This is a genomic window from Massilia violaceinigra, assembly GCF_002752675.1.
In the GTDB taxonomy this organism is placed as follows: Bacteria; Pseudomonadota; Gammaproteobacteria; order Burkholderiales; family Burkholderiaceae_D; genus Telluria_A; species Telluria_A violaceinigra.
On sequence record NZ_CP024608.1, the window covers coordinates 6492433 to 6547371 of the forward strand.

Here is a 54939-nt window from a genome sequence, read left to right on the forward strand (position 1 = left end):
GAGTGGTTCGCTGTAACCCCAGACTTCGCTGCCAATGCAGTGCGTAGCGCAGCAGCGCGTGCCAACGCCAACTTGGCGGGCGCTGCAATGACAACAGGTGGAGTTCAGAGTGAGCGATTCTAAAAAAGAAAAGGGCTGGGGCGGCGCCCGGCCGGGTGCTGGCCGTAAGGCGAATCCCAAGCCGGAAGCGACGCCGATTCCACCGCATATCGCCCAGGTGGTAGATGGGCAGCCGCTTGACCCGCGCCCGGCGCTGGAGCAAGTTGCACTCGGCCTGCTCGAAGTCACGCCGCAGCAGTACAAGGCACTCACCGCGCTGCTGCCCTATGTGCACAGCAAGAAGGGGGAAGGCGGCAAGAAGGAAGCTGCGGACAAGGCAGCCAAGACAGCGGGCGCTGGCAAGTTCGGCGCCCGCCAGCCGCCCCGGCTGGTATCCAGTAAATGAACGAGTGGTCCACGGCGTGTCCGGACTGGGAGCGCCGGATCGTTGCGCAAGAGTCACTGATTCCTTTCGAGCCGCTGTTCCCCGATGAGGCCCGGGCGGCGCTTGAGGTCTTCGGCGCGCTGCGCATGGTGGACGCCACCGGCAGCCCGCTGATGTGCGAAACGGTGCGTGCGTGGGTGAATGAGTTCGTGGCGGCTATCTTCGGCGCCTACGACGCGGAAGCCGGCCGCCGGCTTATAAACGAATTCCTGCTGCTAATCAGCAAGAAGAACGGCAAGTCGACCATCGCGGCCGGAATCATGCTCACCGCGCTGATCCTGAACTGGCGGCCGAGCGGCGAATTCATCATCCTCGCGCCGACCAAGGAGGTCGCGGACAACGCGTACAAGCCGATCCGCGACATGATCGCCGCTGACGAAGAACTGAAAGCGCTGTTTCAGGTGCAGGACCATCTGCGCACGGTGACGCACCGCGAGCTGATGGCGACGCTCAAGGTGGTGGCCGCCGACAGCGACACGGTGTCCGGCAAGAAGGCAATCGGCGTGTTCGTCGACGAGCTGCACGAATTCGGCAAGCAGGCGAAGGCGGCGAACATGCTGCTGGAGGCCACAGGCGGCCTGACGTCGCGGCCAGAAGGCTTCGTGATCTACGCGACCACGCAGTCGGAAGACCCGCCGGCTGGGGTGTTCCGCGAGAAGCTGCTGTACGCCCGTAAGGTGCGCGACGGCGTGGTGGTCGACAAGACATTCCTGCCGGTGATGTACGAGTTTCCCGCGGCGATGCTGGAGGCAGGCGAGCACCGCAAGCTAGAAAACGCCTACGTAACAAACCCGAACTGGGGCCTGTCGGTGGACGCCGCGTACATCGAGAAGAAGCACAAGCAGGCTGTCGAGGCCGGCGAGGAAGACTTCCGCCGGTTCCTGGCCAAGCACCTGAACGTTGAGATCGGCCTAGCGCTGCGGTCCGACCGCTGGGCTGGCGCGGACTTCTGGGAGCGCCAGGCGATCCCAGTGTTCTCGCTGGAAGAGTTGATCGAACGGTCGGAGGTGATCGACGCTGGGTGCGACGGCGGCGGCCTGGATGACTTGCTGGGGTTCGCAGTTGTTGGCCGGTGCGCGACGACGCGGCGCTGGCTGGTGTGGGGGCATGCCTGGGCGCATCCGGTGGTGCTGGAGCGCCGCAAGGAAGTGGCGGCCCGACTGCTGGACTTTGCAAAGGCCGGGCACCTGACGTTGGTGAAAGAGGTCGGGGAGGACGTGGCGGCAGTCGCGGCCCTGGTCGCCCAGCTGGAAGCATCCGGGAAGTTTGACCGTATTGGCGTCGATCCGAGCGGCTTGGGCGGCATCCTAGACGCGATGCTGGCGGCCGACGTGCCAGAGGAAAAGATCGTTGGCATTTCGCAGGGCTGGAAGATGACCGGCGCGATCAAGACCGCTGAGAGAAAGCTGGCTGAGGGCGTAATCGTCCACGGCGGGCAGCCAATGATGGCTTGGTGCATCAGCAATGCGCGCATCGAGCCGCGCGGCAACGCAGTAATTATCACAAAGCAGGCGTCAGGCACGGCGAAGATTGACCCGCTGATGGCGATGCTGAACGCGGTGTCCTTGATGGCACTGAACCCCGAAGCAAACTCAGGCAGCATCACACAAGGATACGTGGAGCTATGAAATTTTTCGACGCGCTTGTCGCCATGATCACCGGGCGGCAGGACTCGTCACGCCCAGAAGTTAGCAACGTGACCTACAGCGACAGCGTGATGGACGCGTTCGGCGTTTCGTCAGCCGGTACCACCGTATCGGCCACCACGGCAATGCGCGTGTCGGCGGTGGCCGCCTGCGTCGCCAAGATCAGCGGCGCGATCGTGAACATGCCAATTCACGAATACTCACTGGAGGACGGCGATATTCCGGGCCGCGTGGCGCGCAGCGATACATGGTATCTGCTAAACGAGCAGCCGAGCCCGAACTACACCGCGGCGTCGATGTGGGAGGGCGTGAGCATGGCGCAGCTGCTGCGCGGTGACGCGTTTGCCCTGATCCGCCGGCGCATGAACGGTTCGGTGCGCGAGATTCTGCCGCTGCCATGGGGCGCTGTGTCGCCGATGCGCACCGTTGGCCAGGGCGTGCGCTACTACGTGAATCTGCCCGAGCACGGCATTTCGACTTGGTTCGACCCTGCCGACATTCTGCACTTTCCGGGCCTTGGCTTCGACGACACGACCATGCGGTCCATGTCTGCCATTCAGTATGGCGCGCGCAGCGCGATCGGCAATGCACTTGCGATGGACGAGTACAGCGGGAAGTTCTTCGAGGGTGGCGCGCATCCATCGATCATTCTCAGCACCGACAAGAAGATGGCCCCAGGGCAGGTCAAGGACATGCAGGAGGCGTTTGCGCGCCGACACTCGGGCCTGGCGAATGCCCACCGCCTGCCGTTCATCTTGACCGAAGGATTCAGCGCCAAGGAGATCAGCCTGTCCGCCGAGGACGCCCAGCTGCTGGAGGCGCGCAAGTTTCAAGTGCTCGACGTTGCGCGCGCGTTCGGCGTTCCTGGTTTCATGATCAACGAATCCACCGGCGCCACGTCGTGGGGCTCCGGTATCGAGTCGATCGGGCGCGCGTTCGTGCAGTACACGCTGCAAACCTGGCTGCGGAAGATCGAACAGGAACTGAACCGCAAGCTGTACCCGCGCAATACGCGCCGCTTCCTCGAATTCTACCGGGAGGCGCTTTACGAAGGCGACATCGCGGCACAGGGCGAGTATTTCCGGTCGGCCTTGGGCGGCCCGGGCGCCGGCGACGGCCACATGTCGATCAACGAAGTCCGCCGTATCAAGCGCATGGCGCCGATCCCTGGCGGCGATGAAGTCTACCGCGCACCGCGCGACCAACCACAACCCGCATCGAAAGCCGCCGAATGACCTACCTCATGCAACTTTGTATTGACAACGCCGCAAGCTCGGTAGCGAAGCAGGAGATTTTCGTCTCGAACAGCGCCGGCCAGACGCTCTACATCCGTGGCGTCATCGCGTCGAACTTCGATGCGAACGCGGCCGACGTGATCGCCAGCCTGAATAAGGCTGACCCGGGTCAGGTGCTCAACATCCGCTTCAACACCCCGGGCGGCGATGTGTTCCAGGGTAAAGAGATCGCCGCGGCGATTAAGAGCTACCCGGGCAAGACAATCGGCCACGTCGATAGCCTGTGCGCCAGCGCTGGCACGAGCATTGCCATTTCGTGCGACGAAATCGAAATGAGCAAAGGCGCTTTCTTCATGATTCACAACGCGCAGGGTATGGCGTTTGGCGATAAAAAGGCGCTGCGCGATCGCGCCGACCTGGTTGAGAAGATCGAATTGTCCATCGTGGATGACTACACCGAAAAGACCGGCAAGCCTGCAGAGGACGTAATCGCAATGATGGAGGCGGAAACCTGGATGAGCGCTGAAGAGGCGCTGTCCCATGGGTTCATCGATCGCATCGCCGGTGCGCCGGCCAAGACATCGAACGCCTGGAACCTGGCGGCCTATGCAAATGCGCCCGCTGCGCTCGCGCCGCAACCGCCAGCAGCAGAGCCTGCGCCAGCCCCAACGCCAGTGCCATCCATGACGCAGGCAAACACTAACCGCCTCGCACTTATTCAAGCCCTGTAACGCTTCTCGCGTACGCCCGCCGAGGTCGGTCACCTCACCCAATCGGGAGCCTTCACGGCTCCCTTTTTTATTGAAAGATCACATGATCACTATCGAAGCCCTCCGCGAGAAGATTGCAAACCTCGCCGTTCAAGCCAACCACCTGCTCGCTGAAAAGGGCGATCAGACTTGGTCGAAGGACGACCAGCTGAAATTCGACAATTTCGCTGCCGATATCGAGTCGGCCAAAGGCCAGATTCGCAACATCGAGAAGATGCGCGAGCTGGAAGCCGACCAGTATTTCAAGGAAAACGGCCCGACGAACAAGGCAGAGCAAGGCGTCACCGTCGATGCTCTGGTTGCGGTCGCGCTGTACATGCGCAACGGCACCAACGTCACGAACGAGCAAGCCATTGCCATCCGCAATGCGATGTCGACCACCACTCCGGCAGAGGGCGGCTATACCGTTCCAGCCGAAATCGCCACCATGGTCATCGAAAAGCTGAAGGCGTTCGGCGGCATGCGCGAAGTGGCCACGATCATTTCGACTACCGGCGGCAACCCGCTGAACTACCCAACGTCGGACGGCACCGGTGAGGTTGGCGAGATCGTTGGTGAGAACGCCGCAGTAACTGGCGCTGATGTCACGTTCGGCACGGTCGCGCTGCCGGTGTTCAAATACTCGTCCAAGAAAATCGCGTTGCCGCTGGAATTGATCCAGGACAGCGCGATTGATGTTATCGCTCTGGTGGTGGCGCGCCTGGCCATGCGTATCGCGCGCATCCAGAACACGCACTACACAGTCGGCGGCGGAACAACCACCCCGGACGGCGTAATTCCGCGCGCTGGCGTCGGCAAGATCGGCTCGACCGGCCAGACCGTCACGATTACCTACGACGACACGATCGACCTCAAGCACGCAGTTAATCGCGCATATCGTGCGAACGCCGCGTACATGATGAACGACCTCAGCGTCGCCACCGTCTCGAAGCTCAAGGACACCACTGGCCGGCCGATCTGGACTCCCGCCATCACCGCTGACGCGCCTGACCTGCTGAACGGTCACCGGGTTGCCATCAACGACGACGTTGCGGTCATGGCAGCCAATGCGAAATCCATCGCGTTCGGCGACTTCTCGCAATACACCATCCGCGATGTGGCCGGCAGCACCGTTCTGCGTCGCTTCGATGATTCGGCGTTCGCCCTGAATGGCCAGGTCGGCTTCTGCGGCTGGCAGCGCTCGGGCGGCAACTTGCTCGAGCCGGCCGCCGTGAAGGTGTACCAGAACTCGGCCACCTAAGCCGCGCGCGGCGGGCTTCGGCTCGCCGCCTCTTCACTTAACGAAAGAACCCCATGGCGAAATTAAACAAGGCTCCGGACGGCGCCGTGAAGGCCCGCGTCCTGGTCGGCTGTGCGCTCGGCAACTGCGATGACGTGGTTGAGGTGGCTGTTGACGACTTGCCCGGCCTTGTCGGCGTAGTCGATGCCGACCCTGCTGCTGTCGCATATGCCGAAACCCTGACGAAAGAATAATTATGACCATCCGCCTGCTCTGCGCCTATTCAATTTACCCAGCGAACGCGATCGTTATTCTGGACTCTGGCACCGAAGCCGGGCTCGTAGCCGCAAAGCAGGCGAGCACCGATCTTACTGGCGGGGCCATCTACATCGGGAAGTATTCGGGTTCGGGCGAGCCAAGTTCAGGCGAGCCGATCACGCGCACCGAAGCACTGTCGCGCATTTGGGGCATCTGTGGAACTGGTGGTGTTTTGCATCCTGGCGCCAACCAGTCCGCCCTCAATTTCACGACCAGCCTCAAGATGGAAATGGAGGCGCATTTTTATGCTGTGCGAGTCCTGCGCATCAACCGATCCGCCGCCAACTCGCTCGACGCACAGAAAGCCGTCATCGGCGTGACCGGCTCGAACGCGACCGATACTTCGTACGGGCTGACTGCTGCTCAGAACACTGCTGCGCCAGTCATTAACGGGGTTGCGTATGCCCAGCTTGCGCCGGCCGGCACGGCGAACGGGTTCCAGCCCGTTATCTGGCCTGGCCGCGAAGTCGTCAGCCTGACGAATTCCACCACCACCGCAACGCTGACGACCAAGGTTCCGCACGGCCTCATTACCGGCGCCACAGTGACAGTACGCAATGCCGACTTGGCGGCCTACAACGTCACTGCCACGGCCATTACTGTCACCAGCACGACCGCGTTCACCTACACGATGGGCGCGGACCCAGGCGCGGCGGCAGCCGTCGTCGGCAGCTACACCGCCAATATGGTAGGCGTGCTCAAGCCGAATGTAGACCAAACGTATGCGCTATCAGAGAAGACGTACATCAAGAGCGTGCCGCGCCTCGACGGCAGCGCTCGCCCTCTGCTGATGATTCGCCTGCATTGCAACGGAACGATCTACCCATTCCCGTTCCACACGATGTCCGCATTAGCCAGGACGCCGAGCGCAGCATTGCGCGGCCGGACTTTTCAGACGGCCTATGCGCTCAGCGATGCCGTTGGCACGCTCAGCACCAATATGAGCTTGGCCGGCGAGCTGCTGGACGTGTACCCGGTCGTGTCGTACTCAGTTCCGGTCATCAGCATCTGGCATGCGAATGATTCGACCGGGCAAAACGACGCGCTGGTTGCCGACAAAATATCGTCCTGGATGCACCGGGCGTGCCTCACCTTATCGACGCCGCAGAAGCCGATCGTGTTTGCCAATTTCGGCGCCAGTTCCCAGACGTCGATGACTTACTGGAATCAGGTAAAGGCTGCACTGGCCGCAGGTGCGCCGCCGCCGTCGGTCCTGATTGTCGGCTGCGATAGCGTGAACGACGGCGTCAACACCGACGGCACCATCACCAACGCGTTCGGTCTGGCGGCAGATGTGATCAGCACTTGTAAGAAATACGGAATCCCGAAGGCGGTTATGCATCCGCGCATGCCTCTGAACACTCTGAATACGGCGCAATACGCGTTGAAGGTTGCTCAGGACATCGAACTGGCGAAGTTGGCTGCATCCTACGGAATCGAGTGGATGTCGCTGTCCGGCTTAGGCGATGGCGCGAATCCGGAGCGTTGGGTCCCGGCGCTCAATAGTTCAGGTGACGGATTTCACCCGAACGAGATTTGCATCGAGACCATTCTTGCGACCCAAGCGGCAGCCTTCATTGCTTCGAAGTTTCTGTAAAAGCCACCATGACCTCACGCCAAACCACCCCGCCGGCCCAGCTGGCGGTTTCGCTCGAAGCTGCCAAGTTGCAGCTTCGCGAGACAACGGCCGACCTGGACGCGTCGATCACGCTGTCGCTCAAGGGCATCACGCGCGAGTGCGAGCACCAGATCGGCCGCGCCCTGATATCGCAGGGCTGGCAGCTGGCTTTGCCGGCGTTCGAGGATGCATTGCGCCTGGAGCGCGCGCCGCTCATCGCCGTGCAGAGCGTCAGCTACTACGACGTCAACAACGTGCTCCAGGTGCTGGCGCCGGAAGCCTACTACGTCGACGCCGTGACCGAGCCGGGCTACATCGTGCCAGCTGCGGGCGCGACCTGGCCGGAGACATACGCGCGCCGCAACGCCGTGGTCGTGGAATACACGTGCGGCTACGGCCTGACCGCCGCCAGCGTGCCCGAGAACGTGCAGCTCTATATCCTGGCGCGCCTGTCCGAGCAGTTCGACCCGGCGACGCGCGAGTTCAAGGCCACCTCGCAATCGATGTACGTGGACAGGCTGCTGGACGCCTGCCGGGTGTACGGATGAGCGCCTTCGCGCAAACCCTGCGCGACCTTGTGACGATCCAGGCGCCAGCCGGCCGCGACGCGATCGGGCAGCCTATTCCGGGCGGCTGGGTCGAGTTCGCCAAGGTATGGGCCGACATTCTCCATACAGGCGGGATGGAGGCGATCAAGGCCGGCGCCGTGACGTCGACCGTGCAGGCGTCGATTCGTCTGCGCCAGCGCGCGGGCCTGCATGCCGGCATGCGCGTGCTGCACGACGGCACCATTTACAAGGTGCTCGCCGTGCTGCCAGACAAAGTGCGCCGCCAGTACCTCGACCTTGTTTGCGAGATTACGAAATGATCACTATCGACGCGAGCGCGTTTCAAGACGCGATCAAAGCCGCAACCGACCAGATTGCGGGCGCTGTGGGCGAATCGAGCCTGCGCGCCGCGGGTTTCGCCGGCGCCGAGGTATTCCGTGACGAGGCGATCCGCAACGCAGCCTCGCACAAGAAGACCGGCGTCTTGATGCGCAACATCATCGCGAAGCGCCTGGACGAAGAGTCGGACGGCGATAAGCGCCAAGCGTATCTGGTCACGGTCCGGTCCGGCAAGTTCGGCACCGATGGCGACGCTTTTTACTGGCGCTTCGTCGAAAACGGTCACCGCTTTGTGCGCCGCAAGAACAAAAAGCAGTCGCTCAAGGCGGCGCGCGCGGCGTCGGCGCTGGAGTACGGCACGGCCAGCGCGCCGGCCTACCCGTTCATGCGCCCGGCTTACGAGAGCAAGAAGCAGGAAGCGGCCGAGGCTGTGACCGCCAAGCTGGCCGAGAAAATGGCCGAGAAAGCTGGTGGCGCATGAGCATGGAATTGATGGTGTTCGAGGCGCTGCAGGGCTTTGTCAAAGGCGACGTCTATCCGGACTTCGCCCCTGAAGGCACGCCGCCGCCTTACATCACTTTCCAGGCGGTCGGCGGCGATCCGATTAATTTTCTCGATGGTGGCGCGCCCAGCAAAGAGCGTGTACGCGTGCAGGTCAGCGTGTGGGCCTCCACGCGCGTGGAGGCGTCGAGCATAGGCAAGCAGGCAGAGAACGCCTTGCGCGTCGTGACGGGCTTGCAAACCACTGTGGTGACGGGCCGCATGGCCACGTTCGATGAGGATGCCGGACTGCGCGGCACGATGCAGGACTTTGAATTTTTCACCTGATCTAAACTTTTTCATGCCCATTTCGGGCGAACCCACGACCCGCCTTTGAGCGGGTTTTTTATTTCCCGAAAGGAAAACACAAATGGCTGTTTCTCTCCCAAACGGTATCGTGCTCGCTCTGGCGACTGCGTACGCGGCAAACCTTACCGTCACCGCCGCATCCAATGCATCGGAGGCGGTGCTGACCGTTACGAATACCCTGGTGGCCGGTGACTTCTTCGAATTCACCTCGGGCTGGAGCCGCGCGAACAACCGCGTGTTCCGCGTGAAGTCGCCGAGCGGCACCACCATCGTCGTGGAAGGCTTGGATACCACGTCGACGACCGCATTCCCTGCCGGCTCTGGTGCGGGCACGATCCGCAAGATCAACACCTGGACGCAGATCACCCAGATCATGGGCTGCACCAGCTCGGGCGGCGAACCGCAGTACCAGACCTACTCCTTCCTGGAGCAAGACTTCGACAGCCAGATTCCGACCACCACGTCGGCCCAATCGGTCGCCCTGGAAATCGCGGATGATCCGGCGCTCGCTGGCTATCAGGCGCTCAAGGCCGTGGCGCAATCGCGCGCGACCACGGCGCTGCGTGCCACTCTGCCAGCCGGCGGGTTCATCCTCTACAACGGCATCTGCGCCTTCGACGAAACGCCATCGCTCAGCAAGGGCAACCTGATGGCCGTCAAGGCTGGTATCGCGCTGCAGGGCCGCCCGGTTCGTTACGCGACCTAACCACCTGTTGTCTCCCGGCCCGCATCAGCGGGTCTTTCTATGCCGGCGGCTTGATCCCCGCCGGTCTTTTTCTCTCTCGAAAGCAAAAAATGACCAAGACAAACGCAAAAAAATTCTCCCTCTCCGTCGCCCCGACCTTCAAAGCACCAGTGGCCATTGCCATCCCGGGCGCCGGCGAAGCGCAAATCATCTTCACCTTCAAGCACCGCACGAAGGACGAGCTCAAGGAATTCATGGAGTCGCTCAAAGCGGCCGACACTGAGGACGGCCCGAACGATGCCGACGTGCTGCTCGACATTGCCAGCGGCTGGGACTTGGACGAGCCGTTCGACGCTGCCTCGCTGGAAATGCTGACGCAACGCTATATGGGCGCGGCGCAGGCGGTTATCGGCGCCTACTTTGGCGAGCTGACGGGCGCCCGCACAAAAAACTGATCGCGCTTGCAGAGGACATGTATCGGAAAGGCCCGACGCCGGAGGAATTGGCGGCGGCCGGCCTGACCGAGGCAGACTTTGCAGGCGAACCAGCGGTGGAGCCGTGGCCGGATAACCTGGCTGCACTGCTGCTGTTCCAGTACCTGCGCACACAGTGGCGCACCGGTGCCGGCGGCCCCAGCGGCCTGGACTACACGGTGCTGCACCGAAAAATGGATCGCATGGGCCTGGCCCCTGACGACTACGACCAGCTCGAGCACGATATCCAGATCATGGAAATCGCCGCGCTCAACTGTATCTACGCAAAAACATAGCCGCCTCCGGGCGGCATTTCTATTTGGGCAAGCCAATGGCAGAAATTACAAACACCGCGACGATCAAAGTCGTGCTCGATGCCGATGGCGTCGAGGTTGGCTTGCGCAAGATCGATCAGGGCGCAGCAAAGACCGGCGCCGCCATCGACGCCCTGGGAAAAAATACGGGCGTCAACAACCTGGGGGACGGCGCGGAGGCTGCGGCCGGCAAGTTCACCGGCAGCACGAAGACGATCATCAATGATATTCAGCGCCGGACCGCCGCAATGGAACTGGGCAAGAAAGGCACGGTCGAGTATTACGCCGCGCTGGCGGACCAGAAGGGCATCAATCAAGCGGCCTTGAAGCCATACTTGGACCAGCTGGACGCCGTGACGCGCAAGACTGCGCTGGCCGCCGAGGCTCAGCGCAAGTTGGACGATGGCACCAATTTCCTCCAAGGGCTGCAAGCGAAGGCTGATGCGATTGGTAAAACCGCGTCCGAGTTGACCGCCATGCGGGCGGCGGAGCTGGGTGTTGCTGAGGCGGCTGCCCCGCTGATTGAACAGTTGCGCGCGGCAGAGGAGGCGGCTGGCGACAGCGGAGAGGCGTTCAGCAAAACGGAGTTGGCATTGGGCGCGCTTGCGGCCGTCGCCGGCGCCGGGGCGATGTTCGGCAGCTTGATTCTGGAAGTCGCAGAAATGGCCGATGATTTGGGTGATCTCAGCACCACCACCGGAATTGCTGTTGATGATCTTGCTGGGCTAAAGGCCGCAGCAGGAAAGGCCGGTAGTGATCTGGACGGCACGGCAAAGGCCATCAATAAGCTGTCCGTCAACATCGCCGGGAACGCAGCGCAATACGCCAAGCTCGGGGTAAGTGCGAAGGAGCCGCTTGAAGCGTTCAAGCAGTTTGCCGACGTTTTCTCGTCCATCCAAGACCCGCAGTTGAAGGCGAAGCTGGGCGCGGAGGCGCTGGGCGAATCGTGGCAGACTGCGGCCCCGCTGCTCTCCGAGGGCAGCAAGAAAATCGGCGAACTTGTTGCGCAGGGCAAGGCCGCAGCAAACATGACCGAGGACTTGGCAGAAGAGGCCGGCGAGTTCAATGCGAGCCTGGCCGATCTCAATGGCACGGTCGACGGGTTCAAGACCAAGTTGGTCAGCGATGTTCTCCCCAGCCTCAACCAAGTCACACGGGCGCTGAAGGAGGCGTACGAGGAATCCGGGTTATTGCAAACCGCGTGGGTCGGCCTGGGCGCTCTCGGAGCCCTGGCGTTCACGGACGAATTCTCCAGCGCGACCGTAAAAATCAAGAACCTTCGTGAAGAGCTATTCAGGTATCAGCAAGACCTGGAGCTTAGCACCAACACCCCATATGTTGGATTCATTGAGCGACTGGTGCTCGGGAAAACGCCCGATTCACTGAAAGGGAAAATCGCCGCAGCAGAGGCGCAGATCAAGCAGCTTGAGGGCCTTGCTAAGTCTCCAGAAAAGGACGCTGCCGCTGCTGCGGCGAGCGCTGCCGCTTCGGCGCAGGCAAAGAAGGAGGGAGAGGAGGCAGCAAAGAAGGCGTCCGAATTCTTGAAGCTGGACGAAGAAAACCGCCGTAAATCCGCTGCTGCTGCAAAGGCGGAAATGGATGCGTACCGGGGGCTGACGGGCGCAATCAACGAACGAATCAACGCGACGGGGCGCGAGATCGCCGGGCTCGAACCGCTGACTGAATCTCAGAAACTGCAAGCCACGTTGACTGATCGCATTCGAAATGGCGAGCTGAGCTTGACGGCGGCGCACAAGGAGAGCTACGAGCAGCTAATCAAGAAACTCAGCGCGAACGAAGCATTTTTGGTGTCGACCAAAAACGTGGCGAAAGTGCATTCGGAATATGCAAAGTTCCTCAAAGAGCAGGCGGATGCGCTGAACAAGCCCGTGCTTGATGCTAAACGGGAGGCCGATGCAAACGAGGCTCTAGTGCGCAACTTCGGGCTGACTAGGGCGGCGATCGAGGAGCTTACCGTCGCGCGACTTGAGGATCAGCTAGCGCAGCGGTCTGCGGCGGCCCTGACACTGGATCAAATCGACGCGCTCCAAGCTGAAATTGCCGAACGCAAGCGCAGTGTTGCAGCTTTGCAGAACATTGACGGAAGGGAGGCGGCGAAGAAAGCAAACGATGCGATGGTCGCGGATTGGGAGCAGACGGTTGCTCAGTACGACGACATCTTCCGCACCGGCTTCGCCGACATGCTGAACAACGGCAAGGATGGCTGGAAGTCGTTCACAAAGTCTCTGGTCACGACATTCAAGACCAGTGTCGCGGACCAAATCTACAAAATGTTTATTAAGCCGCTGGTGGTGCAGGTCGTCGGCAGTATGGTAGGTGGTGGCGCGGGTGGCGCGGGTGGCATTTCTGCCGGCAGCTTGGTGACCATGGGTCAATCGATCTATAGCGCATTTACAAACGCATCCTCAACAGGCGGCGGCCTGGCCAATATGGGCAAAGCCCTGTTCTCCAGCTTTAGCGGTGCTGCTGCGTCCAGCGGTGCCGCTGGGGCAAGCGCAGCAGGGGTCGGGGCAAATGCGGCCGGCGGCGCTAGTGCAGCAGGTGCGGCAGGCGCTGGCGGGATCGGTGCGTCTGGCGCCATCCCGATTGTCGGTTGGATCGCCGCCGGCATGGCACTGTCGAACTCGCTCTATAAAAAAGGATGGGACGCACAGAACGGCTCTATCTCGTCGACCGGCCCGGTGGCGCCATTCAACGCGCCGATGCTGCACCTGAATACCGGCCTGCAAAAGCTCGGGATGAGCAACACGCTGGCCAACATGTTCTCGGGCGCGTCGACCGTTTCTCGCCTGTTCGGCCGCAAGAATCCCGAGGTCAAGGACTTCGGCATTGAAGGCACGTTCGGCGCATCAGGTTTCGACGGCAAGACGTTCCAAAATATTCTGGAAAAAGGCGGCCTGTTCCGCAGCGACAAGCGCTACACGAAGGACGGGGCACTTGACGCGGCCGGCGACAGCACCTTCGACGACACCATCAAGAACCTCATGACGGCCGTCAAGGGCTTCGGTGCGCAGATGGGCATCGAGGCAGCGCAGATCGACACCTACACCAAGGCGATTAAGCTCACCCTGACCAGCGACGAAGCGAAGAACCAGGAGCTGATTACCGGGGTATTTGGCGATATCGGGAACGACCTGGCCGCCCTGCTGATCCCGACCATCGGCGCACTCGCTGCCAAGGGCGAATCGGCATCGGCCGCACTGCAACGCATCGCCATCGATTACGCGGTGATCGATGCCGGCTTGGCGTCGATTGGCGAATCTTTCGGCGCAGTAGGCGTGGGCTCCCTGGCCGCGCGCGAAAAGCTCGTTGAACTGTCTGGCGGAATCGACAATTTCAGCAAGGGCATTTCGTTCTTCAGCCAGAACTACCAGACCGAAGCGGAGCGCATGACGGCGCTCGGCAAGACGGTGGATGCGGCGTTTGCGTCGCTGGAAATCACGGTGCCGACGACGCGAGACGAGTTCAAGAATCTCGTGCTTGGGCTTGACCTCACGACCGAGAAGGGCGCGAAAACGTTCGCCGGCCTGATGAGCATTCAGGAGGCTTTTGCAACATTAAACCCGGCACTGGCCGCCAGCGAAGAGGCCGTGCGCTCCCTGAAGGATATCGCCGCCGAGCGCGCCGGCCTGCAGGGCCAAGTCGACCAGCTGACGATGACCCCGGCAGCCTACGCTGAAAAGCAACGTCTGGCTGAGCGCGGAAATCTCGACGACAGCAATCGGCCGCTGTTCGACCAGCTGACTGGCGCTAGGGCCGCCGCCGCGCTGGCCGTGGTCAACAAGACCTACGAGGACCAGATTGCTGGATTTGTCCGCGCAACCATGTCGGCCAGCGAAATCCGTGCTCTGGAAACAAAGGGCATGGACGAAACGACCATCAAGCTTTACGACTTGGTGGCCGCGTACAACGCTAGCGCGGTCGCATCTGGCATTGCCAAGGAAGCGGCCGACCGCCTCGCGGCAACCAACAAGGGTTATGAGGACCAGATTCTGGTCTTCGAGAAGGCCGGGCTGTCGGCGGCCGAGCTGCGCAAGTTGGAAACGAAGGGCATGGACGAGTCGACGGTCAAGCTGTACGACAAGTTGAAAGCGCTGGAGGCGGCCAAGCTCGCGCAGGATGCGGCCGACCGTGCCGCAGCAGAGGCGGCAGCCATGCGGACGCGCGACGCAGAAGAGTATGCCCGCGTCCAGCAGCGGCTTGCCGACGAGGCGCAGCGCGCAGCGGAGCAGATGCGTGACGCCTGGCAGTCGGTCACCGACTCGATTTTTGACGAGGTGAAGCGTATTCGCGGGCTTGCTGCTGGCGACGGCGCATCCACCTTGGCCGGCGCGCAAGCCGAGTTCGCAATCAAGAGCGCCCAGGCCCAGGCCGGCAACCAAGACGCGGCGAAGCTGCTGCCGTCGATCTCGCAGAAGCTGATCGAGCTGGCCGAAGCGAACGCCACATCGTTGCTGGACCTGCAGCGCATCCGCGCGCGCACGGCCGCCAGTCTCGATGCCACCGGCGCCATCCTCGCGGCGAAGTTCGGGCTGACGCTGCCGAGCCTGGCCGTGGGCACCAACTACCTGCCGGCCGACATGGTGATCCAGGCGCACGAAGGCGAGCGCGTGATCCCAGCCGCCGACAACCGCGCACTGATGCAGATGATCAACCGGCCTGCGCAGGCCGACACATCGGCGGCGGCGCAGCAGCAGTCGCGCGACGAAATGTCCGGACTGCGCGCCGAAGTGCGGGCGATCGCACTCAGCAACGCCGAGCTCGTGCGCATGGGTAACCGAGTCAACGAAAATGATGCTGTGAAAGTGAGGGTAGTTGTATGAAGGTAATCAAGCCGACCACGATCACGACGGCCATGCTGACCAGCAGCACCGTGGCCGAGCCGGCCGCGGGTGAAGTGGCGTGGAATGCGGCCACCGCCTACGCGCTCGGCGCCGTCGTTATCCGGACGTCTACGCACATGAAGTACGAGCGCGCTGTTGCCGGCACTTCGGCAACGGCACCCGAAAGCGACCCGACGAACTGGCTGCCGGCCGGGCCGACGCTACGCTGGGGGATGTTCGACCGGAAGATCGGCACGGCCACCACCGCGGCGACGTCGATCACGGTCGTGACGCAGCCGGGCGCTGTCTCTGGGCTGGGCATGCTGGAGTTGGTCGGGCGCCAGGTCGTGGTGACCCTCAAGAATGCGCCAGGCGGCACCACAGTCTACAGCCGCACCGTGAACCTCGACGGCACGCTGGTCACCAGCGTCTACGACTGGTTCTTCATGGACTTCGAGCAGCTGACCGACTTCGTGCTGACAGACCTGCCGCAGCACTACGCGAGCTGCGAGCTGACGGTCACGATTACGAGCACCACTCCGGTATCGGTCGGCGTGCTTCAGGTGGGCCAGGTGCTGGCCATAGGGCGCACGATTGGCGGCTCGACCGTGGGCATCATCGACTACAGCCGGAAGGAGAGAGACCGCTTCGGCAACTTCGATGTGGTGGAGGGCGATTTCAGCAAGCGCAATAGCCTGCAGGTACTCACCGCTGCAAGCGAGTTCAACAAGATTTTCCGATCGCTCGCCTCTCTGCGCGCAATCCCGTGCATCTACATCGGCGCCGACCAGATCGGCTACGAGCCGATGATCAACTACGGCTTCTACAAAGACTTCTCGATGGTGGTGGCCTATCCGCAGCACCATCTTTGCAACCTCGAAATTGAAGGACTTTCGCAATGACGATCACCGCCATTCCACCGCTCGACCGCACCTCACCGACGTTTCGCACGGAGGTCGATACCTACTTTGCCACCAGCATTCCGACCTTCACCACCGAAATTAATGCGCTGGCTACGGACCTGACGACCAAGCAGGGTATTGCCAGCGGCGCCGCCACGACAGCGACCACTGCGGCGGGCACCGCCACCACCAAGGCGGGTGAAGCACTTACCAGCGCCGGCAATGCCGCAACCAGCGCTGGAAACGCGGCGACCAGCGAGGCGAACGCGGCGGCCAGCGCGGCCACCATCGGTACCGCAGCGGCTTTTCTCGATTCAAACCCAATCGTTAAGGGCAGCGCCGACATCAGCAAGCAAGTTCGCATCGAAGTTGATGGCATCACCACTGGACAAACCCGCGCGTGGACGGCACAGGACGTCAACGGGACCGTCGCTTTCTTGCACGATACTGGCGTAACGTTGGTATGGCCGCCCGTTACGCCGACGGCGGTGAGCTATATCGATCTCCTGTTTAGTGCGACCTACGACAATTACGAAATCGTCGTCGATAGCATTTCTCATTCTGGTGCGTCAACGGAAACCCTGCAAATGCGGCTGCTCGTCGCCGGGGTCGCCGATGCCACTGCAAAATATTCATCCTTGGAGGGTGGCACCGTTGGCGCCAGCGCTCCGGTATATACCAGCTCAGGCACTTTGATCCCAGCAGCAGCGTCCATTTCCAGCTTTGCTACAGCGGGGCTATCCGCGACGATCAAAGTTTTCGGCACGAATGAAACGACTCGGCCGAAGATCGTAATTGCTGACGCCCTTTTCATAAACGGCAGCGGATATCTGGATGCGCGCGGCTATTCGACGCACTACATCGGCACGACAGCAGTAACCGGGATTCGCCTCTTTTGGGGCTCTGGGGCGCCGCTTTTCAACGCGTCCGGGAAAATTCGGATTTTTGGCTACAAGAATTCATAAAGGAAAATCGAATGGACATTCAATATATCGATCCTGCAACAAAAACGTGGGCACACCGACCAGCCACGCCCGCCGAGATTGCCCAGCGCGAGATCGATATCGCCACAGCAGCAGCGCCCGTGGTGCCGGCGCAAGTGCCGATGCTGAATGCGCGTCTCGCGCTGATCGCGGCCGGCCACATGACGGCGGTGAAAGCCTACGTCGACACGATGCCCGGCATCGACGGCGAGCAGGCGCGCGCCTACCTCGAATACGCGCAGAACGTGCGGCGTGGCCACCCGCTGGTCGAAGGCATTCGCCAGGTGCTGGAGCTGACCCACGCCGATATCGACACCCTATTTGTCACCGCCGCCGCGATCGACTGATCAAGCGTGCTCACCTTCGAGCCACCTTCGGGTGGCTTTTTTATTGGCCGGCCCAGAGACCCCGATGACCCAAGCATCCACCGAAGTACAGATTGCCCTGCTGATCCACGGGCAAGCGCTATTGCAGCGCGAAATTGAAGAGAACAAGCGCGAGGCCGACGCCGACCTCCAACGCGTCATCGCCAAAGCAGGCGCCGATATCAAGGAGGCAAACGACAAGATCGCCGCCCTGGAAGACGAGCGCAACCGGGCGCTCAAGTGGGGCGTCATGACCCTCGGGACGGCGGTCATCGGGATGGCGTACTGGATATTCGACAAGGTAATTGGAGGGCACATTCGATGAATGCGAAAAAGTGGTCGACGTCATTCTACTGGGTGCTGCGCATCTTCCTGGGCGTGGCAGCCGCGCTGATCCTGGTGGCGGTTCTCTACCCGGCGAGGGTCATCCAAGGGCCGCCTGGCAAGACTGGTGCGCAGGGAATCGAGGGGCCGGCCGGCGCTGATGGCGTTGGCAAGAAAGGCGAGACCGGCGATCGCGGGCGCGCTGGCAGCGACGGCGACGCAGGCAAGCGCGGCGCGGCCGGCAGTAAAGGAGAGCAAGGCGATACCGGCGCAACCGGTGCAAAAGGTAATGGATTTTGGAGCGGAAAATGATCCTCATCGAAGACTGGCGCGCGGTGCTCGCCAAGGCATGGAGCCTGAAATTCAACGCTGCGGCGGGCCTGCTGGGCGCTGCCGAGGTGTATATCGCGCTGGTGCAGCCTGCCGGCGTCCCCAATGGTGTATTCGCTGGCATCGCGGCCGTCGTGTCAACGCTGGCATTTGGCGCGCGCTTGCTCGCGCAGAAGGAATTACATGGCACTGACAAATAAGCAGCGCGCCGGCTGGTGCGCAATCGCCGTCACCATAGTGGGCGGCTTCGAGGGCCTGCGCCAGGCTGCCTACCTTGACCCGGTCGGGATCCCGACGATCTGCTTTGGCGAGACCAAAGGTGTGCGGATGGGCCAGCGCGCCACGCTCGCGCAGTGCGACGCCATGCTTGCCAGTTCGCTGCAACTGGCGAACCACGCCGTTGACGACTGCATCCGGGCGCCGCTGCCGGATTACCGCCGCGCTGCGCTGGTCAGCTTCGCCTACAACGTTGGCCAGACCAGCCTGTGCGGGTCCACGCTGGCGCGCAAGCTGAACGCGGGCGACACGCTGGGCGGCTGCGATGAACTGCTGCGCTGGACGTACGCCAAGGGCATCAAGCTGCCCGGGCTGGTGAAGCGGCGCCAGGCCGAGCGCAATCTCTGCCTCGTGGGGGCAACGTGATCCCGCTCGCGGCAGTGTCAACTGCCTGGAAGATCGGCGCCGCCCTGACTGTGGCCGCCGCCGTAGTGGCCGGCGCCGCCGCGTACCGCTCGCACGTGTGGCATGTCGGCTACGACAGCGCGGTCAGCGTCCGGGCTGAACTCGACCTTCGCGCCACCCTCGCGCGTCAGAAAGAAAACGCCATGCTTGCGAGCAAGCAGACCACCATCAACGCCGGTATAACGAAAGCCAAAAATGAAGAGCTTGCTCCTGTTGCTACTGTTATTGCTACTCGTCGGGTGCGCGTCGGTGACGCCATCTGTAGCGGACCTGCCACCCCCACCAAAGCCGAAAGCGCCAGCGGCGGCAACCGCGCCGATCCACCCGGCCGGCTGGTTTCAGAAAGCGTTGAGCGAGATTTTAGAGCGCTGACGCTGGCCGTCGAGCAAGACCTCGCCACTGGCCGCGCGTGCCAAGCGTTCATCGAGCGGCACGGGCTGGTGCCGTGAGCGACGCTGCCGGGCCGCTGATCCTGGAAATGCACCGGATCGACGGCCCGGACCGCTCTCCCATGCAGATGATCAGCGCCGATCTGCTGGCGCACTACCGGCGCTGCGAGGCTGAGCTGGTGGCGCTCAAGGCTGATGCTCGGGCTCGGGCTCAGGCTTGTCAGGAATAGCCCGGCGGTCGTACCGCCCAGCCAGCGCCGCGCACGCCAGGCTATCTTTCACGCAGCGGCGGCGCAGGAACCCGAGCGCGACCTCTTGTCCGAACGCGGCTTTGATGCGTAACGCCTCGGTGATTTGGGCGGCGGTGGTCTGATCTTCGCGCAGTGTAGGCATGGCAAATCCTCCTGCTCCAAGCTTACCGAGAGGGGTCGCGCGGCGGTTGAGGTGCATCAGCGGCATGCCGGAATCAGCACATTTTGCGCTCCGCAAACGGTGAATCCGGATAAATCCTCCGGGCTACTAGGGATGAGTACGCCTGTTGATTGCGGAGCGAAAAGCGGCACTATCGCCCGAAGGTACGGGCTTTACTCATGAGCTTAGAAGGCTGATGCTCTATCCAACTGAGCTATGGGCAGTCTGTCGCGGGGAGGAAACCTCGCGGAAATGACAACGGGCCGTCAAATGAATGACAGCCCGTCTTTTAACTTGGTCGGAGTACAAGGATTCGAACCTTGGACCCCCTGGTCCCAAACCAGGTGCGCTACCGGACTGCGCCACACTCCGAAGACGTTATTATACGTCGGGGGACTCGCAAACGTCAACGGCACATCGTGAAGTTTTCTGTGAAATATTGAAACCCGGAAAACTCTATCTTCATGCCATCAACTTGCCTGCCTGCGCGCCGTCAACACGGCCGCGCCCTCCCCCTTCGCCGCTGCCTGCTTACGCCGGAACTTTGTTGGCAATCCGGCGCGCGGTCGATTCGGCGACCTGCGCATTCTTCGCTTCCACCATCACGCGGATCAGCGGCTCGGTGCCGGATGCGCGGATCAGCACGCGGCCCGTATCGCCCAGTTCCGCTTCCACGGCTTCCTTCTCGGCCACCATGTCGGGATGCTTGGTCCAGTCGAAGCCGGCCGGCACGCGCACGTTGATCAGCGTCTGCGGATACAAGGTCAGTTCCTTGCAGCACTTGTCCAGGCTCTTGCCGCTGCGCTTGAGCGCCGACAGCACTTGCAGCGCGGACACGATACCGTCGCCGGTGGTGTGCTTGTCCAGTGCCAGCAAGTGGCCCGAACCTTCGCCGCCGAACAGCCAGCCGTTTTCCTTCATCACTTCCAGCACGTAGCGGTCGCCCACCTTGGCGCGCGCGAAACCGATGCCGAGTTCCTTGAACGCCACTTCCAGCGCCATGTTCGTCATCAGGGTACCCACCGCGCCGGCAACCGGACCGGTCATCATGCGGTCGCGCACCATCACATACAGCAGCTCGTCGCCGTTGTAGATACGGCCGGCGCCGTCGCACATGACCAGGCGGTCGGCGTCGCCGTCGAGCGCGATGCCGAGGTCGGCGCGGTGTTCGAGCACGGCCGCGGCCATGGCTTTCGGTGCGGTCGCGCCGAAGCCGTCGTTGATGTTAAAGCCATTCGGCTTGTTGCCGATGGCGATGACTTCCGCGCCCAGTTCGTGGAACACGTGCGGTGCGATGTGGTACGCCGCGCCGTGTGCGCAGTCGAGCACGATGCGCAAGCCGCGCAGGTCGAGTTCGTTCGGGAAAGTGCTCTTGCAGAACTCGATGTAGCGGCCCTTGGCATCTTCCAGGCGCTTGGCGCGGCCCAGCTTTTCGGCCGGCACGCACTCCATCGGCTGGTCGATCATGGTTTCGATTTCGTGCTCGACCGCATCCGGCAGCTTGGTGCCGTGTTCGGAGAAGAACTTGATGCCATTGTCCTGGAACGGGTTGTGCGACGCCGAAATGACCACACCGGCCGACAGGCGCAGCGCGCGCGTCAGGTAGGCCACGGCCGGGGTCGGCATCGGGCCGGCCAGCATCACGTCCACACCGGCGGCATTGAAACCCGCTTCCAGCGCCGATTCAAGCATGTAACCGGAAATACGGGTGTCCTTGCCGATCAGGACCGTCGGGCGGCCGGAAGCGGCGTTGGTTTTCGCCAGGACTTTACCCGCGGCATAGCCGAGGCGCATCACGAAATCAGGGGTGATCGGCGCCACGCCAACCAGCCCGCGCACACCGTCCGTACCGAAATATTTACGTGCCATGTTTTCTCTTTTATTGAATAAATTAATGAATGGTGGCAGCTTGCCACACTGTGAGTGCATCTACCGTTTCAATTACATCATGGACGCGCACGATGCGCGCGCCCTGGGCCACCGCAGCCAGTGCGCCCGCAAGGCTGCCGGCCAGGCGCTGCTCGACCGGTTTGCCGGTCACGGCGCCGATCATCGATTTGCGCGACACGCCCGCCAGCGCGGGCAACCCCAGTTCCCGCTGCATGTTGCCGATATTACGCAACAAGGCATAGTTGTGTTCCACCGTCTTGCCGAATCCAAAACCCGGATCGATGCAGATGCGCTGGCGTTCGATGCCGATGGCCAGCATGGCCTCGACCCGTTCGCGCAGAAAATCCGTGACCTCGCGCACCACGTCGGCGTAGACGGGTTCCTGCTGCATGGTTTGCGGCGTACTTTGCATGTGCATCACGCACAGCGCGCAGTCGCTGCCCGCCACCGCTTCCAGCGCACCGGGCGCCCGAAACGCATTGATGTCGTTGATCATGTCGACCCCGGCCAGGATCGCCTCGCGCATCACCTCCGGCTTGTAGGTATCGATCGACAAGGGCTTGCCGAGGTCGCGCAGCGCGTACAGCACCGGCATCACCCGGCGCAGTTCCTCGTCGAGCGCGAGGCCGGGCGCGCCCGGACGGCTCGATTCGCCGCCGATATCGATCAGGTCGACACCTTCGCTCGCCATTTCCTCGGCGCGCGAGAGCGCAAACTCAAGCGATTGGAAACGCCCGCCATCGGAAAACGAGTCAGGCGTGACGTTGAGGATGCCCATGACCAGCGGTTTGGCCGCCAGGTCGAAGCCAAAGCGGCCGCATTGAAAATATTGTCGCATTCCGTTTACATCGTGTTGTTAATTGATCGACCATAAAAAATGCCGTTCAGTCTTGTCTGAACGGCATTATATACAACCTTGCAAGAACCGGAGAAATTTACGCCGGTGCTGTCGCGTTCGGTGAAACCCCGCCCGAGCCGCTGTCGCCCGGAGGCGGCGTGCGCTTGGTCAGCACACCCGACTTCGGTTCGCGCGGCTCGTGCCCGGCCATGATGTCGTTGATCTGGTCGGCGTCGATGGTTTCCCAGTCGAGCAGCGCGCGGGTCATTTTTTCGACCTTGTCACGGTTCTCTTCCAGCAGGCGGCGCGAAAGCGCGTACTGCGTGTCGAGAATCGAACGGATTTCCGCATCGACCTTTTGCTGGGTCGCCTCGGAAATGGTCTTGGTGGCGCCGCCGAAGAAACCTTCGTTCTCGCTATCCTCGTAGACCATCACGCCCATGCTGTCGCTCATGCCGAAACGCGTCACCATCGAGCGCGCCAGTTTGGTGGCACGCGAGAAGTCGTTCGACGCGCCGGTCGACATCTGACCGACGAACAGTTCTTCGGCGATACGGCCACCGAACAGGATCGAGATTTCTTCCAGCATCTTGTCCTTGTAGCCGGACAGGACGTCGTGTTCAGGCAGCTGCCAGGTCAGGCCGAGGGCATAACCGCGCGGCATGATCGTGACCTTGTGCACCGGATCGGCCTTCGGCAGCAGCTTGGCGATGACGGCGTGGCCGGACTCGTGGTACGCGGTGTTGCGGCGTTCTTCTTCGCGCATGACCATCGATTTACGCTCGGGACCCATGTAGATCTTGTCCTTGGCATCTTCGAAGTCGCTCATTTCCACCAGGCGCTTGCTGCGGCGCGCGGCGAACAGGGCTGCTTCGTTGACCAGGTTGGCCAGGTCGGCGCCCGAGAAGCCAGGCGTACCGCGTGCCAGGATGTCGGCCTTGACGTCGGCGCCGATAGGCACCTTGCGCATGTGCACATTGAGAATCTGTTCACGGCCGCGGATGTCCGGCAGGCCAACCATGACCTGGCGGTCGAAACGGCCCGGACGCAGCAGCGCCTTGTCGAGTACGTCGGCGCGGTTGGTGGCGGCCACGACGATCACGCCGGAGCTGGCTTCAAAACCGTCCATCTCGACCAGCAGCTGGTTCAAGGTCTGTTCGCGCTCGTCGTTACCGCCGCCCATGCCGGCGCCACGATGACGTCCGACCGCGTCGATCTCGTCGATGAAGATGATGCAAGGCGAGTGTTTCTTGGCGTTCTCGAACATGTCGCGCACGCGGCTCGCACCGACGCCGACGAACATTTCAACGAAGTCCGAACCGGAAATCGAGAAGAACGGCACCTTGGCTTCGCCGGCAATGGCGCGCGCCAGCAGGGTTTTACCGGTGCCCGGAGGACCAACCATCAGCACGCCGCGCGGAATGCGTCCGCCCAGCTTCTGGAACTTGGTCGGGTCCTTGAGGAAGTCGACGATCTCGTTGACTTCTTCCTTCGCTTCGTCGCAACCGGCGACGTCGGCGAAGGTGACGGTGTTGTTGGTTTCATCCATCATGCGTGCTTTGGACTTGCCGAAGGAGAAAGCGCCGCCCTTGCCGCCGCCCTGCATCTGGCGCATGAAGAAGACCCAGACGCCGATCAGCAACAGGAACGGGAACCAGGAAATGAACACGGTCGTCAGGAACGATGGATCTTCAGGCGGTTTGATGTCGAAATGCACATTCGCATCACGCAGGTCCGATACCAGGCCGCGGTCGAGCATCGACGCGGTGGCACGTACCTTGGTGTCATCCGAGCGCGTGGCGGTGATGTTCTGACCTTCGATGACCACATCCTTGATGCGACGGGCCTTGACCTCATCGAGCAGTTCGGAATAAGGGATGGCCTTGCTGCCGCCGGCAGCGCTGTGGTTGTCAAACTGTCTGAACAGCATGAACAACAGCAGGGCAACGACTACCCAGATGGCGGATTTTGAAAACATATTATTCACGAAAACTCCTTCGATGCAGGCGCATCTTTTTACCGATTTTAGAACGCCGATTTTACTCGCAATAAGCAGGCGGTGCCACGCACGCCCCGCTGCCGGGCTGAAAAACTACTGAAAAGCCATGAAGATTAGGCAATTCTTACCCAATTTCCATGCCTTTTGCGGCTTTCCTTGGCTGATGTGCGGCTAAACCCATCAAATATCAAGGGGAGATTCTTCTTCCAGCGCGGTATTCTTGTCGGTAGGATTTTTCAGCCCCTTGCCGACGAGGAAAATTTCGGACGATTTGTCGCGGCTGGCCTTCGGCTTGATCTGCTTGACGACCTTGAACTCGGCCCGGAACTTCTCCACGATCTGGCTGAAACCCATGTCTTTAAAGCATTTCACCACCAGGGCGCCGGACGGTTTCATGTGGAATTGCGAAAATTCGATGGCCAGGTCGATCAGGTGCTCCATGCGGGCCGAATCGGCCGTGGGGATGCCCGACAGGTTGGGCGCCATGTCCGACAGCACCAGGTCGCACTTGCGCCCGGCCAGGATGGTGTCGAGCTGGCGCAGGATGCGCGCCTCGCGGAAGTCGCCCAGGATAAAGTGCATGTCGGCGATCGGCTCCATCGGCAGCATGTCGAGGCCGATGATGGTGCCGTTGATGCCGCCGCCATCCTTGCCTGCGAGTTTACGCCGGACGTACTGGCCCCAGCTGCCCGGGGTGCAGCCGAGGTCGACGATGACCTGGCCGGATTTGATCAGCTTCTCGCTCTCGTCGATTTCCTTGAGCTTGTAGGCGGCGCGTGCACGGTAACCCTCTTTCTGCGCCAACTTCACGTAGGGGTCGTTTATGTGGTCGTGCAACCAGTTTTTGTTTAATTTGTTCTTTGCCATTCGCGTAGAATACTGCTTTTAAAGGACTATCTAAAAATATTATGCAAAAACTTACCCCCGTCGAGCGCAGTGCACTGCGCGCTGAAGCGCATGCGCTCAAGCCTGTCGTCATCATCGGCGAAGCGGGCCTGACGCCAGCCGTGATCAAGGAGATCTCGGCCAGCCTCGACTCGCACGGCCTGATCAAGGTCCGCGTGTTAGGCGACGACCGCGCCATGCGCACAGAAATCTACGAGAACATTTGTACCGAACTCGATGCGGCTCCGGTACAACACATCGGCAAACTGCTGGTCATTTACCGTCCCAAAGTGGAAGTGGCAAAGGAACGCAGCGGCAAGTCGGGTAAAGGAATGCGCGAAGTTACCATTGTTAAAGCGAGCGCAAGCGGTACCAAGCGTCCGTCCGTGACCAAGGTCATGATCAAGGGCAATGAGCGTGTGACGGAAGGCGGCACCATCAAGCGCGCCAAACCGCGCCAGAGCAGCCCTAAGAAAGGCGCACTGGGAAAATAATCCCAGCGTTGCACTACCGTCGTTCCCGCGCAGGCGGGAACCCAAGTTTTATGAGTCACCGACTGCTTCACGAACTTGGGTTCCCGCCTGCGCGGGAACGACGAGGCAACTGGAACGATGACTATCGAGTTATCGGCGCGGCTGGGTTCTTGAACACCAGCACCCCCGCCAGCACGCTCTGAATCAGATACAACACCATCGACACCCCGTGCAGCATGCCGAACTGTTTGCGCGCGGCCGGCTCCATCATGCCGCCAGGCGCCGCTTCCTTCAGCGCCGCCATCATCGGCCCCAGTCCCAGCGTACTCACCGCCACCAGCGCCAGCATCCCGGCCACCACCAGCATCAGCAAGCGCTTGCGCTTCGCGTCAAAGCCCTTCTCCAGCGCCAGCAACACCAGCAAACCCGCGCCGCACACCAGCGACACGATCGCCTCGCTCCTGAACATGCTGCCCGCAATCGTCCCGGCCAGCACGCTGTCGGACAGGGTGCGGAACAGGGTCGGGGCCACCAGATAACCCACCGTCCACAAACTGCCCGCCCACGCCGTCACCAGCAGCAAACGGGCCCGCGCCAGCAGCATCAGATGTACTTGACTTCGAGGATTTCGTATTCGCGCGGGCCCGATGGCGCCTGCACTTCGACCACATCACCGGCGTACTTGCCAATCAGCGCGCGCGCGATGGGCGACGTGACCGAGACCTTATTGAGCTTGAGGTCCGCTTCGTCCAGGCCCACGATCTGGTACGTCACCTTGGTGCCGTTGTCCAGGTCTTCCAGGTCGACGGTCGAGGCGAACACCACGCGCCCTTCGGCGTCCAGGGTGGCCGGATCGATGATCTGCGCGGCGCCCAATTTGCCTTCCAGCTCCGCAATGCGGCCTTCGACGAATGCCTGGCGCTCCTTGGCGGCGTCGTATTCGGCGTTCTCGGACAAATCGCCATGCGAGCGCGCTTCGGCGATCGCGTCGATCACAATGCGGCGCTCTTTGGTCTTGAGCTGATGCAGCTCTTCCTTGAGCAGTTCGGCGCCGTATTTGGTAAGTGGAACTGATGTGTTCATGTCGTATTCGCGTTTCTACTGAAAAGTGAAAACCACAGGGCACGCGCCGGAAAGCTCCCGGCGCGCGCCCTGTGGTCAAGAGGTCTTGCGTGCTGCTTAGTTTAAGGTTTTATGCAGGCCTTGTAAATCGTACACGCGCAACTCGTCGAGATGACGCATGCCTTCGACCGCAGCCTCCGCACCCGCTATTGTAGTGTATGTCGTCACGCGCGCGGCCAAAGCCGAAATTCGGATCTGGCGCGAGTCGACAATCGCACTGCGTTTTTCTTCGACCGTGTTGATCACCAGTGCGATCTCGTGGTTCTTGATCATGTCGACCACGTGCGGACGGCCTTCGATCATCTTGTTCACGGCCTGGCACGGAATGCCCGCCGCCGTGATCACCGCCGCCGTACCCTTGGTTGCGACGACCTGGAAGCCCATCGACTGCAGGTCGCGCGCCACTTTCACCGCGCGCGGCTTGTCCGAGCCCTTCACCGACAGGAATACCTTGCCCGATTCAGGCAGCTTGACGCCGGCACCCATCTGCGACTTGACGAATGCTTCGCCGAAGGTCATGCCCACGCCCATGACTTCACCGGTGGACTTCATCTCCGGTCCGAGAATGGTGTCCACGCCCGGGAATTTCACGAACGGGAACACGGCTTCCTTCACGCTGTAGAACGGCGGGATGACTTCCTTGGTGATGCCCTGCGATTCGAGCGACTGGCCGACCATGCAGCGCGCCGCGATCTTGGCCAGCTGCAGGCCCGTGGCCTTGGACACGAACGGCACCGTGCGCGAGGCACGCGGGTTCACTTCCAGCACGAACACGGTGTCCGCCATCACGCCATCGACTTCGGTCTTCTGGATCGCGAACTGCACGTTCATCAGGCCGACCACGTTCAGCCCCTTGGCCATGAGCGAAGTCTGGCGCTTGAGTTCATCGATGGTCTCTTGCGAGAGCGAATACGGCGGCAGCGAACAGGCCGAGTCGCCCGAGTGCACGCCAGCCTGCTCGATGTGCTCCATCACGCCGCCGATGAAGGTGGTTTCGCCGTCAGAAATGCAGTCGACGTCGACTTCGATGGCGTCGTTCAGGAAGCGGTCCAGCAGCACCGGCGAATCGTGCGATACCTTGACCGCTTCGCGCATGTAGCGTTCCAGGTCGCGCTGTTCGTGGACGATTTCCATCGCCCGGCCGCCCAGCACATACGATGGACGCACCACCAGCGGGTAGCCGATTTCCTGCGCCAGCGCCAGTGCTTCGGCTTCCGTGCGCGCGGTGCGGTTAGGCGGCTGGCGCAGGCCCATTTTCTGCAGCATCTGCTGGAAGCGTTCGCGGTCTTCAGCCGCGTCGATCATGTCGGGCGAGGTGCCGATGATCGGTACGCCGTTCGCTTCCAGGTCGAGCGCGAGCTTCAGCGGGGTCTGGCCGCCGTACTGCACGATCACGCCGACCGGCTTTTCGATGGCGACGATTTCCAGCACGTCTTCCAGCGTCAGCGACTCGAAATACAGGCGGTCCGAGGTATCGTAGTCGGTCGACACGGTCTCGGGATTACAGTTGACCATGATGGTCTCGTAGCCGTCTTCGCGCATCGCCAGCGCCGCGTGCACGCAGCAGTAATCGAATTCGATACCCTGGCCGATGCGGTTCGGGCCACCGCCCAGCACCATGATCTTTTTCTTGTCGCTCGGGTTTGACTCGCACTCTTCATCGTAGGTCGAGTACATGTACGCGGTGTCGGTCGAAAATTCGGCCGCGCAGGTGTCGACCCGCTTGTACACCGGACGGATGCCCATCGCATGGCGCGTCTCGCGCACGACTTTGTCGGTCGTGTGCAGCAGGAAGGCCAGGCGGCGGTCCGAGAAGCCTTTTTGCTTCAACTTGTACAGGGTCGGCTTGTCGATCGCTTCGAGCGTCTGGTTATCGAGCCACAGTTCGATGTCGACGATTTCCTTGATCTGCACCAGGAACCACGGATCGATGTGGGTCAGCTGATGCACTTCTTCCAGGGTGAAGCCCTGGGCAAAGGCGTCGCCCACGTACCAGATGCGGTCCGGACCCGGCTCGCCGAGTTCTTCTTCGATCTTCTCGCGGTCGCGCGTTTTTTCGTTCAGGCCATCGACGCCCACTTCCAGGCCGCGCAGGGCCTTCTGGAACGATTCCTGGAAGGTGCGGCCGATCGCCATGACTTCACCGACGGACTTCATCTGGGTGGTCAGGTGATGGTCGGCGGCCGGGAATTTTTCGAACGTGAAGCGCGGGATCTTGACAACGACGTAGTCGATCGACGGCTCGAACGAGGCTGGCGTGGCGCCGCCGGTGATCTCGTTGCGCAGTTCGTCGAGCGTGAAGCCCACGGCCAGCTTGGCGGCGATCTTGGCGATCGGGAAACCGGTCGCTTTCGATGCCAGCGCCGACGAACGCGACACGCGCGGATTCATTTCGATGACGATCATGCGCCCGTCAGCCGGGTTGATCGCGAACTGCACGTTCGAGCCGCCCGTGTCGACGCCGATCTCGCGCAGCACCGCGAGCGACGCGTTGCGCATGATCTGGTATTCCTTGTCGGTTAAGGTCTGCGCCGGCGCCACGGTGATCGAGTCGCCCGTGTGCACGCCCATGGCGTCCAGGTTTTCGATCGAGCAGATGATGATGCAGTTGTCCGCCTTGTCGCGCACCACTTCCATCTCGTACTCTTTCCAGCCGATGAGGGACTCTTCGATCAGCAGTTCCTTGGTCGGCGACGCTTCCAGGCCGCGCTTGCAGATGGTCTCGAATTCTTCTTCGTTGTAGGCGATGCCGCCGCCGGTGCCGCCCATGGTGAACGATGGGCGGATGATGGTCGGGAAACCCATTTCGCGCTGCACCGCCCACGATTCGTCCATCGAATGGGCCACGCCGGAGCGCGCCGAACCGAGGCCGATCTTGGTCATCGCTTCCTTGAACTTGGAGCGGTCTTCAGCCTTGTCGATGGCTTCCGGCGAGGCGCCGATCAGCTCCACGTTGTACTGTTTGAGCACGCCGTTGTTGTGCAGGTCGAGCGCGCAATTGAGCGCGGTCTGGCCGCCCATGGTCGGCAGGATCGCGTCCGGGCGCTCCTTGGCGATGATGCGCTCGACGACCTTCCAGGTGATCGGCTCGATGTAGGTCACGTCCGCCATTTCCGGGTCGGTCATGATGGTCGCCGGGTTGCTGTTGACGAGGATGACCTTGTAGCCCTCCTCGCGCAGCGCCTTGCACGCCTGGGCGCCGGAATAATCGAACTCGCAAGCCTGGCCGATGATGATCGGGCCGGCGCCAATAATCAGAATACTTTTAATGTCACTACGCTTTGGCATATTAATTTTTCTCCGCGGCTTGCATCAGGCTGATGAAGCGGTCAAACAGGTAAGCTACGTCGTTCGGGCCCGGCGAGGCTTCAGGGTGGCCCTGGAAGCAGAAGGCCGGCTTGTCGGTGCGGGCAAAGCCCTGCAGCGAGCCGTCGAACAACGATACGTGGGTCACGCGGCAGTTGGCCGGCAGGGTTTGCGCGTCGACCGCGAAACCGTGGTTCTGCGAGGTGATCATCACCTTGCGCGAATCGAGATCCTGCACCGGATGGTTGGCGCCATGGTGGCCGAACTTCATCTTGAGCGTGCGCGCGCCGGAAGCGAGCGCCATGATCTGGTGACCCAGGCAGATGCCGAAGGTCGGGATGCCGCGCTCGATCAGCTCGCGGCTGGCCGCGATCGCGTAGTCGCACGGTTCCGGGTCGCCCGGGCCGTTGGCCAGGAAGATGCCGTCCGGGTTCAATGCCAGTGCGTCGGCGGCGCTGGCCTGGGCCGGCAGCACGGTCACTTTGCAGCCACGTTCGGTCAGCATGCGCAGGATGTTGCGCTTGACGCCATAGTCGAAGGCCACAACGTGGAATTTAGGATCGGCGAGCTTGCCGTAGCCAACGCCCAGCTTCCATTCGGTTTCGAGAAACTCGTAGGCGCTAGTGGTCGAGACCACCTTGGCCAGGTCCATGCCGGCCAGGCCAGGGAACGAGCGTGCCAGTTCCAGTGCCTGCACCTGCGACGGCTCGTTGCCCTGCGTGCCGACCAAAATGGCGCCGCCCTGCGCGCCCTTTTCGCGCAACAGGCGCGTCAGCTTGCGGGTATCGATGCCGGAAATGGCGACGATGTTTTCGGCCTTGAGGTAATCGGACAGCGACTGGGTCGAACGGAAGTTCGATGCCAGCAGCGGCAGGTCGCGGATGATCAGCCCTGCGGCGTGGACCTTGCTTGCCTCGACGTCTTCCGGATTGACGCCCGTATTGCCGATGTGCGGATAGGTCAGCGTGACGAGCTGGCGCGAGTAGCTTGGATCGGTCAGGATTTCCTGGTAACCGGTCATGGCCGTGTTGAACACGACTTCCCCGGTGGTATGGCCGGCGGCGCCAATGGAAAAACCTTTAAATATCGTTCCATCGGCGAGGGCCAGGATGGCTGGAACGGCGGGGCCAGAAAAAAATGGCGGCAAGGGCAACTCCTGATAAAGTTACCGTAGCTGCGCCACGTCAGACCGACGACCATGGTTTCCCGGTGCGCTTGCGCTCAGGGGGATGGTGTCATTTTGAATGAGGGATGGTGGGTAGTCGCTACGGTAGGTGTATGAATGGCTAAACCTCCAAATTATAGCGCAACGCGGCCTTCCCGGCAATCGCCGCCGGGCCTGATTACGTCGCTTTTCGCGCTTTTACTGGACACGACCGGCCGTCCTCTATACATTTATTACAGCATCCTCAGGCAAACATTTACCAGGAAATGTGATTATGTCTACGTTTGGAAGAGATACGCCGATGGAGCGCCCCAATCCGGGCGGACGGGCAGCCGTGTTCGTGCCCAGGGTGAACGCGGAAGACGCGGTCAAGGACATGCTCAAGAACGGCTCGGGCATGGTTGGCTTCGGCAACAGCGATGGCTCGGTCACCGTCTACTTCGAGAACAACCGTTTCAACGATTCGTCCCTGCACAAGTGGGAAAGCAAGGTGTGGAAATCGTACGGGAGGATGGTCGAACTGTCGCCCACTGTTAACAAGCTGGTATGCGACGCCAGCAACCTGACGCAGGTCGGTTTCGTCCAGGGTCCGGAAATCGAGGTGCGCGACATGCCGCTGCTGCTCGAATGGCTGGAACGGACCAACGCCGCCGATTCGGCGCCGGAAGGTCCGCTGATCCACTCCTGACCCGGGGGCGCCGGATCGCCGGATCGCCGGATCGCCGGACCGCGCAAACAACAGCGGCACTTACAGACCGAGTTCGCTCAGCCCCGGATGATCGTCCGGGCGGCGCCCGAGCGGCCAGTGGAATTGGCGCTCCCGCTCCCCGATCGGCAGGTCGTTGATACTGGCATGGCGCAGCGCCATCAAGCCTTGCTGGTCGAACTCCCAATTCTCGTTGCCGTATGAACGGAACCAGTTGCCCGCGTCGTCGCGCCACTCGTAGGCAAAACGCACCGCGATGCGGTTGCCGCCGAAGGCCCACAATTCCTTGATCAGCCGGTAGTCGAGCTCGCGCACCCATTTGCGCGTCAGCAGGCCGACGATGGCCTCGCGTCCGGTGACGAATTCGGCGCGGTTGCGCCAGCGGCTGTCGGCGGTGTAGGCCAGCGCCACGCGCGCCGGGTCGCGCGAATTCCAGCCATCTTCGGCCAGGCGCACCTTGCGTGTGGCCGCGTCGTGCGTAAAGGGCGGCAATGGAGGACGGTTTTCAGTAGCGCTCATGGACATTCTCTCGAATCAAAACGACAACATACGCGATTGCCGGCGTGATTACCCGCACCAGGCGGAACCGAAAAACCGGATCAGCACCGTAGCGGACGCCATAGCGGACAGCGCGCGGTCATGCAAGGCGTCGAGGTGTAATCATCAGTAAAAAGTAATCAAAAACAACAATTCATAAATACAGTTCCATTTTGTAATTTAAGTTGACCTATAATATCAAACATGCATGTCCGACTGGCCGCATCCTGGCCGGGGCAACGCGTCAGCAGGCCCACATCACCATGGTGATGCGGGCCTGTTTTCATTTAACCGCTTTAAATAATAGGTCTTCCGTGAACTTACGTCTTTCATCCGCCGCGCTGGTCGCCTGTTTCGCCATCCTCACCGGCTGCATGACGCCGCCACAAACGCCGGTGGCCCTGGCGCCGCAAGCCTTCGTCGCGCCGACCAACAACTACGGCGTCTACATGGCGGCACTGCCGGTGGTCGACACCCAGTTTCCCGGTGCGAATTGCCTGTTGTGCATGGCTGCGGCCTCGGTCATGAACTCGTCCCTGACCAGCCACGTCAAGACGCTGCCTTACGAAGACTTGCCGCAACTGCCGGCCCAGGTTGCTACCATCCTCAAGCAGCGCGGCGCGAACGTCACCATGATCGAGAAACTCGATTTCGCCGCCCTGCCCGACAATGGCAAGGCTGCTCCGGGATTCTCGCGCAAGGACCTGTCCGGCCTGAAAGCCAGCCACAAGATCGACAAGCTGCTGGTGATCGGCCTGACCACGGTTGGCGTCGAGCGCACCTTCGCATCGTACATTCCGACCAGCGACCCGAAAGCGAAGATCGCCGGTGCCGCCTACATCGTCAACCTGGCCGACAATTCGTACGAATGGTACGTGCCGCTGGACGTGCAGAAGGCTGCCGATGGCAAATGGGATGAACCGCCGACCTTCCCGGGCGTGTCGAATGCGTATTTCCAGGTACTGGAAATGACCAAGGACCAGATCGTCAAGCCATTGTCCAATTAAGCCATTCACTTTTCTGAAAGACCAGCCCCGATGATGCGTTTCGCCCGCCGCCTGCCACGTCCCCACCTCGTTTCCGCCTGCCTGGCGCTGTGCGCGGGGGTGGGCCTTTCCATGCCATGGCAGCCGGCGCATGCCACGGACGTGCCGGTCCAGGCCGGCGTAGCCGCAAGCGATGCGACGGCGCAGCGCGTCGGCCTGCGCCTTCCGGCCGCCGACAAGGTGGCGTTTCGTGGGGCGGTCAATTTTGACAAGGCTGGCGTTGCCGGCGGCGGTGCGGTGATGTACCCCGCGCCCGGCCTGGTCGGCCTGCTGGCCGCTGTCGCCACGCACGCCGTCGTGTCGGGCACAATGCGCGACCTTGAAAAGGAACGCATCCGCACCAAGGCGGACCAAGTCCTCGCCCCCTACCAGAGCGTGCTGGATGCCTATACACACCAGGAACTCATGCAAGCCTCGCTGGCGCACATCAAGACTGGCGGCGCCAGGCAGATCATCGCGCAAGCGGCCTCGCCGGCCCCGGGAGACGTCGTGATCGACAGCGTGCCCCTGTTTTACCTGACACAGGACCACCAGGCGCTCATTCTCGACAACGCCATTTCGATCAAAACGGCGGGCCGCGTCACGCCCTACGAGAACATCATCCGCATCGTGTCGCCGGAGCGCGGCGGCCAGGCTGGGCCGGATGTGTGGCTCGGCGACGACGCCGGCATGCTCAAGTGGGAAAGTGCGCGCATGTACGCGCAAGCGCTCGATATTGCGCTGGCGGACATGGGGACGGCCGGCACGGCTGCCTTGCCGTTCAAAACCGTGCGCTACAACGAAGGCGCGAGCGAGCGCATGGAGCGCGCGCAGTTGATCAGCGAAAGCTGCGACTACCTGGTCTTGCGCACCCTGCGCGGCAATCTGATGGCGGTGCCGCGCAAGGCGGAAGCGCAAGCTGGCTGCGGCGCTGCCGCTACGCCTGCCGCGGCGCCTGCCGGCTGAGCGGCAACCCCATTCCACGGTCCGCGCAAACTAGCGCGGACCGGCCTGATCAGGCCAGCGCGGCGATGCCCGCCTTGGCGATCTGCGCATCCTGGTCCGACTTCACGCCCGACACGCCCACGGCGCCGATCACGTGACCGTCGACGATCACCGGCACGCCGCCCTCGAGCATCCCTTCCACGAACGGTACCGTCAGGAACGCCGTGCGGCCGTTATTGATGATGTCTTCGTAGACCTTGCTTTCGCGCCGGCCCAGGGCCGCCGTCTTGGCCTTGGCGGGGGCGATGTGCGAGGACAGGGGCGCAGCGCCGTCCAGACGCTGTAGCGACAGCAGGTGGCCGCCGTCGTCGACGATGGCGATGGTGACCGCCCAGTTGTTGGCGATGGCTTCGGCTTGCGCGGCGGCGGCGATTTTGGTGACGTCGGCGAAGTTCAGGTACGGTTTCGATGGCATGTTGAATCCCAGGTGAATGAATGCGGCAGATTTTACGGCAAGCGCGCGCGTTGCCGATATCGGAACGGCTATAGCGCTTATGACTGCTGGCGCGCCTTGAGCTTGGCTTTGATCTGCGGCATCATCGCCGCGGCGGCCTGCTCTCCCGCCATGATGGCGCGGTTGCGGCCGGCAAAATCGTTGCTGCCCATCTTCGCCAGCGCTGGCGAGATGACGATGTCGGCATCCTTGAGTTCGTAGTGATTGAGGCGCTGGCCCATGATGGCGAAAGTTTGCATCAGCACTTCCAGCGAGCTGACGGCCGCCTGGGCGTCGGTCTGGCTCGAAATATTGACGGCGATAATGAAATCGGCGCCCATTTCGCGCACGAAGCGCACCGGCACCGGCGCCACCAGGCCGCCATCGACATACGAGCGGTCGCCAATGCGCACCGGCTGGAACACGCTAGGCACGGACGAGGACGCGCGCACCGCCTGCCCCGTGTTACCGCGCCGGAACAGGATCGGCTGACCGTTGTTCAGGTCGGTTGCGACGGCGCCGAAGGGGATCTTGAGCTTTTCGATCGGCACGTTCTTGACGGCCTTGTTCACGTAATTCTGCAAGGCTTCACCCTTGAGCACGCCCGACGACTTGCCGAACAGCGGCATGGCCCAGTCCGAAATCTCGGCCTCATCCATTTCCATGGCGGTCTTTTGCAGGGCGAAGCCATCGTTGCCGGCGGCATACATGGCGCCGACCACGCTGCCGGCACTGGTGCCGACCACGATTTCCGGGTAGATACCCTGCGCTTCGAGCGCCTTGATCACGCCGATATGGGCGAAACCGCGGGCAGCGCCGCCACCAAGGGCCAGGCCGATGCGAATCTTCTTGGGCAGCGCGGCGGCCGCCGGTTGCAGCACAGCGGCCGGCTTGGCCGCCGGAGGGGTGGGGTTGCTGCCGCAGCCGGCGAGCAACACGGCGAGGGCGATCAGGGTACGGCGTTTGGTGAACATAGTGGTCGTCAAAGAAGCGAAGACCACGATTGTACCTGCTCCCGGGGACGCGGTAGCGCGCCAAGCTGCGCTGGTGGCACGGATCTAATTGCCAGATGAAAAAAATTTCATCATCGTTTATACCAACAAGGAAAGCCGGCACTGATCAGCAGCGACAGCGACCTCGCCCACGTCAACAACCGGCAAGACAATGCGCGTGCGCCGGAAAACTATCTGCGCGCCCATTTCGGGGTGGTGGAGTTCAGCGTGGAAGGGGTGACGAAGATTTTCGCGGTGGAAGCGAAGTCGACCTGATGGAAATTGCTTGGGGAGAAAGGCAGTCAGCGCGCCGCGATTGCCTTGGGCCGTGCCGCGCACTGCCCAAGGCAACATCAGCGTTCAAACGTTGATTCAGAAGCTGATTGTCTCGCCGGTATTGCCCTTGATCATGCGAACTTCTTCAATGGCGACCGATCCCGCGCCGATAAACGCATTGGCGCTGCCGAGCGACCCGTTGGTGCCGGTCGCGGAAGCACTTGCGGAGGACCGTGCCAGCACCTCGATGGTAGTCACGCCGGAGCTGACACCCGGCGCCACGAAGTTAAAGGCGTTGGCGTTGAGCGTTTTCAAGATCAGCTGCAGCTCCTCCGGGTCGGCGCAAGTCACCGCGCCGGTTGTTAAATCGGCCTTGCAGTTCAGGCCTGAAAACCTTGCCTTGAGCGTCTGCACACGGTCGCAGAACACAATGCCATCGCCAGTCGTGTTGGTGGCATCCTGACCGGTCGAGGGCTGAGCGTAACTGACCGCGCCAGAGGGAGCGGTAATCTTCACTTTCACGCGGACGGTCCCCCGTGCTTCCGCCGTATCGAGGGAACCGTTGGTGCTTTTTACCGTCGTGTCGGTGACGATGCCGCATTGAAGCGATGCATTGATAAACAGGTCTTTCTGATTCGCCGTCTTGAGCTGCTGCTTCAAGATACTCGTCCAGCCGTCGCTGCCATTGCCGGCACAGCCAGTAGCGCTACCGCTACTGCATGGCGGCAAAACGGTGAGCGAAGTGTAAGCGAAGGTCGCTTTGGAAGATGGCAGGGACTGCGCCGAGGCATTCATGCCGCCCAGCCCAGCCAACAGGCCAACGACGATTGACACGGTTTTCAGTTGAATACGCTGTTTGCTTTGCTTATTCATTATCACTCCAATTTTCAAATTAAATTCAAAATGGAATGCATTCGCCAAAATGCATTTCATCAACACTGCCCGTCGAAAACTTTCTTTTCCAGCACAGACAGTTATAGAACTTTATTTCCATTGGATAGAATGAACTTTGATTTCTTATAAGATTTCATACATTGCAATATTTTGCATGAATGAATCATTTGCTGATCTCTACAGCAATGGGCAAGGCGTTCCGGTCAGCGTCAGGCTGCCGGCAGCGACACGATGAAGCTGCTGCCCTTGCCCGCCTCCGACTTGATGGTCAGGTTGCCGCCATGGCGCAGCAGCACGTGCTTGACGATCGCCAGCCCCAGCCCGGTGCCCTGGGTTTCGCGCGAGCGGCTCTTGTCGACCCGGTAAAAGCGTTCGGTCAGGCGCGCGATGTGGATCTGGTCGATGCCGATGCCGGTATCGGTGGCCACGAATTGCGGGCCGTTGGGTCCCATCTGCCAGGCCAGGTGCACGGTCCCGCCGGGCGGCGTGTAGCGCACCGCGTTCGAGGCCAGGTTGCCGAAGGCGCTGCGCAGCTCTTCCGGATTGCCCGAGATGCCCGGCCCGTTGACGCTGGACGTGATCTGATGCTTGCCGCCCGACAGCGCCCTCGCCTCCTGCACGATCTGCTCCATCAGCGCGGCAATGTCGACCGGCTCGCTGCGCAGCGGGTAATCCATCGATTCCAGGCGCGACAGGGTGAGCATGTCCTCGATCAGGCGCTGCATGCGGTGGCCCTGCTCGGTCATCAGTTTCAGGTGCGACATGCGCGTTTCCGCATCGAGGTTCATTTCGCTCGACGCGATTTCGAGGAAGCCGACAATCACCGTCAGCGGCGTGCGCAGCTCGTGCGAGGCGTTGGCGATGAAGTCGCGCCGCATTTCCTCGATGCGCTGGGTCTCGGTGGCGTCGTGCGTGACCAGAATCTGGCGCCGGTTCTCGAAGGGGATGATCTGGCAGATCAGCTTGCGGTCGCGGAAGCTCAGGGTCAGCGGGTTGTCGTAGCGCCCGAGGATGATGTAGTCGATGAAATCCGGATGGCGGATCAGGTTGGTGACGCGCATGCCCTTGTCGCGCTCAAGCGTCAGGCCGAGGTGGCGTTCGGCGGCCGGATTGCACCATTCGAGGAACAGGACGTCGTCCATGATGGCCACGCCGTCGGGCAGCAGGTGCATGGCTTGGCGGAAACGGGCCAGCCATTCTGTCAGTTCGGCCTGGTTGCGTTCGTCGTCGCGGCGCAGGCGGTACAGGCGCGAGAAGATATTGGTCCAGGAACCCCAGCCGTCGGGAAGCTTGGCGGAGTGCGGGTCGTCCAGCCAGTCGCCGAGCTGGTGCAGGTAGGAGAGCTGGATGAAGAGCAGGATGAAGACCGAGAGAAAGGCCACGGCCAGGCCGTAGACCAGGCCGAACAGCCACCAGAACACGCCCGCGCCAAGCAGGATGAAGCACATGCGCAGCAGCGCGGGGATCCAGAACAGCAGTTTGGGATTCATGTTGCGGGGGGGTGTCCTTATTCACGCTACCCCGTCGTTCCCGCGCAGGCGGGAACGACGGGCAAAAGCGACGGGTTACACTACTAACTACTGTTACAACTTCACTTCTCCGACAGCATATACCCCACGCTGCGCACGGTCTTGATCAGCTTTTCCGATTCCTTGAGCGCCTTGCGCAGCCTGAGGACATGCACGTCGACCGTGCGTTCCTCGATCACCACATGGTCGCCCCATACCTTGTCGAGCAACTGGCTGCGCGAGAACACCCGTTCCGGATGCGCGAGCAAAAACTTCAACAGCTTGAACTCGGCATGCCCCATGTCGATCTTCTGGCTGTCGATCGACACCGTGCAGCTGACCGGGTCCAGGGTCACCGGCCCGGCGCTCATGACCGCCTGGTCATGCTCCGGACTCTTGCGGCGCAGCAGCGCCTTGGCGCGCGCCAGCAGCTCGCGCGGCGAAAACGGCTTGGTCACGTAATCGTCGGCGCCATTGTTCAAGCCCGCGATCTTGTCCTCTTCCATGCTCTTGGCCGTCAGCATGATCACCGGAATATCCTGGAAATTGCGGTCCGAACGCATGCGCGACAGCATCCTCAAGCCCGTCTGGTCGGGCAGCATCCAATCGAGCAAAATCAGGTGCGGAATGCGCTGCTGCATGAATTCCCACGCGTCGGCCACATTCTGCACCGAACAGACATTCCAGCCCGCCTCGCGCAGCGAGAACGTGACCAGTTCCACAATCGCCGGCTCGTCTTCTACAATCAATACAGTCGTTTTGTCAGATGCCATTGATATTACGGTAAGGGGTTGTCAGGGATCGAATGCGCCTGTTTGGAGTGCCGGATATCCTTGCCTTCAACGACGTAGATGACATATTCCGCGATGTTCTTGGCATGGTCGCCAATGCGCTCGATGGCCTTGGCCACCCACAAGGTGTCCAGCGCCGACGAAATCGTGCGCGGGTCTTCCATCATGAAGGTAATCAGGTTGCGCATGATCGAGCGGAATTCATGGTCGATCACCGCATCCTGGGCGATCAGCTGCAAGGCTTGCTTGCCGTCGAGGCGCGCAAAGGCGTCCAGCGCGTCGTGCAGCATGTCGGACGTGGCGGTGGCGATCGTGCGCACCATTTCATAATGGTTCACGCCGACGGCGCCGCGCCCGTGCAGATTCTTGGAGGTGCGCGCAATCTTGGCCGCTTCGTCGCCGATGCGCTCCAGGTCGGTGATGACCTTGATCGTGGCCATGACCGTGCGCAGGTCGTTGGCGGTCGGCTGGCGCCGCACGATCAGGTGGCTGCAGGCGTCGTCGAGCGCCACTTCCAGCTGGTTGACTTCGTCGTCTTCCGCGATCACGCGGTCGGCGCGCTCCAGGTTGCCGATGCGAAAACAGGTCATCGCGTCGAGGAACTGGGTCTCGACGATGCCGCCCATCAGCAACACCTTGGAGCGGATGGTTTCAAGTTCGTGGTCGTACTGCTTGGATGAATGCTCGCCTATCATTGCTGCTCTCCGTAATTAGAATTGTCGTGGCTCAGCCAAAGCGTCCGGTAATGTAATCCTGCGTTTCCTTGCGGGCGGGATTCATGAAAATCTGGTCGGTCTCGCCGAACTCGACCAGCTCGCCCAGGTACATATAGGCGGTGTAGTCCGAGCAACGCGCGGCTTGCTGCATGTTGTGGGTCACGATGGTGATCGTGTAATCTTGCTTGAGTTCGCTGATCAGCTCTTCCACTTTCGCAGTCGAGATCGGGTCCAGCGCCGAGGTCGGCTCGTCGAGCAGCAGCACGTCCGGTTTCACCGCCACGCCGCGCGCGATGCACAGGCGCTGCTGCTGGCCGCCCGACAGCGACAGGCCGCTCTTGGTCAGCTTGTCCTTCACTTCGCCCCACAGCGCGGCTTTTTTCAGCGCCCATTCGACGCGCTCATCCATCTCGCCCTTGGACAGGTCTTCGTACAGGCGCACGCCGAAGGCGATGTTGTCGTAGATCGACATCGGAAACGGGGTCGGCTTCTGGAACACCATGCCGACCTTGGCGCGCAGCATGTTCACATCCTGGCCCGGATCGAGGATGTTCTTGCCGCGGTACATGATCGACCCCTCGGCGCGCTGGCCGGGGTACAGGTCGTACATGCGGTTCAGGGTGCGCAGCAGGGTCGACTTGCCGCAGCCGGACGGGCCGATGAAGGCCGTGACCTGTTTTTCGAAAATGTCGAGGCTGACATTGGTCAGGCTTTGCGTTTTGCCGTAAAAGAAGTTCAGGCCGGAAATCTCGATCGTCTTGTTCTTTGGCGTTACAGTAGGAATCGGTGTAGGCATAGGGCTCATAAGATGGATCGGTCGATTATTTCGTGGTTTTCTGGCTGAACATGGTACGCGACACAATGTTCAATAACAACACGCTGAAGGTCAGCAGCAGGGCCGCGGCCCAGGCCAGGTTGATCCAGTTGTCGGAGGTGCTCATGGCGAACTGATTGATGACCACCGGCAGGTTGGCGATCGGCGCGTTCATGTCGGAACTGAAGAACTGGTTGTTCAGGGCCGTGTACAGCAGCGGTGCGGTTTCGCCGGTAATGCGGGCCACCGCCAGCAGCACGCCGGTGACCACGCCCGATTTCACAGCGCGCAGGCGCACCGTGGTGGCCACTTTCCAGCGTGGCGCGCCCAGGGCGAAGGCAGCTTCCAGCAAGCTTTGCGGCACCAGGCGCAGCATGTTGTCGGTGGTGCGCACGACCACCGGAATGGCGATCAGGGATAGCGCAATCGACCCGGCATAGCCCGAATAATGCTTGGAGACGTCGACATACATGGTCCACACAAAAATGCCGAGCACGATCGACGGTGCCGACAGCATGATGTCGGTCACGAAGCGGGTGACCTGGGCGAAGCGGTTCTCTTCGCCGTATTCGGCCAGGTAGACGCCGGCCAGGATGCCGATCGGGGTGCTGATGAAGGTGGCCAGGCCGACGATCATCAGGCTGCCGACGATGGCGTTGCGCAGACCGCCGCCCTCGCTGCCGGGACCGGGCGTGTCCTGGGTGAACAGGCCCAGCGAGAGGCCGGCGAAACCCTTGCTCAGCAAGGTCCACAGGATCCACATCAGGAAAATCAGGCCGACCGACATGGCCATCACCGACAAGGCGATGCCGATGCGGTGCTTCCAGAGGCGCTTGCGGTAGACGGGATTGAGAATGGTCTGGCTCATTTGACGCCTTCCTTGCGCGACATTCCGGCCAGCATCAGCTTGGCGGCGGACAGGACAATGAATGTAATGATGAACAGGATCAGGGCCAGCGCCAGCAGCGACGACACGTGCAGCGCCGACTGGGCTTCGGCAAACTCGTTGGCCAGGGTCGAGGAGATGCTGTTACCGGCCGAGAAGATCGACCACGACAGTTTGTTGGCGTTACCGATCACGAAGGTCACCGCCATGGTTTCGCCGAGCGCGCGGCCCAGGCCCAGCATGACGCCACCGACCACGCCGGTCTTGGTGTACGGCAGCACGATCTTGCGCACGACTTCCCATTTGGTGCAGCCCAGTCCGTATGCCGATTCTTTCAGCACGGCCGGGACGATCTCGAACACGTCGCGAATGACGGAGGCGATGAAGGGAATGATCATGATCGACAGCACCAGGCCGGCGGTCAGGATGCCGATACCCATCATCGGGCCGGTGAACAGATGGCCGATGATCGGCAAGTGGCCGAGGGTGTTTTTCAACAGCGGCTGCACGTATTCGGCGAACAGTGGCGCAAACACGACCATGCCCCACATGCCGTAAATAATCGAGGGAATGCCCGCCAGCAGTTCGACGGCGGTACCCAGCGGGCGACGCAGCCAGACCGGGCAGATTTCAGTAAGGAACAGTGCAATGCCGAAGCTGACCGGAAACGCGATCAGCAGGGCGATAATCGAGGTGGCGAGGGTGCCGACGATGGCGATCATGGCGCCGTATTTGTCGTTGCCCTGGTCCCATTCGACGCTGGTGATGAAGCCGATGCCGAATTCCCTGAAGGCGGGCGCGGCGCCGACCACCAGCGAACCGATGATTCCGATCAGCACGATCAGGACCGATGCCGCGAACAGCAGGGTCACTTTGTGGAAGAAAAAATCCTGGATGCGCTGCTTGCGCATCGTTGAAAGCATGGCGACCTGCTCACGGTCAGGCGCCGCTGGTTTGCTCATGTCCATTGCGATAGTTGGGTTTGCGCTCATTGATTGACTTCGCTAGGTGTCCACATGGAGGTAGTTTCAAGGTGTTACTTTAATGCTGACCGGCAGGCATGCCCCATGGCTTGCCTGCCGTAACTTCGTTGCACGACTACGCATGCGGGGCGGGCACCAGACCCACCCCCTGCCGTCTTACCAGATCGACTTGCCGGAAGCGTCTTTCAGATTGGCTTTCCAGGAGTCGCTCACCAGCTTGGTGACCGTGTCCGGCAGCGGCACGTAGTCCAGTTCGACAGCCGACGCATTGCCATTCTTGAACGACCAGTCGAAGAACTTCAGCACTTCCTTGCCCTTGGCGGCATCGGCCTGGCTCTTGTGCATCAGGATGTACGACACGCCGGTGATCGGCCAGCTGTTCTTGCCAGCCTGGTCGGTCAGGACGATGCCGAAGCCTGGCGCCTTGGCCCAGTCGGCGGAAGCGGCGGCTGCCTTGAAGTTCTCGTCGTCCGGCTGCAGGAAGGTGCCTTCCTTGTTCTTGAGCTGGGTGTGAGCGATCTTGTTCTTCTTGGCGAACGCCCATTCCACGTAACCGATCGAGTGCTTGACGCGCTGCACGGTCGAGGCCACGCCTTCGTTGCCCTTGCCGCCCACGCCGGTTGCCCATTTCACGGCTGCATCGGCGCCGATCTTGGTCTTGAATTCCGGCGACACTTTCGACAGGTAATCGGTGAACAGGAAGGTGGTGCCGGAGCCGTCGGCGCGGTGCACCACGGTGATTTCTTCGGCCGGCAGCTTGACACCAGGGTTCAGGGCGGCGATTTCAGGCGCGTTCCACTTGGTGATCTTGCCCAGGTAGATGTCGGCGATGACCGGGCCGGTCAGTTTCAGTACGCCTGGAGCGACGCCGTCGATGTTGACCACGGTAACCACGCCGCCCATGATGGCCGGGAACTGCATCAGGCCCGCGGTGTTGAGCTCTTCCAGGCCGAGCGGCTTGTCGGAAGCGCCGAAGTCGACGGTTTTCGCCTTGATCTGTTTGATGCCCGCGCCCGAACCGACGGACTGATAGTTCAGGCCGTTGCCGGTGGCCTTCTTGTACGACTCAGCCCATTTTGCATACACTGGGTAAGGAAACGTCGCACCCGCGCCGGTCATGTCAACCGCCAGGGCGGAGGTCGATGCCGCCAGTGCGCCGATGCCTACGATGATGGAAGCCAACAATTGTTTCATTCGCATATCAAGTCCTTGTGGGTTATACAACGTGGAATGCTGCGCAGTCTAACGCGCAAATATGACACGTTTATGACATGACTGAAATCCTGTAAGAATCCTTTTTCTGGCTGCATGATACGCTTCGCATGCCGATTCGCCATGTCACACAATTCGGGGCGTGTGTCACCGACGTGTAATATTTCTTTATTACACTGGCTGCGTTTACTATTATCTATCTGACTAGTTAAAGACATAATGAAAACTGCATCGACGTCGGACCCGGCGCGCGCCAACATCTTCCTCGACCGCGAGCTGTCACAATTGACGTTCAACCGCCGCGTGCTGGCCCAGGCCGAGGATCCTTCGCTGCCTCTGCTGGAACGGCTGCGCTACCTGTGCATCGTCAGTAACAACCTGGACGAGTTTTTCGAAGTGCGCGTGGCCAGCCTGCTGGCCCAGGGCAACCTGGCGGAAAATCCCGCGCTGGCGGCCAACCTGGCCCGCATCAGTAATGAATGTCACAATCTGGTCAAGGACCAGTACGCCGTTCTCAACACCGACGTGCTGCCCGAACTGCAGAAAAACGGTGTGCACCTGGTGCGCCACACCGACCGCAACGACGCGCAGCGGGCCTGGGTCAAGGAATATTTCGAGCGCGAAGTGCGTCCCCTGCTCACTCCGATCGGGCTCGACCCGGCCCACCCGTTTCCGCAAGTGGTCAACAAGAGTCTCAATTTCATCATTTCGCTGACCGGCAAGGATGCCTTCGGGCGCGGCACCGGGATTGCCATCGTCAAGGCGCCGCGGGTGCTGCCGCGCGTGATCCGCCTGCCGGACCACCTGTCGACCAACGGCGGCATTTCGTTCTGCCTGCTCTCGTCCATCATTCACTCGCACATCGAAGACCTGTTCACGGGGCGCGAAGTGATCGCCTATTCCCAATTCCGGGTCACGCGCGACAGCGACCTGTGGGTCGACGAGGAAGAGGTCAAGAACCTGCGCCAGGCGCTCAAGGGCGAGCTGCAGGGACGCCAGTTCGGCACGTCGGTGCGGCTGGAAGTGGCCAAGAACTGCGCGCCGGAACTGGCCGATTTCCTGCTCGAACAGTTCGGGCTCGACAAGAGCCGCCTGTACGCGGTGGACGGCCCGGTCAATCTGGTGCGCCTGGCCGAACTGATCGACCATGTGAAGAAGCCGGGCCTGCGCTTCGAGCCTTTTGTCCCCGGCATGCCGCAAAAGGTCGCGCATCACGACATCTTCGAGCAGCTCAAGAAGCACGACATTTTGCTGCACCACCCTTTCCAGTCGTTCCAGACCGTGGTCGACTTCATCCAGGTGGCCGCGCACGACCCGTCGGTGGTGGCGATCAAGCAGACCATTTACCGTACCGGCATGCACTCGGACCTGATGGAAGCGCTGATGGCCGCCGCCCGCGCCGGCAAGGAAGTGACGGTGATCCTGGAACTGATGGCGCGCTTCGACGAGGAAGCGAACATCAACTGGGCCGACAAGCTCGAGCAGGCCGGCGCCCAGGTGGTGTACGGCGTGGTCGGCCTGAAAACCCACGCCAAGGTCGCGCTGGTGATCCGGCGCGAGGAAGCCGATGCCGACGGCAACCCGGGCGGCTTGCGGTTCTATGCCCACCTCGGCACCGGCAACTACCATCTGACCACCACCCGCCTGTACACCGACTTCGGGCTCTTGACCGCACACCCGGAAATGGCGCAGGAAGTGAACGAAGTATTCATTCATCTGACCAGCCTGACCAAGCCGCACAAGCTGACCCATCTGTGGCTGGCGCCGTTCGCGCTGCAGAGCGAGATCATCAAGGCGATCCGCAATGAAGCCAAGATCGCCCGTGCGGGCCGGCCGGGGCGCATCATCGTCAAGATCAACGCGCTGGTGGACGAATCGGTGATCCGCGCGCTGTACGCGGCTTCGCACGACGGCGTGAAGATCGACCTGATCGTGCGCGGTGCGTGTACGCTGAAACCGGGCGTGCCGGGGCTGTCGGAAAACATCAAGGTACGCTCGATCATCGGCCGCTTTCTGGAGCACAGCCGGATTTACTACTTCCGCAACGACCTGGCGCACGATGTGTACCTGGCCAGCGCCGACTGGATGAGCCGCAACCTGTTCCGCCGCATCGAAGTCGCCTTCCCTATCCTGGACAAGGCGCTCAAGCGGCGGGTGATTACCGAGGGTTTGAACCCTTACCTGAAGGATAACTCGAATGCATGGGAGCTCGATCCGAGCGGGCATTACCAGCGCCGCCGGGTGCGCGGCAAGCAGGTTGAATTTTCGGCGCAGCATCATCTCATGCAACTTTTGGGCCGGCCATCGGTCGATAGCGAGTAAGGAGACGACAGCATGGATCTGATCTTATGGCGGCATGCGGAGGCGCACGACGCCGAACCGGGCCAGGACGACATGGAACGCGCGCTCACGCCCAAGGGCCAGAAGCAGGCGCGGCGCATGGCCGACTGGCTGACCTCGCAGCTGCCCGACAGCTGCCGCATCCTGGTCAGCCCGGCGCTGCGCACCTTGCAGACGGTGGAGCCGCTCAAGCGCAAGTTCAAGATCGTGCACGATCTGGCGCCGGGCGCCGATCCGGAAGATGTGCTGATGGCGGCCAACTGGCCCAACGGGCGCGAGCCGGTGCTGGTGGTCGGGCATCAGCCGACCTTGGGTCAGGTGGCGGCCTTGCTGCTGTCGGGCCAGCCGCAGGATTGGCAGATCAAGAAGGCCAATGCGTGGTGGCTGGTGCAGCGCGAGGCGCTCGATCCCTACAGTCTGTACTTGAAAGGCGTGATGGCGCCCGACCTGATTGTTAAATAAGTGCAGCGCAAGCTTGAATTGCGACATCGATCTGCTAAAGTTTAGGAGTATCAACTAAGGGAGAAATCGCTCAACGGCGGTTCATGATCATGTTCAGCATGCTCGTCATGGCCATTTTTGGAGGGATGGTTGGGTTGGTGCTGTATGAGCTGGTGGAAGAGGTTCACGGCAGCGCGCTCGACCTGCGCGATCGCTATCACGAATAGCAAAGGGCCTGATAAGGGCCGATGAAAAAGCGGCGAGGCCTTTTGGGCGCTTGCCGCTTTTGCATTTGTGCGGGAGTGCCGCTACACTTTTCCGACGTCTCACTTCGACGTTGCCCCCCTACCACCGTCGCCCCCGCGCAGGCGGGGGACCAAGTTTGTATGCTCAGCCGCGGACTACTGAACGAACTTGGACTCCCGCCTGCGCGGGAGCGACGGATGGGTTGATTACCGTCCCGTCTTGAACTTCGTGAACGTCCTGGTCATCACCCTGCGGATATCCTGCGGCACCGCTTCCGGCGCGATCATCTTTTTCAGATCCTCATCCGACAGGAACACGCTCTTGTTCTCCGCAATATCCTTGCGCACGAACTTGATGCTGGCCTTATTCGGATTCGCGAAAAACACCTTGTTGGTCAGCCCGGCCTGCACTTCGGGACGCAGGATATAGTTAATCCACAGATGCGCATTGTTCGGATGCGGCGCATCGGCCGGAATGGCCATGGTATCGAACACCAGCGGCGCGCCGTTCTTCGGTACCAGCGCCTCGATCTTGACGCCCTTCTTCGCATCGATGGCGCGCTGGCGGGCGATATTGATATCCCCTGCCCAGCCGAATGCCACGCAAATGGCGCCATTGGCCATGTCGTTGATATACCCGGAAGAACTGAACAAGGTCACGCTCGGGCGCACCGCCTGCAGCATCTTGCCCGCTTCGGCATAATCGGCCGCATTCTTCGAATACGCCGGCTTGCCCATGTAATGCAGCGCCGCCGGAAACACCTCGGACGGCGAATCGAGGAACGACACGCCGCACGATTTCAGCTTGGACGTGTACACGGGATTGAAAATGAGCTCCCACACATTGGCCGGCAGCGGAGTCGTGCCCAGCGCGGCCTTGACCTTGTCGACATTGATGCCGACCGTCGTGTACCCCCACATCCAGTCCACCAGATGCTCGTTGTTCGGGTCCAGCGTGGCCAGCTTGGCCTGGATGCCCGGGTCGAGGTTAACCAGGTTCGGCAGCTTAGACTTGTCGAGTTTGCGCAGCAGCTTGCCGTCGATCTGCTGGCGTGCCCACGGCGCCGTCGGCACCACGATGTCATACCCCGATTTCCCGGCCACCAGCTTGGCGTTCAACACTTCGTTACTGTCGAAAACGTCGTAACGGACCGTGATGCCGGTTTCCTTGGTGAAGTTCTTGATCGTGTCGTCGCCGATGTAATCGGACCAGTTATACACGTTCAGGACCTTTTCCTCCGGCGCCTGGGCCTGGGCTGGAGAGCCCGACCAGATCACCGCGGCCAGGGCGGCAAGACCGAGCCCGAGCCGACGTTGTGCGTGCGTATGCCGATTGACTGCCACCATTGATGCCTCCGTAAGTAGATGAAAGCCCCGCATATCGGGGCGCGCTGCCAGAATGATCGGGCATTGCGGCCCCGTTGGCAAGCGCCGCCGCGCATGCCGAACTAGCCCACATCGCCCCTCTTGCGGTATCCTTTCCGCTTCTCCCCTTCCCGGACAGTTCCCGACGATGAAAACAACCCCTGCGGCGCCCGACGGGAACACGCCGGAACCACGTATGTACCGGGTGGTGGCCGACAGCATCCAGACCCTGATCGCCGCCGAGGGCATGCGGCCCGGCCAGCGCCTGCCGGCCGAACGCGACCTCTCCGCGCGCTTGGGCGTGAGCCGCGCCTCATTGCGCGAAGCGCTGATCGCCCTCGAGCTGGGTGGCGTGGTCGAGGTGCGCAGCGGCTCGGGCGTGTATGTCAGCGCGCAGGCGGGCGGCGCCAGCCAGGCGCCCGAAGTCGGCCCTGGACCGTTCGAGGTGCTGGCGGCGCGCCGCATGATCGAAACCGAGGTGGCCGGCATCGCCGCCAAGATGGCCACCGATTCGGCCATCGACGCCATCCTCACGGCCGTACTGGAAATGGAGCGCGACCATGAAGACCGCGCCAGCAACGAGCAGGCCGACCGCAACTTTCACCTGGCGCTGGCGCGCGCCACCGGCAACACGGCGCTGGTGGGCGCGGTCGACTACCTGTGGAACCAGCGCGGCACGCTCTGGCACAAGCTCAAGGAACACTTCCAGACCGAGGAACTGCGCAAGCAGACGCTGATCGACCACCGCAACATCCTGGCGGCGATCGCTGCGCACGATGTGGCCGGCGCGCGCCATGCCATGCGCACCCACCTCGAACGCGTCACCCGGACCTTCTCCCGTGCGTAAGCGGAGCATGGCACCGCGTACCGGCGGCTTTACCTACGTGGGGCTGATGGTGATGGTCGCGGTGATCGGCGTGGCGACGGCGGCCACCGTCTCGGTGGGCGACCTGGCGCGCCGGCGAGAAGCCGAAAACGAGCTTCTGTTCGTCGGCAAGCAGTACATCCGCGCCTTTCTCGAATACGAACTCAATACGCCGGAAGGCCACGCCAGCCATGCGCCATCGCGCCTGGAAGACTTGCTGCAGGACCCGCGCCAGCCGGGAATGAAACGCTACCTGCGCCAGATCTATCCCGATCCGATTACCGGCAAGGCCGACTGGCAGCTGGTGCGCGCGCCGGGCGGCGGCGTGATGGGGGTGCGCAGCGCATCGTGCGCGCCGACGATACGGCGCAGTTTTCCCGACGGCGACTGGATGTACCTCGATGGCCAGAAGCGCTACTGCGACTGGCAGTTCGCGTATGTGATGGCGTGCGGCGGGAACTGCAAGGACACGCTCAAGCCCGAAGACTGACAGCCTGGAACGAAAAAAAGACCACGCACAGGGTTGCCCTTGCGCGTGGCCAAACCGGCCACAAGGGCCGCTACTTCACCTGATCGATTGATTACTTGAATACGCAGGCACGCGCGATGTTGTCAGCTTCCTTTTCCTTGCCCGGCTCATTGCCTTTGGCGGTGCCGACGAAGGCCGTGCAGCGCGACGACGCTTTGTTCGACACGAAGTCGCTCATGGTCGCCACATCGTAGGCCTTGGCCAGCGCCGGCAGTTTCGATTTGTCGAAGCTGCTGTTCACGCCCACGCCCGCATTGACGTTATAAATCGTCACGCCATTGATGGTGACCGTGCGTGCCGATTGCTTCGAGCAGTTGCCGCACGAGCGATACAGCTTGCCGCCTTCTTCCGCGTAAAAGTTGGTGATGACGATTTTGCTGTTGACGCCGTTATTCTGGAACATCTTGTCGGCTGCTTTGTACGCCGCACCGCCGGTGACGGTCATGGTGCCGGCGCCTTTGAGAGTAGCCGCATCTTCGCCCACATCGCCCCAGTACACGTTCTCGATCTTGCAGTTGCCCGCGCAATGGACGCCATCGGCGCCGCCGGCGGTCAGGTTGCGGCCCGTGCCCTTGGCAGGATCGCCCAGCACCACGTTCTTGAGGGTGGCGCCAGCGCCGAGGGTGAAGTGAGGGATCTGGCTTTCCGACTGGCTGCCATCCATCTTCTTGATATTACCCACCAGGCATACCATCTTGCCGTATTTGACCAGGCCATCGAACACGGTGTTGGCCGGTACGTCGGTCGTTTGCGTGACCAGCACTTTGGTGCACGACGGGATGGCGCGCTTGCCGGGGGCGGCCAATGCGCTGGTGGCGACAAACAGTCCGACGACTGCGAAAAGAAGGGCGTTGAATCGTTTCATGGTGACTCCTGATGGATGAATGAAGTAACCACCCCCGCCAGGGGATGGCTCGAACAGAGCGAAATTACTGCGCCAGGTTGGTGCGCGCACCGGCGGTGGCGATGGCTTTCGCTTTCACGCCCGCAGCCGCGCTGGCGGTGTAGGCATAACCGGTAGGGCCGTAGGCCTTGGTGGTTTTCCAGTCGGTGGCGTTGGCGTAAATGCCGTCTTCCGGCGCGCCCCAGGTAATGCCGCTGCCGACGAAGTTGTTGCGCAGGTCCCAGTAACCGAGTTTGGCGCTGTCGCGCGAGGTGACCGGGTTCCTGACGTTCTCAAAGTAGTTCGATTCGACCAGCGCCATCGCGCCCATGCGCACGTTGATGCCCGAGGTATCCACGTTGCCGAAGTAGTTGTTGAAGATGTGGGCTTTACCGTAGCGCAGCAGCGGCAGGCGCGACTTGACGTTCTCGAAGCGGTTGTTGTGGTAGGTGGTCAGCGAGCCGGCGTTGAGCGTATCCTTTTCGCTGAAACCATTGAGCGCCACCTTCTGGTAGTTGTACACGTAGTTGTACGACACCGTGATGTGGTTGGCGCCCTTCTTCATGTCGATGCCGCCGTCGAACGACGCATCGCCCGCGCCAGGGCACGACTTGATCGAAGCGAAGATAGTGTTGTGGTCGATCCAGATCTTGCTTGGCTTGCCGCTCGACGTGCCTTCGATCGAAATCGAGTCGGCGGCTTCGCCGCCCTGCAGCAGGCCGATGGTCATGTTCTGCACGATCACGTTGCTCGAATCGCCGACGATACGAATGCCGAAGTTGGCGGACGAATCGGCCGTGCCGCGGATCGTGATGTCGTTCTTGCCCTTGATTTCCAGCGTTTGCGCCGGTTTCTTCCACTGCGCGCAGACATCCTTGACGCTGGCGAAGTCGAACTTGCCGGTGTAGTTCAGTACCAGGCCGCCGCTGCCCGAATATGCCTTGATCTTCGCGGCCATCTCGGCCAGCGAGGCCACGTTCACGGCAGCCTTGCTGCCGCCGCCCGTGGTGGCGGCGCCGTAGCCCACCGGTCCGGCCACCGCCTGGGTAGCGGCCAGCACAGCGGCTGCTGCCAGGGTCAGTTTCAATGTCGATACGTTCATGCGCTTACTCCGTAAGTATTGTTATTTTTCAAAACGCCGGACCGGCCGGGATGTTTTCCGCTGGCAGCGATGTAGACCGAACGGAGCGCCGCTTTGTTGCCGTATTGCATCCACTGAAAGCATGGGTAAATGCGTACTGCGGGTCGGCCGTCATGCAAATAAATCAACGTTCGCTAGGTCTGCTGCGAGGATGCTCGTTTGTATGTTGACGTGTCAATATGGTGTTAAATGATTAAAAGCATTATTAAGATACCAATTTCCGGGATCAACGCCGGCCACCGAACGCCAAGCTGTGAGATTGTCACAGTCAATGACTTTATTTTTCGCATAACATCTGAGTATATGCACCTAACGTATATCAACGTCGTCAAGATGCCATTTGCAATGGGATGTGGGCAAACGCGCCTGTATTTCAAGATAGATAAGACCTGATGCTGATTAAAAATGTAAAATACAAGCTCAAAAAACAACATTTGGTATGACCAAAATATGATATTGGTCCATCCATAATCGAGTTTTGGTCAGTCCACATGACAATCTTTGGCCGAATATAACGCGGTTTAGTCAGTTTTTGGCCTGACCAAAATGAAGGGTGATTCAGAGACGGCTGAAAGGCATGCCGTCGCGAGTGCTGCCCGGGGCGCCGCTGTAGAGGTTGTAGACGCCGGCACCGCTGTCGGGCGCGACGAGAATCCAGGTCGAGGTACTTTCGGTCAGAGGATCGAGTGGCAGGGTGCGCAGGTATTTGCGCTCCACCAGCTCGCCGAGCGTCTGCGGATAGCGTCCGTTATCGCCATAGAACTTGTCGATCACCCCGCGCGTGATGTGCAGGTTTTCCTTGAGGACCGTCTCTTTCGACTGGTCGATGCTGCGGAAAAAACGCGGCGCGGCGATCGTCAGCAGCAGCGCCAGGATCGCCAGCACCACCAGCAGTTCGATCAGCGTGAAGCCGCGCTTACCAGCGCCTGTACGCAATACCATTCAGGCCCACCTGTTCAGAATTGGAGTGCACATCGTAGACATCCTCGCCCGGCTTGGGGTCGGCCGGGTCGCTCTGGTAAGAGCGCAGGCGCCAGGTCTGCTCCGCCGGCACGGACAGATCGTCATGGAACGGATCGCGCGGCAGCGCGCGCAGAAAGAACACCTTGCGCGCCTTGGCGCTGCGCTGGTCAGGCACGCCGTTCACCAGCGCCTGCAGGTTGGACGGATAGCCGCTGCCATCGAGCAGGCTGGCGATGCGGCCCTCGCCGGCCGCGCGCTTGTATTCGTCGAGCGCGGTGCGAATGTCGCGCAAGGCCAAGCGCAACTCCTGTTCCTTCTGGCGCTGCACCGCCACCTGCGCCAACGGCAAGGCAATGGTGGACAACAGCGCCACGATCGCCAGCGTCACCATCAGCTCGATGAGCGTAAAGCCGCGCATGCGCATGTCAGCCGCCGGTCCGTTCAGGCAGCAACGGGCTGGCCGGTGCTGGCGCAGGCACCGGCGGCGGCTCCTGCGGCACCGGCTGGCCGGGCTGGCCCGCCTGGCCGCCCTGCCCGCGCAGGCTGCCGTCCGTACCCGCATCGAACTCCACCTCGCCGCCGGCGCCACGGGCCTGGTTGCGCAGCACGCGCGGCGTGATCGACAGGACAATCTCGGTCTTGGTGCGCTCCCGGCCCTTGCTGCCGAACAGGCGGTCGAGCATCGGCAGCTCGCCCAGGCCCGGAATGGCGCTCGACGAACGCTTGTCGTTATCGCTGATCAGGCCCGCCAGCACCTGGTTCTCGCCGTCGCGCAGGCGCAGCACCGTGCTGGCATTGCGCGCGCCGATGCGGTAGCCGTACGGCTGGTCGTTACTGTCAAAGATCGTGCCCAGGATGCTGCTCACTTCCAGACTGAGTTTGATCGACACCTCATCGTCCATATACACAACCGGCTCGGCTTCGAGCTTGAGGCCGACGTCGAGGTAATTGACCGACTGCGAGGTCACGCCGGTCGAGGTGACGTTGGCCGACACGCTCGGCACCCGCTCGCCGACCCGGATCAGCGCCTTTTCACGGCTCTTGATGCGGATGCGCGGATTGGCCAGCACGCTGACGTTATCGCGGTTCACCGATGCCGACAGCCGCATCGGATCGACGCTGGCCAGCAGGCCGCGCGAGTTCAGGTTTTTCAGGTCGCTGAGGGTGAACGGGCTGGTGGTGACGCTGCCGTCGTACATCACCGTCGACGCGCCGAGCGGCGTCAGGCTGACGTTGCCCGGCCACTTCACGCCCAGCGATTCGAGGTCGCTGCGCTGCACTTCCAGAATCTCGACTTCCAGCATCACCTCCGGTTCGGCCACGTCGTGCAGCGCCACCAGCTTGGCCGCCATCAGGATGGTCTCGGGCGTATCGCGCAGCACCAGCATGTTGAGTTTTTCATCCACCACGAGGTCGCGCGTCTTGAGCAGGGTGCGCAAGCTGTTGGCGACCGTTTTGGCTTCGGCGTTGGCGATGTGGAAGCTGCGGATCGTCAGCTTCTGGTATTCGCGCTGCTTGGCCGAGTCGTTCGGGTACAGCAGCACGGTGTGCTCGTCGACGATGCGCTGTTCCATCTGCACGCTCATCAAGAGATTGCGCAGCGCCTGTTCGATGGTCGTGTCGTGCAGATTGAGCGTGACGCGCAGGTCGGCCGGCACGTCCTTGTCGAGCGTGAAGCTGATGCCCGAGGTGCGCGACATCGATTCGAGCACCGCGCGCAGCGGCGCATCGTGAAAGCGCAGGCTCAGTCGCTTCTGGAACGCCTTGCCCAGTGCCGTGCTGGCCGGCGCGCTTTCCGCGCGCTCGCGCAGGGCCTGCAGCAGCTTCGCCGCGCGCTGGTTCTTGGGGTATTTCCCCAGCAGCGCACGCAAGGCCTCTCCGGCTTCCTCGCGCTTGCCGGCGGCAAGCAGCTGCTCCGCGCCGGCAAGCGCCTGCGCCTGCGCTTGCGCCGCGGCCAGGCTGCGCATGCCGATCATGGACTGGT

General features: G+C 61.6%; 59 protein-coding genes and 1 tRNA gene (2 of these 60 cut by a window edge). 33 read left to right on the forward strand and 27 right to left on the reverse strand.

The genetic code is table 11. From position 1 onward, the window contains the following. From CR152_RS27940 to CR152_RS28050, 24 genes are all read left to right on the forward strand, one after another. Positions 1–123, forward strand: partial view of a GIY-YIG nuclease family protein gene (locus tag CR152_RS27940; RefSeq protein ID WP_099880450.1) — the 3' end only. The gene continues 345 nt to the left of window position 1, outside the view; the window shows 123 of its 468 coding nt (coding positions 346–468); its start codon lies off the left edge, out of view; the stop codon is at positions 121–123. Beyond that, positions 110–445, forward strand: a complete 336-nt coding sequence (locus CR152_RS27945) for a hypothetical protein (protein ID WP_099880453.1) — start codon at positions 110–112, stop codon at positions 443–445. The genes CR152_RS27940 and CR152_RS27945 overlap by 14 nt, the downstream gene beginning before the upstream one ends. Then, on the forward strand, positions 442–2112 hold the full coding sequence (locus CR152_RS27950) for a terminase large subunit (protein ID WP_099880456.1): 1671 nt from the start codon (positions 442–444) through the stop codon (positions 2110–2112). The genes CR152_RS27945 and CR152_RS27950 overlap by 4 nt, the downstream gene beginning before the upstream one ends. Continuing rightward, positions 2109–3365: a phage portal protein gene (locus tag CR152_RS27955; RefSeq protein WP_099880458.1), complete on the forward strand. Its 1257-nt coding sequence runs from the start codon at positions 2109–2111 to the stop codon at positions 3363–3365. Before CR152_RS27950 ends, CR152_RS27955 begins: the two co-directional genes overlap by 4 nt. Continuing rightward, positions 3362–4096, forward strand: a complete 735-nt coding sequence (locus CR152_RS27960) for a head maturation protease, ClpP-related (RefSeq protein ID WP_099880461.1) — start codon at positions 3362–3364, stop codon at positions 4094–4096. The genes CR152_RS27955 and CR152_RS27960 overlap by 4 nt, the downstream gene beginning before the upstream one ends. Before the next feature lie 82 nt (positions 4097–4178). Then, complete coding sequence (locus CR152_RS27965) at positions 4179–5375, forward strand: phage major capsid protein (RefSeq protein WP_099880464.1); 1197 nt, start codon at positions 4179–4181, stop codon at positions 5373–5375. A 53-nt stretch (positions 5376–5428) separates the two neighbouring features. Beyond that, positions 5429–5608 carry a hypothetical protein gene (locus CR152_RS27970; protein ID WP_099880466.1) on the forward strand — a complete coding sequence of 60 codons (180 nt, stop codon included), beginning with the start codon at positions 5429–5431 and terminating at the stop codon, positions 5606–5608. A gap of 2 nt (positions 5609–5610) precedes the next feature. Further along, positions 5611–7269 carry a hypothetical protein gene (locus CR152_RS27975; RefSeq protein ID WP_099880469.1) on the forward strand — a complete coding sequence of 553 codons (1659 nt, stop codon included), beginning with the start codon at positions 5611–5613 and terminating at the stop codon, positions 7267–7269. An 8-nt stretch (positions 7270–7277) separates the two neighbouring features. Further along, positions 7278–7838 (forward strand): head-tail connector protein, encoded by a 561-nt coding sequence (locus tag CR152_RS27980; protein ID WP_099880471.1) that lies wholly within the window; start codon positions 7278–7280, stop codon positions 7836–7838. Next, positions 7835–8158 (forward strand): phage head closure protein, encoded by a 324-nt coding sequence (locus CR152_RS27985; RefSeq protein ID WP_099880473.1) that lies wholly within the window; start codon positions 7835–7837, stop codon positions 8156–8158. The genes CR152_RS27980 and CR152_RS27985 overlap by 4 nt, the downstream gene beginning before the upstream one ends. After that, positions 8155–8658 carry an HK97-gp10 family putative phage morphogenesis protein gene (locus CR152_RS27990; protein WP_099880475.1) on the forward strand — a complete coding sequence of 168 codons (504 nt, stop codon included), beginning with the start codon at positions 8155–8157 and terminating at the stop codon, positions 8656–8658. Before CR152_RS27985 ends, CR152_RS27990 begins: the two co-directional genes overlap by 4 nt. Continuing rightward, positions 8655–9005, forward strand: coding sequence for a DUF3168 domain-containing protein (locus CR152_RS27995; protein ID WP_099880477.1), 351 nt, complete (start codon positions 8655–8657; stop codon positions 9003–9005). The genes CR152_RS27990 and CR152_RS27995 overlap by 4 nt, the downstream gene beginning before the upstream one ends. 82 nt (positions 9006–9087) lie before the next feature. After that, positions 9088–9732, forward strand: a complete 645-nt coding sequence (locus tag CR152_RS28000) for a phage tail protein (protein ID WP_099880478.1) — start codon at positions 9088–9090, stop codon at positions 9730–9732. An 89-nt stretch (positions 9733–9821) separates the two neighbouring features. Beyond that, a complete protein-coding gene (locus CR152_RS28005; protein WP_099880480.1) occupies positions 9822–10166 on the forward strand; it encodes a phage tail assembly chaperone in 345 nt (114 codons plus the stop codon). A gap of 17 nt (positions 10167–10183) precedes the next feature. Then, complete coding sequence (locus CR152_RS28010; protein ID WP_229413670.1) at positions 10184–10480, forward strand: DUF1799 domain-containing protein; 297 nt, start codon at positions 10184–10186, stop codon at positions 10478–10480. A gap of 35 nt (positions 10481–10515) precedes the next feature. Beyond that, positions 10516–15342: a hypothetical protein gene (locus CR152_RS28015; RefSeq protein WP_099880481.1), complete on the forward strand. Its 4827-nt coding sequence runs from the start codon at positions 10516–10518 to the stop codon at positions 15340–15342. Further along, the gene (locus CR152_RS28020) at positions 15339–16244 is read left to right on the forward strand and encodes a hypothetical protein (RefSeq protein ID WP_099880483.1); all 906 of its coding nucleotides are present in this window, start codon (positions 15339–15341) and stop codon (positions 16242–16244) included. Before CR152_RS28015 ends, CR152_RS28020 begins: the two co-directional genes overlap by 4 nt. Then, on the forward strand, positions 16241–17209 hold the full coding sequence (locus tag CR152_RS28025) for a hypothetical protein (protein WP_099880485.1): 969 nt from the start codon (positions 16241–16243) through the stop codon (positions 17207–17209). Before CR152_RS28020 ends, CR152_RS28025 begins: the two co-directional genes overlap by 4 nt. Positions 17210–17220: 11 nt before the next feature. After that, positions 17221–17574, forward strand: a complete 354-nt coding sequence (locus CR152_RS28030; protein WP_099880486.1) for a hypothetical protein — start codon at positions 17221–17223, stop codon at positions 17572–17574. A gap of 64 nt (positions 17575–17638) precedes the next feature. Beyond that, on the forward strand, positions 17639–17917 hold the full coding sequence (locus CR152_RS28035; protein WP_099880488.1) for a hypothetical protein: 279 nt from the start codon (positions 17639–17641) through the stop codon (positions 17915–17917). Continuing rightward, entirely contained in the window at positions 17914–18228 is a 315-nt protein-coding gene (locus tag CR152_RS34740) for a collagen-like triple helix repeat-containing protein (RefSeq protein WP_099880490.1), read from the forward strand. The genes CR152_RS28035 and CR152_RS34740 overlap by 4 nt, the downstream gene beginning before the upstream one ends. Then, the gene (locus tag CR152_RS33380) at positions 18225–18446 is read left to right on the forward strand and encodes a DUF7940 domain-containing protein (RefSeq protein ID WP_054263262.1); all 222 of its coding nucleotides are present in this window, start codon (positions 18225–18227) and stop codon (positions 18444–18446) included. Before CR152_RS34740 ends, CR152_RS33380 begins: the two co-directional genes overlap by 4 nt. After that, positions 18430–18888 (forward strand): lysozyme, encoded by a 459-nt coding sequence (locus CR152_RS28045; protein WP_099880492.1) that lies wholly within the window; start codon positions 18430–18432, stop codon positions 18886–18888. Before CR152_RS33380 ends, CR152_RS28045 begins: the two co-directional genes overlap by 17 nt. Continuing rightward, a complete protein-coding gene (locus tag CR152_RS28050; protein WP_099880493.1) occupies positions 18885–19376 on the forward strand; it encodes a hypothetical protein in 492 nt (163 codons plus the stop codon). The genes CR152_RS28045 and CR152_RS28050 overlap by 4 nt, the downstream gene beginning before the upstream one ends. Positions 19377–19502: 126 nt before the next feature. On the opposite strand, the gene CR152_RS28055 is transcribed toward CR152_RS28050, so the two are convergent. The 6 genes from CR152_RS28055 to CR152_RS28080 form a co-directional block, all read right to left on the reverse strand. Continuing rightward, the gene (locus CR152_RS28055) at positions 19503–19709 is read right to left on the reverse strand and encodes a hypothetical protein (protein WP_099880495.1); all 207 of its coding nucleotides are present in this window, start codon (positions 19707–19709) and stop codon (positions 19503–19505) included. A gap of 313 nt (positions 19710–20022) precedes the next feature. Next, a tRNA-Pro gene (locus tag CR152_RS28060) sits at positions 20023–20099 on the reverse strand. Positions 20100–20258: 159 nt separating this feature from the next. Continuing rightward, positions 20259–21596 carry a phosphoglucosamine mutase gene (gene glmM, locus CR152_RS28065; RefSeq protein WP_099880497.1) on the reverse strand — a complete coding sequence of 446 codons (1338 nt, stop codon included), beginning with the start codon at positions 21594–21596 and terminating at the stop codon, positions 20259–20261. A 22-nt stretch (positions 21597–21618) separates the two neighbouring features. After that, complete coding sequence (folP, locus tag CR152_RS28070) at positions 21619–22455, reverse strand: dihydropteroate synthase (RefSeq protein WP_099880499.1); 837 nt, start codon at positions 22453–22455, stop codon at positions 21619–21621. Between the two features lie 97 nt (positions 22456–22552). Next, positions 22553–24442, reverse strand: coding sequence for an ATP-dependent zinc metalloprotease FtsH (gene ftsH / locus CR152_RS28075; protein WP_099880501.1), 1890 nt, complete (start codon positions 24440–24442; stop codon positions 22553–22555). Between the two features lie 192 nt (positions 24443–24634). Next, on the reverse strand, positions 24635–25321 hold the full coding sequence (locus tag CR152_RS28080; protein ID WP_099880503.1) for an RlmE family RNA methyltransferase: 687 nt from the start codon (positions 25319–25321) through the stop codon (positions 24635–24637). Between the two features lie 41 nt (positions 25322–25362). On the opposite strand from CR152_RS28080, the gene CR152_RS28085 reads away from it, so the two are divergent. After that, a complete protein-coding gene (locus CR152_RS28085; protein WP_099880505.1) occupies positions 25363–25833 on the forward strand; it encodes a YhbY family RNA-binding protein in 471 nt (156 codons plus the stop codon). A gap of 121 nt (positions 25834–25954) precedes the next feature. Here CR152_RS28085 and CR152_RS28090 read toward each other — a convergent pair whose 3' ends face one another. The 4 genes from CR152_RS28090 to carA all read right to left on the reverse strand — a co-directional run bounded on the left by CR152_RS28090 (position 25955) and on the right by carA (position 31387). Continuing rightward, positions 25955–26416 (reverse strand): DUF4149 domain-containing protein, encoded by a 462-nt coding sequence (locus tag CR152_RS28090; RefSeq protein WP_099880507.1) that lies wholly within the window; start codon positions 26414–26416, stop codon positions 25955–25957. Continuing rightward, entirely contained in the window at positions 26416–26895 is a 480-nt protein-coding gene (gene greA / locus CR152_RS28095; protein WP_099880509.1) for a transcription elongation factor GreA, read from the reverse strand. Before greA ends, CR152_RS28090 begins: the two co-directional genes overlap by 1 nt. A 96-nt stretch (positions 26896–26991) precedes the next feature. Further along, the gene (carB, locus tag CR152_RS28100; protein WP_099880511.1) at positions 26992–30222 is read right to left on the reverse strand and encodes a carbamoyl-phosphate synthase large subunit; all 3231 of its coding nucleotides are present in this window, start codon (positions 30220–30222) and stop codon (positions 26992–26994) included. 1 nt (position 30223) lies between these two features. Then, complete coding sequence (carA, locus tag CR152_RS28105) at positions 30224–31387, reverse strand: glutamine-hydrolyzing carbamoyl-phosphate synthase small subunit (protein WP_099880512.1); 1164 nt, start codon at positions 31385–31387, stop codon at positions 30224–30226. 292 nt (positions 31388–31679) lie between these two features. Here carA and CR152_RS28110 point away from each other — a divergent pair, with 292 nt between their 5' ends. Continuing rightward, positions 31680–32093, forward strand: coding sequence for a hypothetical protein (locus tag CR152_RS28110; RefSeq protein ID WP_157778792.1), 414 nt, complete (start codon positions 31680–31682; stop codon positions 32091–32093). A gap of 60 nt (positions 32094–32153) precedes the next feature. Here the strand turns inward: CR152_RS28110 and CR152_RS28115 are convergent, their stop codons facing one another. Continuing rightward, positions 32154–32630, reverse strand: coding sequence for a nuclear transport factor 2 family protein (locus CR152_RS28115; protein ID WP_099882863.1), 477 nt, complete (start codon positions 32628–32630; stop codon positions 32154–32156). 332 nt (positions 32631–32962) lie between these two features. Here CR152_RS28115 and CR152_RS28120 point away from each other — a divergent pair, with 332 nt between their 5' ends. Next, entirely contained in the window at positions 32963–33655 is a 693-nt protein-coding gene (locus CR152_RS28120) for a YajG family lipoprotein (RefSeq protein WP_208640213.1), read from the forward strand. A 30-nt stretch (positions 33656–33685) separates the two neighbouring features. Further along, a complete protein-coding gene (locus CR152_RS28125) occupies positions 33686–34639 on the forward strand; it encodes a hypothetical protein (RefSeq protein WP_099880516.1) in 954 nt (317 codons plus the stop codon). A 49-nt stretch (positions 34640–34688) separates the two neighbouring features. Here the strand turns inward: CR152_RS28125 and CR152_RS28130 are convergent, their stop codons facing one another. The 10 genes from CR152_RS28130 to pstS all read right to left on the reverse strand — a co-directional run bounded on the left by CR152_RS28130 (position 34689) and on the right by pstS (position 44171). Continuing rightward, positions 34689–35093, reverse strand: coding sequence for a heme-binding protein (locus tag CR152_RS28130; RefSeq protein ID WP_099880518.1), 405 nt, complete (start codon positions 35091–35093; stop codon positions 34689–34691). 77 nt (positions 35094–35170) lie between these two features. Next, positions 35171–36085 carry a patatin-like phospholipase family protein gene (locus tag CR152_RS28135; protein ID WP_099880520.1) on the reverse strand — a complete coding sequence of 305 codons (915 nt, stop codon included), beginning with the start codon at positions 36083–36085 and terminating at the stop codon, positions 35171–35173. 390 nt (positions 36086–36475) lie between these two features. After that, positions 36476–37252, reverse strand: a complete 777-nt coding sequence (locus CR152_RS28140) for a hypothetical protein (RefSeq protein WP_157778793.1) — start codon at positions 37250–37252, stop codon at positions 36476–36478. Positions 37253–37482: 230 nt separating this feature from the next. Continuing rightward, positions 37483–38763 (reverse strand): phosphate regulon sensor histidine kinase PhoR, encoded by a 1281-nt coding sequence (phoR, locus tag CR152_RS28145; protein ID WP_099880524.1) that lies wholly within the window; start codon positions 38761–38763, stop codon positions 37483–37485. Between the two features lie 101 nt (positions 38764–38864). Beyond that, positions 38865–39554, reverse strand: a complete 690-nt coding sequence (locus CR152_RS28150; protein WP_099880526.1) for a response regulator — start codon at positions 39552–39554, stop codon at positions 38865–38867. A 5-nt stretch (positions 39555–39559) separates the two neighbouring features. Then, entirely contained in the window at positions 39560–40267 is a 708-nt protein-coding gene (phoU, locus tag CR152_RS28155) for a phosphate signaling complex protein PhoU (RefSeq protein ID WP_054267437.1), read from the reverse strand. A gap of 31 nt (positions 40268–40298) precedes the next feature. Next, on the reverse strand, positions 40299–41084 hold the full coding sequence (gene pstB, locus CR152_RS28160) for a phosphate ABC transporter ATP-binding protein PstB (protein ID WP_099880528.1): 786 nt from the start codon (positions 41082–41084) through the stop codon (positions 40299–40301). Positions 41085–41109: 25 nt separating this feature from the next. Further along, positions 41110–41970 (reverse strand): phosphate ABC transporter permease PstA, encoded by an 861-nt coding sequence (gene pstA / locus CR152_RS28165; RefSeq protein WP_099880530.1) that lies wholly within the window; start codon positions 41968–41970, stop codon positions 41110–41112. Further along, complete coding sequence (pstC, locus tag CR152_RS28170; protein ID WP_229413853.1) at positions 41967–42956, reverse strand: phosphate ABC transporter permease subunit PstC; 990 nt, start codon at positions 42954–42956, stop codon at positions 41967–41969. Before pstC ends, pstA begins: the two co-directional genes overlap by 4 nt. Before the next feature lie 171 nt (positions 42957–43127). Further along, a complete protein-coding gene (gene pstS / locus CR152_RS28175) occupies positions 43128–44171 on the reverse strand; it encodes a phosphate ABC transporter substrate-binding protein PstS (RefSeq protein ID WP_099880533.1) in 1044 nt (347 codons plus the stop codon). Between the two features lie 231 nt (positions 44172–44402). Between pstS and ppk1 the strand changes: the two genes are divergently transcribed. The 3 genes from ppk1 to CR152_RS34745 all read left to right on the forward strand — a co-directional run bounded on the left by ppk1 (position 44403) and on the right by CR152_RS34745 (position 47191). Then, entirely contained in the window at positions 44403–46505 is a 2103-nt protein-coding gene (gene ppk1 / locus CR152_RS28180) for a polyphosphate kinase 1 (RefSeq protein WP_099880535.1), read from the forward strand. 12 nt (positions 46506–46517) lie between these two features. Then, on the forward strand, positions 46518–46985 hold the full coding sequence (sixA, locus tag CR152_RS28185; RefSeq protein ID WP_099880537.1) for a phosphohistidine phosphatase SixA: 468 nt from the start codon (positions 46518–46520) through the stop codon (positions 46983–46985). A gap of 83 nt (positions 46986–47068) precedes the next feature. Then, positions 47069–47191 (forward strand): hypothetical protein, encoded by a 123-nt coding sequence (locus CR152_RS34745; protein ID WP_267876252.1) that lies wholly within the window; start codon positions 47069–47071, stop codon positions 47189–47191. Between the two features lie 225 nt (positions 47192–47416). Here the strand turns inward: CR152_RS34745 and CR152_RS28190 are convergent, their stop codons facing one another. After that, the gene (locus CR152_RS28190; RefSeq protein ID WP_099880539.1) at positions 47417–48556 is read right to left on the reverse strand and encodes a polyamine ABC transporter substrate-binding protein; all 1140 of its coding nucleotides are present in this window, start codon (positions 48554–48556) and stop codon (positions 47417–47419) included. Between the two features lie 166 nt (positions 48557–48722). Here CR152_RS28190 and CR152_RS28195 point away from each other — a divergent pair, with 166 nt between their 5' ends. Both CR152_RS28195 and CR152_RS28200 read left to right on the forward strand, forming a co-directional pair. Beyond that, positions 48723–49421 carry a FadR/GntR family transcriptional regulator gene (locus CR152_RS28195; RefSeq protein ID WP_099880541.1) on the forward strand — a complete coding sequence of 233 codons (699 nt, stop codon included), beginning with the start codon at positions 48723–48725 and terminating at the stop codon, positions 49419–49421. A gap of 7 nt (positions 49422–49428) precedes the next feature. Then, complete coding sequence (locus CR152_RS28200; protein ID WP_099880543.1) at positions 49429–49929, forward strand: type II secretion system protein; 501 nt, start codon at positions 49429–49431, stop codon at positions 49927–49929. 91 nt (positions 49930–50020) lie between these two features. On the opposite strand, the gene CR152_RS28205 is transcribed toward CR152_RS28200, so the two are convergent. The 5 genes from CR152_RS28205 to CR152_RS28230 form a co-directional block, all read right to left on the reverse strand. After that, positions 50021–50833 carry a pectate lyase gene (locus CR152_RS28205; RefSeq protein ID WP_099880544.1) on the reverse strand — a complete coding sequence of 271 codons (813 nt, stop codon included), beginning with the start codon at positions 50831–50833 and terminating at the stop codon, positions 50021–50023. Between the two features lie 64 nt (positions 50834–50897). Then, a complete protein-coding gene (locus CR152_RS28210; RefSeq protein ID WP_099880546.1) occupies positions 50898–51953 on the reverse strand; it encodes a pectate lyase family protein in 1056 nt (351 codons plus the stop codon). A gap of 597 nt (positions 51954–52550) precedes the next feature. Further along, the gene (locus CR152_RS28220; RefSeq protein WP_099880550.1) at positions 52551–52934 is read right to left on the reverse strand and encodes a prepilin-type N-terminal cleavage/methylation domain-containing protein; all 384 of its coding nucleotides are present in this window, start codon (positions 52932–52934) and stop codon (positions 52551–52553) included. Next, positions 52909–53373: a type II secretion system protein gene (locus CR152_RS28225; RefSeq protein ID WP_099882867.1), complete on the reverse strand. Its 465-nt coding sequence runs from the start codon at positions 53371–53373 to the stop codon at positions 52909–52911. The genes CR152_RS28220 and CR152_RS28225 overlap by 26 nt, the downstream gene beginning before the upstream one ends. Positions 53374–53380: 7 nt before the next feature. Continuing rightward, positions 53381–54939, reverse strand: partial view of a secretin GspD/PilQ domain-containing protein gene (locus CR152_RS28230; RefSeq protein WP_099880552.1) — the 3' portion only. It continues 313 nt past the right edge of the window; only the last 1559 of its 1872 coding nucleotides appear in the window; its start codon lies off the right edge, out of view — the gene reads right to left on this strand; its stop codon occupies positions 53381–53383.

What these genes read in the sequence shown, in the direction of transcription:
- CR152_RS27950 (WP_099880456.1), top strand. Translation starts at nt 442, where the DNA reads ATGAACGAGTGGTCCACGGCGTGTCCGGACTGGGAGCGCCGGATCGTT.
- CR152_RS27955 (WP_099880458.1), top strand. Translation starts at nt 2,109, where the DNA reads ATGAAATTTTTCGACGCGCTTGTCGCCATGATCACCGGGCGGCAGGAC.
- CR152_RS27960 (WP_099880461.1), top strand. Translation starts at nt 3,362, where the DNA reads ATGACCTACCTCATGCAACTTTGTATTGACAACGCCGCAAGCTCGGTA.
- CR152_RS27965 (WP_099880464.1), top strand. Translation starts at nt 4,179, where the DNA reads ATGATCACTATCGAAGCCCTCCGCGAGAAGATTGCAAACCTCGCCGTT.
- CR152_RS27970 (WP_099880466.1), top strand. Translation starts at nt 5,429, where the DNA reads ATGGCGAAATTAAACAAGGCTCCGGACGGCGCCGTGAAGGCCCGCGTC.
- CR152_RS27975 (WP_099880469.1), top strand. Translation starts at nt 5,611, where the DNA reads ATGACCATCCGCCTGCTCTGCGCCTATTCAATTTACCCAGCGAACGCG.
- CR152_RS27980 (WP_099880471.1), top strand. Translation starts at nt 7,278, where the DNA reads ATGACCTCACGCCAAACCACCCCGCCGGCCCAGCTGGCGGTTTCGCTC.
- CR152_RS27985 (WP_099880473.1), top strand. Translation starts at nt 7,835, where the DNA reads ATGAGCGCCTTCGCGCAAACCCTGCGCGACCTTGTGACGATCCAGGCG.
- CR152_RS27990 (WP_099880475.1), top strand. Translation starts at nt 8,155, where the DNA reads ATGATCACTATCGACGCGAGCGCGTTTCAAGACGCGATCAAAGCCGCA.
- CR152_RS27995 (WP_099880477.1), top strand. Translation starts at nt 8,655, where the DNA reads ATGAGCATGGAATTGATGGTGTTCGAGGCGCTGCAGGGCTTTGTCAAA.
- CR152_RS28000 (WP_099880478.1), top strand. Translation starts at nt 9,088, where the DNA reads ATGGCTGTTTCTCTCCCAAACGGTATCGTGCTCGCTCTGGCGACTGCG.
- CR152_RS28005 (WP_099880480.1), top strand. Translation starts at nt 9,822, where the DNA reads ATGACCAAGACAAACGCAAAAAAATTCTCCCTCTCCGTCGCCCCGACC.
- CR152_RS28010 (WP_229413670.1), top strand. Translation starts at nt 10,184, where the DNA reads ATGTATCGGAAAGGCCCGACGCCGGAGGAATTGGCGGCGGCCGGCCTG.
- CR152_RS28015 (WP_099880481.1), top strand. Translation starts at nt 10,516, where the DNA reads ATGGCAGAAATTACAAACACCGCGACGATCAAAGTCGTGCTCGATGCC.
- CR152_RS28020 (WP_099880483.1), top strand. Translation starts at nt 15,339, where the DNA reads ATGAAGGTAATCAAGCCGACCACGATCACGACGGCCATGCTGACCAGC.
- CR152_RS28025 (WP_099880485.1), top strand. Translation starts at nt 16,241, where the DNA reads ATGACGATCACCGCCATTCCACCGCTCGACCGCACCTCACCGACGTTT.
- CR152_RS28030 (WP_099880486.1), top strand. Translation starts at nt 17,221, where the DNA reads ATGGACATTCAATATATCGATCCTGCAACAAAAACGTGGGCACACCGA.
- CR152_RS28035 (WP_099880488.1), top strand. Translation starts at nt 17,639, where the DNA reads ATGACCCAAGCATCCACCGAAGTACAGATTGCCCTGCTGATCCACGGG.
- CR152_RS34740 (WP_099880490.1), top strand. Translation starts at nt 17,914, where the DNA reads ATGAATGCGAAAAAGTGGTCGACGTCATTCTACTGGGTGCTGCGCATC.
- CR152_RS33380 (WP_054263262.1), top strand. Translation starts at nt 18,225, where the DNA reads ATGATCCTCATCGAAGACTGGCGCGCGGTGCTCGCCAAGGCATGGAGC.
- CR152_RS28045 (WP_099880492.1), top strand. Translation starts at nt 18,430, where the DNA reads ATGGCACTGACAAATAAGCAGCGCGCCGGCTGGTGCGCAATCGCCGTC.
- CR152_RS28055 (WP_099880495.1), bottom strand. Translation starts at nt 19,709, where the DNA reads ATGCCTACACTGCGCGAAGATCAGACCACCGCCGCCCAAATCACCGAG.
- glmM (WP_099880497.1), bottom strand. Translation starts at nt 21,596, where the DNA reads ATGGCACGTAAATATTTCGGTACGGACGGTGTGCGCGGGCTGGTTGGC.
- folP (WP_099880499.1), bottom strand. Translation starts at nt 22,455, where the DNA reads ATGCGACAATATTTTCAATGCGGCCGCTTTGGCTTCGACCTGGCGGCC.
- CR152_RS28080 (WP_099880503.1), bottom strand. Translation starts at nt 25,321, where the DNA reads ATGGCAAAGAACAAATTAAACAAAAACTGGTTGCACGACCACATAAAC.
- CR152_RS28085 (WP_099880505.1), top strand. Translation starts at nt 25,363, where the DNA reads ATGCAAAAACTTACCCCCGTCGAGCGCAGTGCACTGCGCGCTGAAGCG.
- CR152_RS28090 (WP_099880507.1), bottom strand. Translation starts at nt 26,416, where the DNA reads ATGCTGCTGGCGCGGGCCCGTTTGCTGCTGGTGACGGCGTGGGCGGGC.
- greA (WP_099880509.1), bottom strand. Translation starts at nt 26,895, where the DNA reads ATGAACACATCAGTTCCACTTACCAAATACGGCGCCGAACTGCTCAAG.
- carB (WP_099880511.1), bottom strand. Translation starts at nt 30,222, where the DNA reads ATGCCAAAGCGTAGTGACATTAAAAGTATTCTGATTATTGGCGCCGGC.
- CR152_RS28110 (WP_157778792.1), top strand. Translation starts at nt 31,680, where the DNA reads ATGTCTACGTTTGGAAGAGATACGCCGATGGAGCGCCCCAATCCGGGC.
- CR152_RS28115 (WP_099882863.1), bottom strand. Translation starts at nt 32,630, where the DNA reads ATGAGCGCTACTGAAAACCGTCCTCCATTGCCGCCCTTTACGCACGAC.
- CR152_RS28125 (WP_099880516.1), top strand. Translation starts at nt 33,686, where the DNA reads ATGATGCGTTTCGCCCGCCGCCTGCCACGTCCCCACCTCGTTTCCGCC.
- CR152_RS28130 (WP_099880518.1), bottom strand. Translation starts at nt 35,093, where the DNA reads ATGCCATCGAAACCGTACCTGAACTTCGCCGACGTCACCAAAATCGCC.
- CR152_RS28135 (WP_099880520.1), bottom strand. Translation starts at nt 36,085, where the DNA reads ATGTTCACCAAACGCCGTACCCTGATCGCCCTCGCCGTGTTGCTCGCC.
- CR152_RS28140 (WP_157778793.1), bottom strand. Translation starts at nt 37,252, where the DNA reads ATGAATAAGCAAAGCAAACAGCGTATTCAACTGAAAACCGTGTCAATC.
- phoR (WP_099880524.1), bottom strand. Translation starts at nt 38,763, where the DNA reads ATGAATCCCAAACTGCTGTTCTGGATCCCCGCGCTGCTGCGCATGTGC.
- CR152_RS28150 (WP_099880526.1), bottom strand. Translation starts at nt 39,554, where the DNA reads ATGGCATCTGACAAAACGACTGTATTGATTGTAGAAGACGAGCCGGCG.
- phoU (WP_054267437.1), bottom strand. Translation starts at nt 40,267, where the DNA reads ATGATAGGCGAGCATTCATCCAAGCAGTACGACCACGAACTTGAAACC.
- pstB (WP_099880528.1), bottom strand. Translation starts at nt 41,084, where the DNA reads ATGCCTACACCGATTCCTACTGTAACGCCAAAGAACAAGACGATCGAG.
- pstA (WP_099880530.1), bottom strand. Translation starts at nt 41,970, where the DNA reads ATGAGCCAGACCATTCTCAATCCCGTCTACCGCAAGCGCCTCTGGAAG.
- pstC (WP_229413853.1), bottom strand. Translation starts at nt 42,956, where the DNA reads ATGGACATGAGCAAACCAGCGGCGCCTGACCGTGAGCAGGTCGCCATG.
- pstS (WP_099880533.1), bottom strand. Translation starts at nt 44,171, where the DNA reads ATGCGAATGAAACAATTGTTGGCTTCCATCATCGTAGGCATCGGCGCA.
- ppk1 (WP_099880535.1), top strand. Translation starts at nt 44,403, where the DNA reads ATGAAAACTGCATCGACGTCGGACCCGGCGCGCGCCAACATCTTCCTC.
- sixA (WP_099880537.1), top strand. Translation starts at nt 46,518, where the DNA reads ATGGATCTGATCTTATGGCGGCATGCGGAGGCGCACGACGCCGAACCG.
- CR152_RS34745 (WP_267876252.1), top strand. Translation starts at nt 47,069, where the DNA reads ATGATCATGTTCAGCATGCTCGTCATGGCCATTTTTGGAGGGATGGTT.
- CR152_RS28190 (WP_099880539.1), bottom strand. Translation starts at nt 48,556, where the DNA reads ATGGTGGCAGTCAATCGGCATACGCACGCACAACGTCGGCTCGGGCTC.
- CR152_RS28195 (WP_099880541.1), top strand. Translation starts at nt 48,723, where the DNA reads ATGAAAACAACCCCTGCGGCGCCCGACGGGAACACGCCGGAACCACGT.
- CR152_RS28200 (WP_099880543.1), top strand. Translation starts at nt 49,429, where the DNA reads ATGGCACCGCGTACCGGCGGCTTTACCTACGTGGGGCTGATGGTGATG.
- CR152_RS28205 (WP_099880544.1), bottom strand. Translation starts at nt 50,833, where the DNA reads ATGAAACGATTCAACGCCCTTCTTTTCGCAGTCGTCGGACTGTTTGTC.
- CR152_RS28210 (WP_099880546.1), bottom strand. Translation starts at nt 51,953, where the DNA reads ATGAACGTATCGACATTGAAACTGACCCTGGCAGCAGCCGCTGTGCTG.
- CR152_RS28220 (WP_099880550.1), bottom strand. Translation starts at nt 52,934, where the DNA reads ATGGTATTGCGTACAGGCGCTGGTAAGCGCGGCTTCACGCTGATCGAA.
- CR152_RS28225 (WP_099882867.1), bottom strand. Translation starts at nt 53,373, where the DNA reads ATGCGCGGCTTTACGCTCATCGAGCTGATGGTGACGCTGGCGATCGTG.